This is a genomic window from Cyclobacteriaceae bacterium, assembly GCA_030584025.1.
Classification (GTDB): domain Bacteria; phylum Bacteroidota; class Bacteroidia; order Cytophagales; family Cyclobacteriaceae; genus UBA2336.
In genome coordinates this window covers 749,729-807,399 of sequence record CP129487.1, presented here as the reverse complement: position 1 = coordinate 807,399, position 57,671 = coordinate 749,729, and the positions used below count along the sequence as shown (strand labels likewise).

The 57,671-nt window shown below is 43.9% G+C and carries 58 protein-coding genes (2 of these 58 running past the window's edge); 33 read left to right on the top strand and 25 right to left on the bottom strand.

All coding sequences use genetic code 11. The features are described from left to right. The 17 genes from nosZ to QY309_03795 all read right to left on the bottom strand — a co-directional run. A protein-coding gene (gene nosZ, locus QY309_03875) for a Sec-dependent nitrous-oxide reductase (GenBank protein WKZ60617.1) crosses the window boundary here: on the bottom strand, positions 1-1,167 show its 5' portion. 810 nt of this gene lie to the left of the window's left edge; 1,167 of the gene's 1,977 nt are visible here — the first part of the coding sequence; it begins with the start codon at positions 1,165-1,167; its stop codon lies off the left edge, out of view. Positions 1,168-1,194: 27 nt separating this feature from the next. Further along, positions 1,195-1,743, bottom strand: a complete 549-nt coding sequence (locus tag QY309_03870) for a fasciclin domain-containing protein (protein WKZ60616.1) — start codon at positions 1,741-1,743, stop codon at positions 1,195-1,197. 22 nt (positions 1,744-1,765) lie between these two features. Continuing rightward, on the bottom strand, positions 1,766-2,227 hold the full coding sequence (locus QY309_03865) for a c-type cytochrome (GenBank protein ID WKZ60615.1): 462 nt from the start codon (positions 2,225-2,227) through the stop codon (positions 1,766-1,768). A gap of 232 nt (positions 2,228-2,459) precedes the next feature. Beyond that, the gene (ccoS, locus tag QY309_03860; protein WKZ60614.1) at positions 2,460-2,645 is read right to left on the bottom strand and encodes a cbb3-type cytochrome oxidase assembly protein CcoS; all 186 of its coding nucleotides are present in this window, start codon (positions 2,643-2,645) and stop codon (positions 2,460-2,462) included. A gap of 5 nt (positions 2,646-2,650) precedes the next feature. Beyond that, positions 2,651-5,083, bottom strand: a complete 2,433-nt coding sequence (locus QY309_03855; GenBank protein WKZ60613.1) for a heavy metal translocating P-type ATPase metal-binding domain-containing protein — start codon at positions 5,081-5,083, stop codon at positions 2,651-2,653. A gap of 26 nt (positions 5,084-5,109) precedes the next feature. Next, positions 5,110-5,949 (bottom strand): universal stress protein, encoded by an 840-nt coding sequence (locus QY309_03850; GenBank protein WKZ60612.1) that lies wholly within the window; start codon positions 5,947-5,949, stop codon positions 5,110-5,112. 96 nt (positions 5,950-6,045) lie between these two features. Beyond that, positions 6,046-6,945: a 1,4-dihydroxy-2-naphthoate polyprenyltransferase gene (locus QY309_03845; protein WKZ60611.1), complete on the bottom strand. Its 900-nt coding sequence runs from the start codon at positions 6,943-6,945 to the stop codon at positions 6,046-6,048. A gap of 16 nt (positions 6,946-6,961) precedes the next feature. After that, a complete protein-coding gene (locus QY309_03840) occupies positions 6,962-7,366 on the bottom strand; it encodes a DoxX family protein (protein ID WKZ60610.1) in 405 nt (134 codons plus the stop codon). Beyond that, positions 7,363-7,887: a glutathione peroxidase gene (locus QY309_03835; GenBank protein WKZ60609.1), complete on the bottom strand. Its 525-nt coding sequence runs from the start codon at positions 7,885-7,887 to the stop codon at positions 7,363-7,365. The genes QY309_03840 and QY309_03835 overlap by 4 nt, the downstream gene beginning before the upstream one ends. A gap of 25 nt (positions 7,888-7,912) precedes the next feature. After that, the gene (locus QY309_03830) at positions 7,913-8,404 is read right to left on the bottom strand and encodes a glutathione peroxidase (GenBank protein WKZ60608.1); all 492 of its coding nucleotides are present in this window, start codon (positions 8,402-8,404) and stop codon (positions 7,913-7,915) included. A 71-nt stretch (positions 8,405-8,475) separates the two neighbouring features. After that, on the bottom strand, positions 8,476-9,006 hold the full coding sequence (locus QY309_03825; GenBank protein ID WKZ60607.1) for a GNAT family N-acetyltransferase: 531 nt from the start codon (positions 9,004-9,006) through the stop codon (positions 8,476-8,478). Positions 9,007-9,081: 75 nt separating this feature from the next. Then, positions 9,082-10,869, bottom strand: a complete 1,788-nt coding sequence (gene argS / locus QY309_03820; protein WKZ60606.1) for an arginine--tRNA ligase — start codon at positions 10,867-10,869, stop codon at positions 9,082-9,084. A gap of 22 nt (positions 10,870-10,891) precedes the next feature. Continuing rightward, complete coding sequence (locus QY309_03815; protein ID WKZ60605.1) at positions 10,892-12,436, bottom strand: bifunctional GNAT family N-acetyltransferase/carbon-nitrogen hydrolase family protein; 1,545 nt, start codon at positions 12,434-12,436, stop codon at positions 10,892-10,894. Between the two features lie 12 nt (positions 12,437-12,448). Further along, complete coding sequence (locus QY309_03810) at positions 12,449-13,426, bottom strand: deoxyhypusine synthase family protein (GenBank protein WKZ60604.1); 978 nt, start codon at positions 13,424-13,426, stop codon at positions 12,449-12,451. 80 nt (positions 13,427-13,506) lie between these two features. Further along, positions 13,507-14,265: a hypothetical protein gene (locus tag QY309_03805; GenBank protein WKZ60603.1), complete on the bottom strand. Its 759-nt coding sequence runs from the start codon at positions 14,263-14,265 to the stop codon at positions 13,507-13,509. A gap of 94 nt (positions 14,266-14,359) precedes the next feature. Further along, positions 14,360-15,070 carry a hypothetical protein gene (locus QY309_03800; GenBank protein ID WKZ60602.1) on the bottom strand — a complete coding sequence of 237 codons (711 nt, stop codon included), beginning with the start codon at positions 15,068-15,070 and terminating at the stop codon, positions 14,360-14,362. Between the two features lie 33 nt (positions 15,071-15,103). Further along, the gene (locus tag QY309_03795; GenBank protein WKZ60601.1) at positions 15,104-16,066 is read right to left on the bottom strand and encodes an arginase; all 963 of its coding nucleotides are present in this window, start codon (positions 16,064-16,066) and stop codon (positions 15,104-15,106) included. Between the two features lie 281 nt (positions 16,067-16,347). On the opposite strand from QY309_03795, the gene QY309_03790 reads away from it, so the two are divergent. After that, positions 16,348-16,734, top strand: coding sequence for a four helix bundle protein (locus QY309_03790; protein ID WKZ60600.1), 387 nt, complete (start codon positions 16,348-16,350; stop codon positions 16,732-16,734). A gap of 50 nt (positions 16,735-16,784) precedes the next feature. Next, positions 16,785-18,182 (top strand): arginine decarboxylase, encoded by a 1,398-nt coding sequence (locus QY309_03785; GenBank protein ID WKZ60599.1) that lies wholly within the window; start codon positions 16,785-16,787, stop codon positions 18,180-18,182. 72 nt (positions 18,183-18,254) lie between these two features. Here the strand turns inward: QY309_03785 and QY309_03780 are convergent, their stop codons facing one another. Beyond that, positions 18,255-19,613 carry a hypothetical protein gene (locus QY309_03780; protein WKZ60598.1) on the bottom strand — a complete coding sequence of 453 codons (1,359 nt, stop codon included), beginning with the start codon at positions 19,611-19,613 and terminating at the stop codon, positions 18,255-18,257. A 48-nt stretch (positions 19,614-19,661) separates the two neighbouring features. Next, the gene (locus QY309_03775) at positions 19,662-20,258 is read right to left on the bottom strand and encodes a YceI family protein (protein ID WKZ60597.1); all 597 of its coding nucleotides are present in this window, start codon (positions 20,256-20,258) and stop codon (positions 19,662-19,664) included. 325 nt (positions 20,259-20,583) lie between these two features. Between QY309_03775 and QY309_03770 the strand changes: the two genes are divergently transcribed. From QY309_03770 to QY309_03755, 4 genes are all read left to right on the top strand, one after another. After that, entirely contained in the window at positions 20,584-22,710 is a 2,127-nt protein-coding gene (locus QY309_03770; GenBank protein ID WKZ60596.1) for an elongation factor G, read from the top strand. Between the two features lie 155 nt (positions 22,711-22,865). Beyond that, positions 22,866-23,615: a polyprenol monophosphomannose synthase gene (locus QY309_03765; GenBank protein WKZ60595.1), complete on the top strand. Its 750-nt coding sequence runs from the start codon at positions 22,866-22,868 to the stop codon at positions 23,613-23,615. Next, positions 23,615-25,078: a YiiX/YebB-like N1pC/P60 family cysteine hydrolase gene (locus tag QY309_03760; GenBank protein ID WKZ60594.1), complete on the top strand. Its 1,464-nt coding sequence runs from the start codon at positions 23,615-23,617 to the stop codon at positions 25,076-25,078. The genes QY309_03765 and QY309_03760 overlap by 1 nt, the downstream gene beginning before the upstream one ends. A 25-nt stretch (positions 25,079-25,103) precedes the next feature. Then, positions 25,104-27,083, top strand: coding sequence for a DUF3857 domain-containing protein (locus tag QY309_03755; GenBank protein ID WKZ60593.1), 1,980 nt, complete (start codon positions 25,104-25,106; stop codon positions 27,081-27,083). A 3-nt stretch (positions 27,084-27,086) separates the two neighbouring features. Here QY309_03755 and QY309_03750 read toward each other — a convergent pair whose 3' ends face one another. Continuing rightward, complete coding sequence (locus tag QY309_03750; GenBank protein WKZ60592.1) at positions 27,087-28,307, bottom strand: ABC transporter permease; 1,221 nt, start codon at positions 28,305-28,307, stop codon at positions 27,087-27,089. A 143-nt stretch (positions 28,308-28,450) separates the two neighbouring features. Here QY309_03750 and QY309_03745 point away from each other — a divergent pair, with 143 nt between their 5' ends. Both QY309_03745 and nth read left to right on the top strand, forming a co-directional pair. Then, positions 28,451-29,518: a DUF1343 domain-containing protein gene (locus QY309_03745; protein WKZ61679.1), complete on the top strand. Its 1,068-nt coding sequence runs from the start codon at positions 28,451-28,453 to the stop codon at positions 29,516-29,518. Positions 29,519-29,557: 39 nt separating this feature from the next. Beyond that, a complete protein-coding gene (gene nth / locus QY309_03740; GenBank protein ID WKZ60591.1) occupies positions 29,558-30,193 on the top strand; it encodes an endonuclease III in 636 nt (211 codons plus the stop codon). On the opposite strand, the gene QY309_03735 is transcribed toward nth, so the two are convergent. Both QY309_03735 and QY309_03730 read right to left on the bottom strand, forming a co-directional pair. Then, positions 30,190-30,402 (bottom strand): type II toxin-antitoxin system HicA family toxin, encoded by a 213-nt coding sequence (locus QY309_03735; GenBank protein ID WKZ60590.1) that lies wholly within the window; start codon positions 30,400-30,402, stop codon positions 30,190-30,192. The two genes, nth and QY309_03735, sit on opposite strands and share 4 nt — an antisense overlap. Next, positions 30,399-30,626 carry a type II toxin-antitoxin system HicB family antitoxin gene (locus QY309_03730; GenBank protein ID WKZ60589.1) on the bottom strand — a complete coding sequence of 76 codons (228 nt, stop codon included), beginning with the start codon at positions 30,624-30,626 and terminating at the stop codon, positions 30,399-30,401. Before QY309_03730 ends, QY309_03735 begins: the two co-directional genes overlap by 4 nt. Before the next feature lie 86 nt (positions 30,627-30,712). Between QY309_03730 and fmt the strand changes: the two genes are divergently transcribed. The 4 genes from fmt (at position 30,713) to QY309_03710 (ending at position 33,617) form a co-directional block, all read left to right on the top strand. Next, on the top strand, positions 30,713-31,630 hold the full coding sequence (gene fmt, locus QY309_03725; protein WKZ60588.1) for a methionyl-tRNA formyltransferase: 918 nt from the start codon (positions 30,713-30,715) through the stop codon (positions 31,628-31,630). A gap of 24 nt (positions 31,631-31,654) precedes the next feature. Next, positions 31,655-32,161 (top strand): dihydrofolate reductase, encoded by a 507-nt coding sequence (locus QY309_03720; GenBank protein WKZ60587.1) that lies wholly within the window; start codon positions 31,655-31,657, stop codon positions 32,159-32,161. A gap of 3 nt (positions 32,162-32,164) precedes the next feature. Continuing rightward, positions 32,165-32,527, top strand: coding sequence for a hypothetical protein (locus QY309_03715; GenBank protein WKZ60586.1), 363 nt, complete (start codon positions 32,165-32,167; stop codon positions 32,525-32,527). 280 nt (positions 32,528-32,807) lie between these two features. Beyond that, the gene (locus QY309_03710; protein WKZ60585.1) at positions 32,808-33,617 is read left to right on the top strand and encodes an SDR family oxidoreductase; all 810 of its coding nucleotides are present in this window, start codon (positions 32,808-32,810) and stop codon (positions 33,615-33,617) included. A gap of 1 nt (position 33,618) precedes the next feature. Here the strand turns inward: QY309_03710 and QY309_03705 are convergent, their stop codons facing one another. After that, entirely contained in the window at positions 33,619-34,971 is a 1,353-nt protein-coding gene (locus QY309_03705; protein ID WKZ60584.1) for a hypothetical protein, read from the bottom strand. A 91-nt stretch (positions 34,972-35,062) separates the two neighbouring features. On the opposite strand from QY309_03705, the gene QY309_03700 reads away from it, so the two are divergent. From QY309_03700 to QY309_03675, 6 genes are all read left to right on the top strand, one after another. Beyond that, positions 35,063-35,815, top strand: a complete 753-nt coding sequence (locus QY309_03700; GenBank protein ID WKZ60583.1) for a sulfite exporter TauE/SafE family protein — start codon at positions 35,063-35,065, stop codon at positions 35,813-35,815. Then, positions 35,803-36,705, top strand: coding sequence for a hypothetical protein (locus tag QY309_03695; protein WKZ60582.1), 903 nt, complete (start codon positions 35,803-35,805; stop codon positions 36,703-36,705). Before QY309_03700 ends, QY309_03695 begins: the two co-directional genes overlap by 13 nt. Before the next feature lie 61 nt (positions 36,706-36,766). After that, positions 36,767-37,774, top strand: coding sequence for a glycosyltransferase (locus tag QY309_03690; GenBank protein WKZ60581.1), 1,008 nt, complete (start codon positions 36,767-36,769; stop codon positions 37,772-37,774). A gap of 20 nt (positions 37,775-37,794) precedes the next feature. Then, a complete protein-coding gene (locus tag QY309_03685; GenBank protein WKZ60580.1) occupies positions 37,795-38,451 on the top strand; it encodes a hypothetical protein in 657 nt (218 codons plus the stop codon). A gap of 107 nt (positions 38,452-38,558) precedes the next feature. Next, positions 38,559-39,191 carry a hypothetical protein gene (locus QY309_03680; GenBank protein WKZ60579.1) on the top strand — a complete coding sequence of 211 codons (633 nt, stop codon included), beginning with the start codon at positions 38,559-38,561 and terminating at the stop codon, positions 39,189-39,191. Positions 39,192-39,471: 280 nt separating this feature from the next. Beyond that, complete coding sequence (locus tag QY309_03675; protein WKZ60578.1) at positions 39,472-39,867, top strand: hypothetical protein; 396 nt, start codon at positions 39,472-39,474, stop codon at positions 39,865-39,867. A 50-nt stretch (positions 39,868-39,917) separates the two neighbouring features. Here the strand turns inward: QY309_03675 and QY309_03670 are convergent, their stop codons facing one another. Continuing rightward, complete coding sequence (locus QY309_03670) at positions 39,918-44,846, bottom strand: C25 family cysteine peptidase (protein WKZ60577.1); 4,929 nt, start codon at positions 44,844-44,846, stop codon at positions 39,918-39,920. A gap of 198 nt (positions 44,847-45,044) precedes the next feature. Between QY309_03670 and QY309_03665 the strand changes: the two genes are divergently transcribed. The 8 genes from QY309_03665 to QY309_03630 all read left to right on the top strand — a co-directional run bounded on the left by QY309_03665 (position 45,045) and on the right by QY309_03630 (position 52,142). Beyond that, a complete protein-coding gene (locus QY309_03665) occupies positions 45,045-45,248 on the top strand; it encodes a DUF433 domain-containing protein (protein WKZ60576.1) in 204 nt (67 codons plus the stop codon). Between the two features lie 155 nt (positions 45,249-45,403). Further along, positions 45,404-46,255, top strand: a complete 852-nt coding sequence (locus QY309_03660) for a sulfotransferase family 2 domain-containing protein (protein ID WKZ60575.1) — start codon at positions 45,404-45,406, stop codon at positions 46,253-46,255. 137 nt (positions 46,256-46,392) lie between these two features. Then, complete coding sequence (locus tag QY309_03655; protein ID WKZ61678.1) at positions 46,393-46,734, top strand: PadR family transcriptional regulator; 342 nt, start codon at positions 46,393-46,395, stop codon at positions 46,732-46,734. A 31-nt stretch (positions 46,735-46,765) separates the two neighbouring features. Further along, positions 46,766-49,144 carry a PspC domain-containing protein gene (locus QY309_03650; protein ID WKZ60574.1) on the top strand — a complete coding sequence of 793 codons (2,379 nt, stop codon included), beginning with the start codon at positions 46,766-46,768 and terminating at the stop codon, positions 49,142-49,144. 160 nt (positions 49,145-49,304) lie between these two features. Next, positions 49,305-49,736, top strand: coding sequence for a carboxypeptidase regulatory-like domain-containing protein (locus QY309_03645; GenBank protein WKZ60573.1), 432 nt, complete (start codon positions 49,305-49,307; stop codon positions 49,734-49,736). Positions 49,737-49,836: 100 nt separating this feature from the next. Continuing rightward, positions 49,837-50,418 (top strand): sigma-70 family RNA polymerase sigma factor, encoded by a 582-nt coding sequence (locus QY309_03640; GenBank protein WKZ60572.1) that lies wholly within the window; start codon positions 49,837-49,839, stop codon positions 50,416-50,418. Further along, positions 50,402-51,145, top strand: coding sequence for a hypothetical protein (locus QY309_03635; GenBank protein WKZ60571.1), 744 nt, complete (start codon positions 50,402-50,404; stop codon positions 51,143-51,145). Before QY309_03640 ends, QY309_03635 begins: the two co-directional genes overlap by 17 nt. 1 nt (position 51,146) lies before the next feature. Beyond that, the gene (locus QY309_03630; protein WKZ60570.1) at positions 51,147-52,142 is read left to right on the top strand and encodes a hypothetical protein; all 996 of its coding nucleotides are present in this window, start codon (positions 51,147-51,149) and stop codon (positions 52,140-52,142) included. A 66-nt stretch (positions 52,143-52,208) separates the two neighbouring features. Here QY309_03630 and QY309_03625 read toward each other — a convergent pair whose 3' ends face one another. Then, a complete protein-coding gene (locus QY309_03625; GenBank protein WKZ60569.1) occupies positions 52,209-52,700 on the bottom strand; it encodes a hypothetical protein in 492 nt (163 codons plus the stop codon). A 95-nt stretch (positions 52,701-52,795) separates the two neighbouring features. Here QY309_03625 and QY309_03620 point away from each other — a divergent pair, with 95 nt between their 5' ends. From QY309_03620 to QY309_03590, 7 genes are all read left to right on the top strand, one after another. Beyond that, a complete protein-coding gene (locus QY309_03620) occupies positions 52,796-53,389 on the top strand; it encodes a TetR/AcrR family transcriptional regulator (GenBank protein WKZ60568.1) in 594 nt (197 codons plus the stop codon). A gap of 57 nt (positions 53,390-53,446) precedes the next feature. Next, entirely contained in the window at positions 53,447-54,433 is a 987-nt protein-coding gene (paaA, locus tag QY309_03615) for a 1,2-phenylacetyl-CoA epoxidase subunit A (protein ID WKZ60567.1), read from the top strand. Between the two features lie 50 nt (positions 54,434-54,483). Continuing rightward, positions 54,484-55,092, top strand: coding sequence for a phenylacetic acid degradation b (locus QY309_03610; GenBank protein ID WKZ60566.1), 609 nt, complete (start codon positions 54,484-54,486; stop codon positions 55,090-55,092). Between the two features lie 334 nt (positions 55,093-55,426). Then, a complete protein-coding gene (gene paaC, locus QY309_03605; GenBank protein WKZ60565.1) occupies positions 55,427-56,182 on the top strand; it encodes a 1,2-phenylacetyl-CoA epoxidase subunit PaaC in 756 nt (251 codons plus the stop codon). Positions 56,183-56,218: 36 nt separating this feature from the next. Continuing rightward, positions 56,219-56,704 carry a 1,2-phenylacetyl-CoA epoxidase subunit PaaD gene (gene paaD / locus QY309_03600; GenBank protein ID WKZ60564.1) on the top strand — a complete coding sequence of 162 codons (486 nt, stop codon included), beginning with the start codon at positions 56,219-56,221 and terminating at the stop codon, positions 56,702-56,704. Positions 56,705-56,900: 196 nt separating this feature from the next. Beyond that, a complete protein-coding gene (locus QY309_03595) occupies positions 56,901-57,422 on the top strand; it encodes a LemA family protein (protein WKZ60563.1) in 522 nt (173 codons plus the stop codon). A 42-nt stretch (positions 57,423-57,464) separates the two neighbouring features. Further along, a protein-coding gene (locus QY309_03590; protein ID WKZ60562.1) for an alkane 1-monooxygenase crosses the window boundary here: on the top strand, positions 57,465-57,671 show its 5' portion. It continues 891 nt past the right edge of the window; 207 of the gene's 1,098 nt are visible here — the first part of the coding sequence; its start codon is at positions 57,465-57,467; its stop codon lies beyond the right edge, outside the window.

The window sequence follows — 57,671 nt, the reverse complement described above, 5'->3', positions numbered from 1 at the left end:
CTCACCATGTAACGCAGCCTCATAACGGATAACCGGAATACCACTGAAGTCACCTTCATAATCCTTTTGCTCAATGGCTGTCTGGAATTTACTGAAAGAGAATACCGGCATTAAAGCAGCAAGCTTACCACTACCTACAATGTACTCACCTGTAGGATCCACATCACAACCGTGCGGAGACTTAGGACAAGGAATGAAATAAACGAGGTCGGGAAATTCCATCACATCCAACACAGTCACTTCATCTAACATGGTACTGGTTGCCATGTGTGTTTTTTCATCATACGTATTGTGTGCATATTTCGCTTTCTCTTTCTTTCCTTTGCCTTGAGCAATGTATTCTTCGGCTTTCTTCCAGTTTACGGCCATGATAAAATCCTTATCGTTGCGTGAAGCATTCACTTCCAATAAGGTGTAGGCCTGTTCGGTGTTGTAGCAGGAGAAGAAGAACCAGCCATGTGACGGGCCTTTACCGGCTCGGCTCAAGTCGTAGTTGAAACCCGGTGTGCGCAATTGAAACTCAATGTTCATGCGGCCGGTTTCCTGATTTACTTTGATAAAGCTGATCGATCCTTTAAAATTTTCTTTGTAGGAACTGATCGGCACGTCCTTGTTATCGCCTAACGGAATACTGAAGCGTGTTCCAGCCACCACATACTCGGTATTTTCAGTAATGAAAGGTGACGAGTGATTACCCCCACTGTTCGGTATCTCCAGAATTTCAACAGTTCTGAATGAGGCCAGATCAACACGGGCTACACGAGGGGTATTGTTACCATTACCAAATGCCCAGCGGCCATCGTGTTCACCTTTTGTTGTTGACAGCGCAATGTGGTGCAAATCATCCCACGGCACAAAACCATGTGATGTGTTCAGCATCGGTTTTGTTTCTTCACTGTATCCGTAACCATTCTCAGGAAATACAGAGAATACTGGAAGGATTTTAAATAACCTTCCCGAAGGAATGCCATAAATGGCCATTTGCCCGTTAAAACCACCCGATACGATGTTATAAAACTCATCATACTGGCCGGGCGCTACATACACTTTTGAAGCTGCATCACCAGTGGTTACATCAGCCGGCCCCTTTGGCTTACAGCCATAGCCGATCAGGAGCACCACCAGTACACCTACTGTTAATACTATGCGATTGATTTTTGTGTTCATGAATTTAGTTGTTAAAATTTAGTTTGGTTATTTTTTATCAGGTGGTAACAATACGGTATCAATAACATACACCACCCCGTTGGAGGCTTTTACTTTGCCCAACACATTGGCTCCGTTCACCGTAATTTTTCCGTCTGCTGATTTGTTCAAGGTTACATTATCCAGGTTAACCTGGTTGAGCGTCATGCCATCACTTATATACTCTTCATTGATCACGCCCACATACACATGGTATTCCAGAATGTTTTGCAGCGCTTCCTTGCTTTCAGGCTTCAGCAAACCTTCAACGGTACCAGCCGGAAGTTTTTCAAAAGCTGCGTTGGTCGGTGCGAATACAGTAAAGGGACCAGCATTGGAAAGTGCATCAACATAATTGGCCGTTTTTAAAGCGGTAACCAGTGTTGTGTGATCGGCAGAGCCGACAGCCACCCGCACAACATCCGGTTCAGATGTTTCGTCTTTCACATTCGATTGTCCGCCACCAAGCGGAGCACCGGTTGCTTCAGCCGTGCTGTCTGTTTGTTGCTGACCGCAAGCCAACAGCAGCATGAGTGGGATGATCAGAAGATATTTCATATAATTTAGGGTTTAATGGTTTCTATTCTTCACCATCGTTTTTGCGCATGAACTCCAGAATGTCGCGTGCATCACCAATGGAAACATTTTGGTTAGGCATGCGCATTAAACATAGCTCCAGAAGCTCTTGTGCTACGGGATCTTCATCCAGCATGACATCCACGTTGGTGATCATGTTCATGATCCACTCCGGCTTTCTGCGTTTGGTTACATCTTTAAAGCCAGGGCCAACTACGCGTTGATCCGTAAGCTGGTGACACGCAGAACACTTCATGTCATAGATATCCTTGCCGCGCTGAACGCGTTCAGCATCCAGCGGATTATGAAGGGTCACATTTTTTACTTGCCCTATTCCTTTAGTAGGATCAATCACTTCTTCAACAGCACTTTTTTTGGATTCATCTGCTTCTGCTACTTGAGGTTTGTCAGGAGCACAAGCGGCCAGCATAGCAGCGGCAACGAGAACAGTCATCAGGTTTTTCATAAATATATGGGTTTAGTTTGCGGTTTTCAATTTGTTTTTAATTTGTGCACAAGGTATGCCTGAGGCTACCTATGCCCTTATGACTCGAATCATATAAGGCATTTGATTTATATCACTTGTTATGCTGTGAGAATCCGTAGAAATAGTGGATTCTCCCCCTCACATCCGTCTGGATTAAAGATTAGGGAAATTAGTAAAATTTTTGCTGACAAAAGTCAGAAATACAGATATTTCAAGACGAATGCTTGTTTTTATCTATGGAGGACTTTTTCTCCTTTTTTTTATCCTCAAACAGCATTCTGACGGAGGGCGTGTAGGTATCATCATATTGGCCGCTCTTCATACTCCAATAGAAAACGAGCAGAAAGATGACTGCTATAGAGAGACTGATCAATATGAGCAAAATAATAATAGACATAAAGCTTACGCTAACCGTTTACTCAGATGTTTCCTGGCTGCGGTATTTACTGCTACGGTAGTAAATACCACCACACAAATACTGCTTAATGGCATAAGAATGGCCGCCACTAAGGGGGTTAAATGCCCCGTAACCGCAAAACTCAGAGCAATGGCGTTGTAGGTAAACGACAATACAAAACCCGCTTTAACAATTCGGGTTGCTGAACGTGCCAATTTCAGAAAGGTATCCAACTTGGGGAGTTGTTCGCCATGCAAAATACCATCACAGGCAGGTGAAAAAACACCTGTATCATCGGTAACGGCAATACCAACATCGGCTTGTTTTAATGCACCTGAATCATTCAGGCCATCGCCTAACATCATGACACGCTTGCCCCCATGTTGCAAGTTGCTGATATAGTGTAATTTATCGTGAGGGCTTTGGTTAAAAAGAAGTTGAGTCGCTGGTTGGAACAATGTTCGAATCAGCCCATAGTCCGCTTTACTGTCCCCCGAAAGCATCGCCACACACTGATCACCCAGACGACCCAACATTTCTTGTATATGGTTTCGCACGGCTGTGCGAATCGCAAAATATCCTTTTATTTCACCCGCGATGGACACAAAAACCGTAGACGCAATATCCTCTAATCGCTCGTGGAATCCTACAAAGATAGCAGAACCAATCTTAACCTCAATACCGGATATAACTCCTTCTAACCCTTTACCCGTAATTTCTTTAAAATTTTTTACCTCATACGTGTGCCGGTAACCTAAATGTTTGTGTATGAGCTTGCTTAAGGGATGGGTAGAATATCCTGTTAAGGTGTAAATCCAACTCTTTTCTTCCTCCGAAAGTTCTCCCGTAAACACAATTTCCGGTTCCTGACCGTGTGTTACCGTGCCGGTTTTGTCGAAAACAACCGCATTGATACCGGCCATACGCTCAATTACGTCAGCATTTTTTAAATAAAGCTTATTTCTGCCAAATACCCGCAACATGTTACCATAGGTAAATGGAGCGGTTAATGCCAATGCGCATGGGCAAGCCACTATTAAAATAGAGGTTATAATCAACCAAACCTGCGAAGGATCAACCACATACCAATACACACCAGCCACAAGGGTCAAACCAAGAATTACCCAGGTAAAGCGCTTGGCTGCTTTGTCAATAAGCCGCTTGTACCGGCTTTCTTCAGGTTTTTGAAATACCTGGTTATTCCACAAGCTGGTCAGGTGGCTTTGTGATGTGCGATTTTCAACCACCAGGGTAATGGGTTGCCCGATCAGTTTACCCCCGGCATAAACCAAATCACCCTTTTTAACGAGCACCGGCTTTGCTTCACCAGTCACAAAACTGTAGTCGATAAAGGCTTTGTCATCCAGCAAGAGGCTATCCGCTGGTACGATTTCCATATTGCGTACCTTAATCTGATCTCCCTTTTCGAGGTTGTACACCACAACCGGTTCCCAGTCATTTTTTACTTTTCGCAATACAGCTAATGGAAAATACGATTTAAAATCCCGATCGAACGCCAGGCTTTCATACGTTTTGTTTTGGAACCACCGCCCGATCAACAAGAAAAACACCAGACCCGTAAATGAATCGAGGTAACCCGGACCGTAACCGGTAACAATATCCCAAACGCTTCTGGCAAACAAGGCAATCAGCCCTACCGCAATGGGCACATCAATGTTGATCTGCCGTTGCTTGTAACTTTTCCAGGCCGAAACCATGTAATAGGAATCGCTGTACAGCAATACCGGTATCGAGAGTAAAATATTCAACCATGAAAAAATTTGTGCCAGTTGCCCTTCGGAAGGATCGAGGCCCAGATACTCGGGAAAGCTGAACAACATCACGTTGCCGAAGCAGAAGCCGGCAATGGAAAGTTTTAACACCAATGATTTATCGTAGACCGCACCTGATTTTTCTGCTTTTTGTTCGGCATCCAGGTTTATTTTGGGCGCATACCCAACCGAGGTAATCAGTCGCGCTACCGCGCTTAATGGTATAAGCTTCGGATTAAAATCAATCGTGGCAGTCTTTCGAACAAAATTTACTTCTGATCGCAGAATACCGGTATTCAACTTTTGCAGATTCTCCAACAACCAGATACACGAAACGCAGTGAATGGCCGGAATATAAAACTGAACACGGGCAAATGTATCAGAATCAAAGCTTACCAGTTTTCTTTTAATCTGCGGATCGTCCAGATACACATACGCTTCATCGCTTACGTGGCGCAACGTGGTACCCGGATTTTTTTCCAGGTCGTAATACGCACACAGATCATTGGCATTGAGAATTTCGTAAACCGTTTTACAGCCGTAGCAGCAAAACGGTTTATCGTCTTGCCACAACAAGTCATCACACACTTCACCGCAGTGATAACAGGTAACTTCCTGATCGGTTACGGGTTGTACTTCCGTGCTAGCGTGTTGTGTAGTGGCCACAAAAATAAATTACAAAATACTGCTGATTACTTCTTTATCGCGTACGTCCAAATAGGGCAATCCACGTGGTTGACTACATCTTCGGCAACGCTTCCGCTGAAGAAGTGCGCAATCCCTTTTCTTCCGTGCGTGCCCATAGCAATCATGTCGGCACCAATTTCATGTGCGAAATTTATCGTTCCCGCTTCTTCGTACGGATCGTTGAATACATTAATGGTGTAATCCTTCAACATAAACCGCTTCGCAAACGCCTGTAGCCGTTTATGGGTTACTGAATCGCGGGTGAAGTTGGTGGGGGTATTTATCCACACAATATGCAAGGTCGCTTTGAAGAAATTCTGTAACGCCTTTACCTTCATCACTAGGTCTTCCTGATGTTCAGTATTTAAGGTGTTCGGGAATACAATATTTTTAATGGATGCCGCCTTTACATATTTCTTTACAGCAATTACCGGAACAGCCGAGTTGCGCACCATTTTCTCAGCTTTGGAACCGATCAACACTTCGCGCACACCGCTGGCTCCTTTCGTGCCCATCACTACCAAATCAATTCCCTTTTCTTCAATATAGTCGGCCAACATATGGCTAACCGGTCCAAAAATTACCTGACTGGTAACTTTCATCTTTTCAGGTGCATACTTCTCGCGTAACTTTTTGAATTGCTTCTCAGCCTTTTCCCGGAGTTCTTTAAACAGCGCTTCTTCAAACGCCATTACCGGCATCAATACTGAATCGTGCAACACCGGAATTTCTACTACATTAATCAGGTGTATCTCCCCTTTCGCTTGGGTGGCTACATCAATCGCGAACCGAAAAGCACTAACAGCTTGTTCGGAAAAATCGCACGGAACAAGAATCTTCTTCATGTCTTGGGGGATTAATTGTCAAAACAAAGGTATTCCCTAAAATACCAACTTTCGGCTGATACCGATCAAGACTACACCTGATTTATGTCAGATTATTTAGACGGACAACACGAGTCCGGTGCCAAACAAGAGCACGAAAAGCAAGGTTGACAAGGCTAGCTGTTTCAGGTAAGGATCAAGCTCAGCAGCAGATTTTTGCTGAACCGAAAAACCATTTTTAAGAAAAAGGGGCACTGTTAACAGGAAAAGCAGTTGCCACGGAGATTGATACGTAATAACGGTATACACAACGGCCGAAACGATGCCACCTAGCAACAAAAACCAATGGTACCGGATGGCATTTAGCCGACCGATACGAACCGGTATGGAAAATTTACCAGCCTCCTGATCGGATTCGATGTCACGGATGTTGTTCACATTCAACACGCCCATGGAAAAAAAGCCACAACTCAGGGCAGGTAAAAACTGAATCGGGATAATCTCCTGTGTGAATAAATAAGCCGAACCCATCACGCCCACCACGCCAAAAAAAATCAATACCGAAACATCGCCCAACCCGGCATAGCCATATGGCTTTTTCCCAACCGTGTAGGCAATGGCTGCCAGAATGCTGAGCAGGCCCAATCCAAAAAAGAATAAAAAGGCATTCCAGTTAAACCCGAAGGCAATCCACAACAACCACAGTCCGCTTACCAGGCAAAGCGCCACAAAAAGAAAAAGTGCTGACCGCATTTTTTGCGGTGAGATGGCACCGGATTGCACCGCACGGCTTGGCCCTTTACGACCGGCATGATCGGCACCATTTATAGAGTCGCCATAATCATTAGCCAGGTTGGATAAAATTTGCAGGAAGATGGTGGTGAACACACACAACAGAAAGATATCTAATCGGAAAGCCTGCTGCGATGCTGCCAGAAAGCCACCCATGCCGATACACGAGAGCGCCAAGGGCAATGTTCGTAACCGGAAAGCAGCTAACCAGACTTTAACATTCATACGTGCATCAAAAGTATTATTTCCGAATGAGCCCGTCAACTGAATATTTTCCAGGCCCTATGAAAAACAAAGCCAGGTATGGAATCAGAAAAGAGAATGCATGCTCCCGCTGAATAATGGGGTCACCTGCATGTGCATAAAAAATGGCAACGAGCATGGTGATGATGGAAGGAATGAGCGCTATACGTGTAAACAAACCCAGCACAATAAATGCCGGACATACCAACTCACCGAAAATGGTTAACCCAAGTGATGCCGGACTTCCAATGTGAAAAGGATCAGGAAAGGATTCAGCACGTTCTTCAAATCCGGTGAATTTTTTCCAGCCGTAATACATCATGAATAAGCCGGAGAACAGCCGCAACAGCAAAGCAGCCAAATCGATCGAAAATGGCTTAATACCTAAAACTCTTTTTATCACGACCCCGGAAGAATTTTTTCCATGATCGGCTTTTCGAATGCCTTAACACTGGAATTGAAAAACGTAACGGTTTCACCATCTTCGCCAACTAAATATTTGGCAAAATTCCAATCGGGTGATTTGCCGGTTTTACCAGCCAGCCATTGATAGAGCGGGTGTTTATCTTTTCCCTTTACTGAAATTTTTTCGAACATCTGGAAGGTAACGCCATAGTTGCGCTCACAGAACTCGGCTATATCCTGATTGGATCCCGGCTCCTGCCAAAGAAAATTGTTAGCTGGAAAACCCAACACCACAACTTTGTCGCCATGCTGTTCGTGCAATTTCTGCAGATCGGCATACTGTGGTGTTTTACCGCATTTTGAAGCTGTGTTTACCAGCAGCAATTTCTTTCCTTTGAACTGTGCGAAGTCGATGGTTTGACTTTCCAGACTTTTCACTTTGAAATCGTAAATAGAACCTGTTGTCTGAACCGGTTCAGAACCGGAAAGCTTATCTGCCAAAAAAGATGCTAATCCCATAACTGCTAGTACTCCTAGTATAATCTTAACCCAATTCATCGACTAACTCCAACGGTTTTACTTTGGACGGATAGAACTTAACCGTACCATCCGGCTTCACTAAATACTTGCAGAAATTCCAGGAAGGTTCGCTGCCGGTTTTCTCTTTCAAAAATTGATACAAGGGATGTTGATCATCGCCTTTCACTGAAATTTTTTCGAACATCTGAAACTTCACGCCATAATTTTTCTGGCAGAACTCGGCAATCTCCAGGTTGGAGCCCGGCTCCTGTCCACCGAAGTTATTGGCCGGAAAGCCCAACACCACCACCTTGTCACCATATTGCTCATGCAGCTTTTCTAAATCAGCATACTGCGGAGTATAGCCACATTTTGATGCCACATTAACAATCAACAAAGCCTTGCCTTTGTATTTGGCAAAATCGATCAACTCACCATCAATGGAGTTCATTTTAAAATCGTACACAGAAGATGCGCTCATAGCAAATGCAAATAATACAGCGAATAAGGTTTTCATAGTTTGCAGGTTTAACAGTGATGAAACAAGATTGAGATCGAAATTGTTTCGGACGTGAAAGTTCGCGCTTTTTAGCCGATAATGGGATTAAAAATCCGAAAAATATAAACCGCGTTTCCCTTGTAAACCGTCTGCTTTTCAATTTTCATTCCGTTTTTGACGGCTACTCTCTGCGATGGCAGGTTCGACAGACTAATAATGGAGATAAGCGAAGGCGAAAACGTATTGGCGAAGGCATACTTTTTAATGGCTTGAGCAGCCTCCGTAGCAAAACCCTTACCCCGAAAATGAGGTTGAAGGGAATATGCAATTTCCAGTTCTTCTGTGCCATCCACCACCTGAACCAATAAACCGGCATGACCCACCAAAGCACCGGTTGATTTTTCGATCAGTGCATTCATGCCACCCAGGTTCTTTTCGTAGCGATTGAATTGATTCGCATACCACTTTTTGCATTCCGCTTCGGGTGTGTCTTTTTCAGCCACCCAATACTGGTAATACTCGGGGTCGATAAAAAACTGAAGCCACTCATCAAAATCAGAAGACTGAATGGGGCGAAAAAGAAGTCGCTCGGATTGCTGATCGTGAAGGAGGTACTTCATGGTATTCGCTCAAAGATACATTTTAACCGCAGAGGGTCACAGAGAAAATTACGCAGAGAGCCGCGGAGAAAATAATCACATCCGTTCCGGAACACGAATGCCCAGTAAACTCATAGCATGTTTTATCACATGCGCCACCACTTCACTCATCGCAATCCTGAATTTCAATTTCGACTGATCCGCTTCATTGAAAATAGGAATGGCCTGGTAAAACTGGTTATAGGTTTTGGCCAGTTCATACGCATAGTTGGCAATAACTGCCGGTGAGTACAGGTTAGCCGCTTCCTGCACTTTTTGTTCGTAGTTGGTCAGCAAGAATAATATCTCGCGCTCGGTTGGTTCCAGCGAAGTTACCAGCTGTAAATCTCCTGACTGCGCTGAGATATTCATGGAAGCCGCTTTGCGCAAAATGGCTTTGATGCGTGCATGCGTATATTGAATGAACGGACCGGTAAATCCTTGCAATTGAATCGATTCATTCGGATCGAACAGCATGCGCTTTTTCGGATCAACTTTCAACAAAAAGAATTTAAGCGCACCCAGGCCAATCATTTCAAATAATTCCTTCGCTTCCGTATCGCTTAAGCCTTCAATTTTTCCGAGTTCACGGGTTTGCTTTTCGGCTTCTTCTATCATCTCATTCATCAGATCATCGGCATCTACCACCGTACCCTCACGACTTTTCATTTTGCCGGTTGGTAAATCAACCATTCCATACGACAGGTGATAACATTGCTTTGCCCATTCGTACCCCAGCTTGCCCAGAATCAGAAACAAAACTTTAAAGTGATACTCCTGTTCATTGCCTACCGTATACACCTGCCCTTCTATTTTCGGAAAATCGCGGAAACGTAAAATAGCAGTACCAATATCCTGTGTCATGTATACTGATGTTCCATCTGAACGTAGCAACACTTTTTGATCTAATCCATCGGAGGTGAGATCAACCCAAACGGAACCATCCTCCTTTTTAAAGAAAACACCAGCATCAAGTCCTTTCAACACTTCTTCTTTTCCCAACAGGTAGGTGTCCGATTCGTAGTATAGTTTTTCAAAATCAACACCCATCTTTATATAGGTTGCATCGAAACCGGAATACACCCATTCGTTCATCATCTTCCACAAGGCAACGGTTTCTGCATCCTTTGCTTCCCACTTGCGCAGCATGTCAACGGCAAGCTGCATAATGGGTACCTGCTTCTCGGCCTCTTCCTGACTAACTCCTTTATCGGTTAACTCCTTTACCTGCGCTTTGAAATTTTTATCAAACTCCACATAATATTTTCCAACCAGGTGATCGCCTTTGATGCCACTGCTTTCTGGCGTTTCTCCGTTCCCAAATAGTTTCCACGCAGCCATCGATTTACAAATGTGTATGCCGCGATCATTAATGATCTGAACCTTATGCACCGTGTATCCAACAGCCTTATAAAGTTCTGCTACGCTATAACCCAAAAAATTATTCCGTAAGTGACCAAGGTGCAACGGCTTGTTGGTATTTGGTGAAGAATACTCCACCATAATTTCCTTGCCGTTGGCAGCCAGCTGTCCGTAATGTTGATTGGCATAAACAGAAGCAAATACAGTCGCCCATACGCTATCCGCTACCACCAGATTCAAAAAACCTTTTACCACATTAAAACGCGCAACTATACCGGAGTGCTCCACCAAATAGTTTCCAATGGCGTTTGCTGTTTCTTCCGGCTTCAGTTTGGAAATCCGCGTAAGCGGAAAACAAACTAATGTATGCGAGCCTTCAAACTCCTGGTTGGTGGGTTGAAGCTGAAGTTGGTCAACCGGTTGTCCGAATAAAGTAATAATCGCTTGTTGTATGGCAGAACGAAGTTCCTGATCAAGATTCATATGAAAAAACGCAGTAAACTGTTTACGATTTTGAATTGAATGAAGGCGTGTTGAATTTTATCTCGTATAAATCCTTACGCCTGTCGAGCAGGTTGCGCACGCTTCCATATTGATGAAGTTCCCGGAGGTCATCTAGGTCAACGTCAGCAATGATTACCATCTCGGTATTGGGTACACCTTCTTTCACAATACCCTTTGATGGAAACGCATGATCGCATGGAGAAAACACTGCCGATTGCGCATAGTGGATGTCCATATTTTTTACGCGCGGCAAGTTGCCCACGCTTCCGGCAATGGCCACATAACATTCATTTTCGATGGCTCTCGCCTGTGAACAAATGCGCACACGATTATAACCCGATTCCATATCGGTTGAAAACGGTACGAACAAAATCTGCATGCCTTGCTCTGCCAACTTACGACCGAGTTCCGGAAACTCACTGTCGTAACAAATGAGAATGCCGATTTTAGCTACATCGGTATCAAACACTTTCACTTCCGACCCTCCGGAAATGCCCCACTCCTGTTTTTCACTTGGCGTGATGTGTATTTTCAGTTGCTGATCCCAGGTGCCGTCTCTTCGACAGAGGTAAGAAACATTATATAACTTCTCCTCTTGCAGCAACGGCAAACTCCCCGCCACAATGTTGATGTTGTAGGCAACAGCAAACTCAACAAACTTGTTGCGAATTTCAACCGTATGTTCAGAAAGTTTTCGAACTGAACGAGCTGAATCCATTTCTTTGTAATGCCCGATCAACGGCATGTTGATGAATTCGGGCAGCAACACGTAATCCGCTCCGTAATCGCTTACGGCATCCACAAAGAATTCAACGTAATCGAAAAAAGAAGTAAGATCACTTACATTACGCATTTGCCATTGCACCACACCAATGCGGGCATGTGTTTTTTTACTTCCGATGATTTTCGGGCGCGCAACATAATAGATGTTGTTCCACTCAATCAATGTGGCAAATGCTTTCGATTCTTTATCCTGAGGGAGGTAGTCGGTTAAGATTTTTCGAACGTGAAAATCATTGCTCAATTGAAATGTAAGCACCGGATCGTAAATGCTTTTATCGCGAACCTTTCGGATGTACTCGCGTGGTTTAAGTTTACCGCTGTACTTATGGTAATTGGGCATGCGTCCTCCCGCCACAATCGATCGCAGGTTTAATTTCTCGCACACTTCTTTGCGCGCATCGTACAACCTTCTGCCGAGCCGCATGGAACGGTATTCAGGATGAACCGCTATTTCAATTCCGTATAATACATCTCCTTTACGATCGTGGGTGGAGAAAGAATAGTTACCGGTTATGGTGAGATAATCGTGATCATCACCATACTTGGAGTAATCAACAATAATGGTGAGTGCAAAGGCAATAATCTTTCCCTTGTCCTCAATACCCAACTGGCCTTCCGGAAAAATTTCAATCAGCCGTTGAATCTGTTCCGGTTTCCAGGTGCCTCCCATTGTGATGTACGCATTTCGCATGATGTCGATAATTGCATCATAATCACTAATGTGAAGATTTCTTAATTTAAGTACCGGACGTTTCTTGGCCATAAAGCAGGTTGATTACCAATCCATGATGTAAGCAAAAATCAGTGGCGCCACAATGGTGGCATCTGATTCAATAATGTATTTGGGCGTTTCAATACTGAGTTTTCCCCAAGTAATCTTTTCATTGGGTACGGCACCTGAGTAGGAACCATACGAAGTCGTGCTATCGCTGATCTGGCAGAAGTAGCTCCAGAACGGCACGCCATCACGCTCCAGATCCTGATGCAACATGGGCACCACGCAAATCGGGAAATCTCCCGCAATACCTCCACCAATCTGGAAGAAGCCAATACCATCTTTGCCGGCATTTTGCGTATACCAATCGGCCAGCCACACCATGTATTCAATACCGCTCTTCATGGTAGAGGCTTTCAACTCACCGGTTACACAGTATGACGCGAAGATGTTACCCATGGTTGAATCTTCCCAGCCCGGAACCACCATCGGCAAATTCTTTTCGGCAGCGGCAATCATCCACGAATTTTTCGGATCGATTTCATAATACTGCTTCAGGTCACCGCTATTGAGCAAACGAAACATGAACTCATGCGGGAACAACCGCTCGCCTTTATCTTCTGCATCTTTCCACACTTTAAATAAGTGTGCTTGTAATCTACGGAAAGCCTCCTCTTCGGGAATACAGGTATCCGTTACACGGTTTAAATGATTTTGCAACAAATCCCATTCCTGCTCCGGTGTCAGGTCGCGGTAGTTGGGTATGCGCCTGTAATGCGAATGCGCCACCAGGTTCATAATGTCTTCTTCGAGGTTGGCACCGGTACAGGAAATGATGTGCACGTTATTCTGGCGAATCATTTCGGCAAAGCTGATGCCCAGCTCACCGGTACTCATGGCACCGGCCAGTGTTACCATCATTTTCTTGCCTTCGGCCAGGTGTTTCTTATAGCCTTTGGCGGCATCCACCAACGCGGCTGCGTTAAAGTGGAGGTAATGCTTTTCAATAAAAGACGAAATTGGTCTTTGCTGACTCATGGTTGTTGGTTTTCAAAGTTACTAAGGGGCAAAATTAAGGAATATGGCCTTCAGAACAAGGACAAAAAGTGGGTTTACTCTCAGCCCACTTGTCTTTCAATAAACTCCTCTTTCGCAAAAAGTAATTCGTGATGCAACACCTTGTTGCCCCATGTGGGGAGCACATGGAATTCCACTCCATCACCAACGTTATAGTGCATGAAAACCGGTGCTGAAACCTTCACTTGTAAATCATCAATGACGATGAAGTAACGTTTCAATTCCCAATCTCTATTACCTCGAATAGTAGGAATACGTTCCGTAAACTTTTTAGTAACCACTCCCTGAACAATCATTTTTTCTGAACCATCTTTCAGCGGGCGCTTAAGCACGTTATTATAAAGCGGAAGAATAATCGAGAAAATTAATACAATTCCTATTGCTACATAAAGCGCAGTTTGGTCACTATCGCGCCAATAAAAGTAAAAGCAGAGTAGCGCTAGCAATAATCCAAAAAGACCACTGGCCGCTATGGCAATAACTCTAAACCTGGTTAACCTTCCTAAATCTACTTCACTAAGTGGAACCATTCGTTTTGTTGACTTAAAATGATTGCCTGTTTCTAAGGTTCGAATGGCTTTGCGTACTTTCGAACTGGGTGATTTACTTAGCTTCCGAAAGAGATAGATTCCCCCAAATACAACAAATGGTATGGCGAATAACCACCAATCGCGATACTCTCCGTAATAGATCTCCGGCCATTCCTTTTGCAGGTAAATGAAAATGAGAAATACCACAACAAATGCAGCACCATAAGTCAACACTGCACCAATACGATTGAGGATATAATTCCAGATCATATTTAAAGCTAGGGTAATGCAATATAACTACGAATCTTGATTCTCCCCAGGGGACTGTTTTGGAGATCAAAGCTAGTCTAGGTCAGAAAAAGTATTACTTCAACCCCGCCCCCTCCAATTTTTCATCCCTCAGCACAAACACGGATCCCTTCGGGTAATCCACCGTATGAAACTCGGCTGCTTCGCCTACCTGATAGGCCGTGTATTTTGCTCGCGCTACTTTCAATTTCACATCACCAATTGTCAACCAATAATCTGTAGATTTTGATTTACCTGAACCTGAAGTAGTGGTGAACCTGTCGGTGATAATTCCTCGCGTAACCCTTTTCTTTCTTCCAGTGATTACCCGCTCCATATCCTTGCTGAAATATTTTCTTATCGGATAAATGCCAATCAATGATGCGAGTCCAACCAACTTTACCATATCCTCGCCCAGTATACCAAACAACAAAGCCAGTATACCCAACACAATAGTCACAATCAATAAGGTACTTTTCAAATATTTATTCAGGATGGCAATGTCTTCGCCCGTTAAAACATCTTCGCGGTTCATATGCAACTCCTGACCTGATGCGCGCAACGATGCTATCTTTTGGCGAATGGGATCGTTCTTCTGCGCGACTTTGAATTGCGACCAAAACGAAAACATTAAAACAAAACTGAATACCAAACTGGCAATTGCAATACCTGCAAAAATTTTCCAGTCACCATCCGGGTAATTGGTGAAGGCCAGGTACCCCATACCTGCCGGAATGAGAAAATCAAAAAGTAAGAATAAAAATATCTGACCCGGTTTCAAACGCATAGCCGCGCGCATTTTTGAACCAGTAATATACAATTACTCAGCAATAACCGGCCTCCCAACAATTGATTTTGCTGTTGCCTCCATAATTTCAAAAGCACTTTCGGCCATTTGATTCTGGCTGTCGAGTGTGGGGTTTACTTCCACAATTTCCCAGGCTACCAACTTCGGACTTTTCGCCAACTCCACATTGAGGGTTTTCGCTTCATCCACAGTTAATCCATTGGGTACAGGTGTTCCTGTTCCGCTTGAAATGCGGCTATCTAAACTGTCAACATCAAAGGAAACATAAATGTGATCGCAATGATCCAACATCTGCAATGCTTTAGTGGCAATTACCGATGCACCAAATTTCTTCACCTCTTCCGTTTCAATAAAATTGATGTTGTATTTATTGATTAAATAATTCTCCGGCTTTTCAAGGTCGCGCACCGCGATGTACACAATGTCTTCCGGATAAATTTTAGCACCAGGCATGCCCACATTTTTGATCTGCTCCCAGTACTCTAAGGTCTCACCACGTGGATCGTTCACTTTACACTCCAGGTTATCAATGCCACACGCCATCGCTAACGGCATACCGTGCATGTTACCAGAAGGTGTGGTGTATGGCGTATGTATGTCGGCATGCGCATCAATCCAAATGACACCGAGTCGTGCACCCGGGTTTGATTTTTTAATTCCGGCAATGGTGCCATATGCGGTGCTGTGATCACCGGCTATAATCAATGGGAAAAAATCATCCCAAATGGTTTCGTACACTTCCAGGCACACACGCTCCTCCATAATCATTACGCCATCAATAAACTTGGCGTACGCATGCTTGGCACCATCAAACAACAATTCGTTTACGTGTTCAACTTCAACAGATTCATGCTGTTTGAAGAAGTCGGATTTTAAATCAAGGCTAGCAATTTTTAATGCCTCTACCCCCAGACTTGCACCACGGGTTCCCGCACCGATTTCGGATTTTACTTCTATGATTTTTAACGCTTTCACGGTAATGGAAAATTAACAGATTTTTTAAAAAGACAATTCAATGCAAAAAAGGGACAATACCCGGCCAAACTTAATAGTCGGGCAAGGCATAGGTGCCGCTGTAGACTACGGCATAAAAGGCATTGAAATTCAGACTTTTCATGGCGGTTAACGCGTTGCAAAGATGGCAAATTTATGCCAATATTGCACTCCTTTTTTGAGGTGCTCTGTGTTTTTATAGATACTGGAAATTCTTACTTAAGATTGAAGATTAACGATTTTTGAATCAAGAAGTTGAATCCATGAACAAGCAGGATCTTGAAGAACGTCTGATAAGTTTTGCTGTTTTAATAATTGAGATTATTGAAACCATGCCAAATACAAGAGCCTCAAATCACATGGGTGGGCAATTGTTAAGGTCCGGAACATCGCCAGCGCTTAACTACGGTGAGGCACAAAGTGGCGAATCCAGAAACGACTTTATTCATAAGATTAAGGTTGTTTTAAAGGAATTACGGGAGTCACATGTTGCGTTGAGAATTATCCATCGAAGCAAATTATTCTCTTCGGAGGAGAAAATTCTTCACGCATTAAAGGAAGCAAACGAATTAATCGCAATTTTTGTATCCAGTGCCAAAACAGCACAGAAAAACAATCAGACAATCACTTCAAAAATCAAAATTCGTTAATCATCATTCGTTAATCCAAAAATTCAGACCTTTAAACCATTCCCTTATACATGAAGAGTTACCGCGAATTGATTGAACAAACCTTTGAATTTCCGCAAAAGGAATTTAAGGTACGCGACCATGAATTACTCTTTAATGATGTTCCGCTTATGGACATCATCAAACAATATGGCACCCCGCTGAAGTTGACTTACCTGCCACGCATCAGCGAAAACATTCGCTTTGCGCAAGCTACGTTCAATGCGGCCATGGAACGTTTCAAGTACAATGGCAAATACACGTATTGTTATTGTACCAAATCTTCGCACTTCTCATTCATCCTCGAGGAGGCGCTGAAAAACGATGTGCACATTGAAACGTCTTCTTCGTTTGATATTCCGATTGTACGTAGCTTGTACGATCGCGGAAAAATTTCAAAAGACACTTACATCATCTGCAACGGTTTTAAAATGCCGCTTTACCGGCAATACATTACTGAATTGTTAAATGATGGTTTTACAAACTGTATTCCTATTCTGGATAACCTGAGCGAGATCGATCATTATGAAGCCAACGTGAACCAACCTTACCAGGTGGGCATTCGTGTGGCGGCTGACGAAGAACCCAAGTTTGAATTTTATACCTCCCGACTGGGCATACGGTACAGTGACATCAATTCGCTCTACCGCGATAAAATTGAAAAGAGTGAAAAGGCATCACTCAAAATGCTTCATTTCTTTATTAATACCGGTATAAAAGATACCGCTTACTACTGGAGTGAACTCAGCCGGTTTATTTTCAAATATTGCGAACTTAAAAAAATCTGCCCAACCCTCGATTCCATCGATATCGGTGGTGGCTTCCCTATCAAACAATCGTTGTGGTTTAACTACGACTACAAATACATGATTGAGCAGATTGTAGAAAACATTAAATGGATTTGCGAAAAGAACAATGTAGCCGTACCTCATATTTTTACTGAATTTGGAAGCTTCACCGTTGGCGAAAGCGGAGCCGTATTGTACAAAGTAGTGGATCAGAAACTTCAAAACGATAAGGAGCTTTGGTACATGATTGACGGCTCGTTCATTACCCATCTGCCTGATGCCTGGGGCCTGAACCAGAAATACATTTTAATGGCCGTAAATAAATGGGATGATCCTTATCACAAAGTAAATATGGGTGGCCTTACCTGCGACAGCCATGATTATTATAATTCCGAAGCGCACACAGGCGAAGTTTTCTTGCCGATGATCAACGATGAAGAGCCGCTCTACATTGGTTTCTTTCATACGGGTGCCTACCAGGAATCGCTTGGAGGTTACGGGGGTATTCAGCATTGTTTGATCCCCGCTCCCAAGCATGTGTTGATTGACCGGAACGAAGACGGAGAGATTTCAACACAATTGTTTGCACCTGAGCAAACACAAGAAAGCATGTTGAAGGTGCTGGGGTATCCTTCGAAATAAATTTCAGAAATCTTCTTAAAAGCAAAGAGGCTGTCGTGTGACAGCCTCTTTTTTATTTACCCTGAGCTTGTATTAGAAAGAGATTGCTCCCTGAATTACGAAACCTTTAAAGTTACCTTCGAAGAACCTGTTGTTTGCACCTGTATCAGGGAAACCGTCATAGTTCTGATTTACATATTCACCTTTCAACAAGATGTTTTTGGTAATGAACCAGCCACCACCTACAGAGAAGCGATCAATGGTAACATCATACTGAATACCTGCACTGGCAGCAGTTACACCTTCAGCAACTGTTGCATCAACTTTAATGAACCGGCCTCCAAAGTAGAACTGCTCATCTTTACCAAAACGATAGAGTGCTTCGGCTGCAATCTGGCTAGCTTCGCGGTTATCAATCGCAGCACGTGCGGGCGTGGTACCTTCACCATTCTCAAATTGATTCCTTCCTTTGGCAAATTCAAGTGTACCGAATACTTCAAGGCCACTGAACTTCACAAAGGGGTTGATCACAAAGGTTGTAACGTTATCGCGGAAACCAGGGTTAAATCTGCCGGAAGTATAGTTACCGGTTACAGTTACAGGGGCATTATCCATTACATATTGGTAATTGGAGCCTGTACGGTCGCCACCAAAAATGGTGTTGCTTGCAGAAGATTTCGTTGTGTAGAAGGAACCAGTTAAGCGAAAACGCAGGTTGTCTTGCAGTTGCTTATCGAATCCAACTTTACCATAGATAGAAGGCTTACGTTTGGCACCATCAGGAGTTGAAGGGTCGGCCACGTTACCTTGAATTTCGCCATCGGTCATAGCAATCATAGCGATGATGCCATTTTTCTGCCAGTACAATTCAGCACCAATTTCGGTAGTGAACGCATCCATAATGTTGTTCTCAATCCATGGGTTCCACAAGGTGTGTCCACCATCGCTTCTGCGGAAGTGTGCATCACCATAGTTAATTTCCATATGACCAACTTTTAGAGTCAGGTTTTTCCAAAGGTTGTCAAAGAATTCACTTTTCAAGAAACCAACCTTATCAATTTGCAGATATCCACCTTTCACCCAAAACTCGTTGTGGTGGTGAGATGACATGTAAGAAACCAGGTTCAGGCTAACACCATCGTACAGTTGAACGTCAATGTTGAAGTTTGCCTGTGCCAGTGGAAATCCACCACCCATTTCATACAAACCAGTTGGATCAATGCCATTGCTGTGCTTCAGTTTTTGAAAGCCCTGAGTAAAGCCTGCGCCAATACGCAATTTCAACCCATCATACCCTACGGTGTCTTCTTTAGATGTTTCGAATACGTTGATACCACGCTTGTCATACGGACGGAAGTATTGGAGGGCTGGCTGTTGAGCCACAACTTCGAGTGCAAAGACTGTAAGCAGTACCATGCCCAAGAGTCTTATTGTGTTAGATATTGTTTTCATAAAATTTTGATTTGAGTTTTTTTGGTTTCGATTAATTAACTGGTTTTGTTACAAATTGTTTGATGAATTGGTTAAGGTTAAATTAAAGTTCACGGTTACTTCTTCACCCACTTTTACGGTTCCCATCATGGCGGTAGGTGGCACCATGTTGAAATCTTTCATATTGAGTTTTCTTGATCCGATGATCTGAACATCGCCATTGGCCAATACTTTTCCTTTAGCCGTAAGTTCAACCGGCTTGGAGGTGCCAGCCATGGTTAGGGTACCACTAGCTATAATGGTGTACTCGGCACCACTGGCAGTGATTTTAGCGCTGGTTAGTTTATACTGAATGTTCGGATTCTTATCGGAGTTGAAGGCTTCCCATGTTTTGTTGTCCATGATTTTGCCTTTGGTACTCTTGATACTGGTTACCGGAATTTTTACGGTTACATCTTTAATCTCGGTAAGTTTCTTATCCTGAAGGGTGATGGTGGCTTTGGCTTCGGTTTGGGTGACATCCGATTCCCAATCGTGAAGGGTTGAACTTCCTTGTACGGTGAGTTTATATTCCTTTATAGAATAAGTAGTCTGCGCAAATGCTGCCAACGGCAGTAAAAACACAATCACCAGGATCATTAAGGGGTTTTTTCGGTTCGTGTTCATAACAGTTTGTGTTTTGTTTGATGCCCTAAAAGTATAGACGTAAAATAGTGATTATGCTGATTGCAGTCAGCGAAAGAGTTGATTTATATCAGTAAAAAAGCGGGTTTTTATCAGCCTTAAACGATTTGAAGTTTGGGTTCCCTTTTTGAATATTTCTTCATAATTTCAATTCCCTTTCTCAAAAAAACGTCTCACGTAAACATCCGACCCATGGAAAAACAGTGTGAGCGCCTTTTCCTATCAAATTCAAGGTTGACACAGCAAACGTGTGCGCCAGCCAGGGGCCGGATCACGCATTTCCATTCGCCATTAAAATCCTACGCATATGAAAGTCTATGATGAAAAACACCTGAAAAACATTGTATTGTTGGGAGCCCCGAAAAGCGGCAAGACGCTTCTTGCCGAAGACATGATTTTTGAAGCCGGTATCACCCACCGCAGAGGAACCATTGAGGGAAAAAACACCGTATCCGATTTCCATGAAATAGAACAAGAGCGCGGCAACTCCATTTTCGCCACTGTGCTGCACACCGAATGGCGCGATTATAAAATCAACATCATAGACACACCGGGGTTTGACGACTTTGCCGGAGAAATGATTTCATCCATACGCGTGGCAGATACCTGCGTGGTGGTGATTAACGCACAACACGGTGTTGAAGTCAGTACTGAGCTGATCTGGAATTATGTAGATAAGTTTAATCAGCCCGTCATTTTTGCCATCAACCAGGTAGATCATCCGAAATCCAATTTTGATGATGCACTGGAGTCATTAAAACAAACCTTTGGCAGCGCGGTAACACAAATGCAATACCCCGTAAATCAAGGAGAAGGGTTTAATGCCATTATCGATCTCTTGAAAATGGTAATGTATAAGTTTCCTGAAGAAGGTGGCAAACCTGAAAAACTTCCGATACCGGCATCCGAAAAAGAAAAAGCCGATCGCCTGCACAACGAGTTGGTCGAGAAAGCTGCCGAGAACGATGAGAAGTTGATGGAAAAATATTTTGAAAAAGGTACCCTGGATGAAGATGAAATGCGCGAAGGACTCAAACTGGGCATGATCCACCACGATGTATTCCCCGTGTTTGTGATGTCGGCCAAGAAGAACATGGGCAGCGGCCGCATGATGGGCTTCATCGATAACGTAGCGCCCTCACCGCTTGAAGCCAAACCCGAAATCACCACGGATGGGCAAGAACTTGCCTACGACCGCACCAAACCCACCGCATTATTTGTTTTCAAAACCCATATCGAACCAAACCTGGGCAAGCTCTCGTTCTTTAAAGTTATATCGGGTGAAGTGAATTCTTCATCAGAACTAATCAACAGCCAAACCGGTGCTACCGAAAAATTTCACCAACTCTTTATCATGGATGGTAAAACCCGAAACCCGGTTGATAAACTGGTTGCTGGTGATATCGGTGCTACTTTAAAACTAAAAGACACCTACACTAACCAAACCCTACACGCTAAAGGATTTGATGTTACCATCGAACCCATTGAATATCCTGCTCCACGTATTCGTACGGCTGTGGTGGCCCAAAGCAAAGGCGATGATGAAAAAATTGGCGAAGTGCTGGCCAAAATTCACCAGGAAGATCCCACTATCGAAGTTGGTTATTCACGTGAGTTAAAACAATTGATTATTGCGGCCCAGGGCGAAATGCACCTTGCGGTGTGCAAGTGGTATCTTGAAAATGTATATAAACTTCATGTCGATTTTGTTTCACCGCGCATCTCCTATCGCGAAACTATTCGCAAACCGGCACAAGCCATGTACCGGCATAAAAAACAATCGGGTGGTGCCGGACAGTTTGGTGAAGTGCATTTAAAAATCGAACCATACTATGAAGGTATGGCTGAGCCGACTGAATTTTCGGTTCGCGGTAAAGAAGTGATCGACCTGGAGTGGGGAGGCAAACTCGTTTTCTATAATTGTATTGTCGGAGGTGTGATTGATGCCCGCTTTATTCCTTCCATACTAAAAGGTGTGATGGAAAAAATGGAAGAAGGTCCGATTACCGGCTCATACGTGCGTGATGTTCGGGTAATGGTATTCGATGGTAAAATGCACCCGGTAGATTCAAACGACATCTCCTTTAAAATTGCCGGCATGATGGCTTTCAGGGAAGCGTTTATGAATGCCGAGCCCGCCTTAATGGAACCGATATACGACCTGGAAATTTTAGTACCCGAAGAAATTATGGGTGAAGTGATGGGCGATTTACAAACCCGCAGGTCGTTGATCATGGGCATTGATTCAAAAGGCAACTACCAGATTATAAAAGCCCGCACACCACTGGCCGAACTGGATCGCTACTCTACTACCCTGCGATCGTTGTCGCAAGGCCGGGCAAGCTTCTCACAAAAGTTTGCCGAGTTTGCCCAGGTGCCATTTGAAATTCAGCAAAAGCTGGCCAAAGAACTACACGAAGTAGAGATGGCTTAATCAAACCATAGTTTAATGAATAGTCGCCCCACACCGGGGCGATTATTTTTTCTTGCCTAAAATCTTACATCATCCCTCAATTCCTGCACCGTTCAACAAGGTTGCACTGGCAGAGGTATCGTTTTTTCTTAGTTTTACGCCAAACCAATACCCCGTTGAGTAACGCCATTGTTATCATACCCACGTATAACGAACGCGAGAACGTTCGGCTCATTATTGAGGCTGTGCTGGCTTTACCCCGTGAGGTAGACATCCTGATTGTAGATGACAATTCACCGGACGGAACTGCTTCTATTGTTGAGGAACTGCAAACCAAAATCAACGTAAGCGAAACGCGATTACACTTACTTAAGCGCGCGGGCAAACAGGGGCTGGGCACCGCTTACATTGCCGGGTTTAAATATGCATTGGAAAAAGGGTACGCTTTTATTCTGGAAATGGATGCCGACTTTTCGCACGACCCGAAAGATTTAGTTCGATTGGTTGAAGCATGCGAAACCGAATCAACTGATATGGCCATTGGCAGTCGGTATGTAACGGGTGTAAACGTGGTAAACTGGCCGATGGGGCGTGTGCTGCTTTCTTGGTTTGCCAGTTGGTATGTACGGTTAATCACCTCCATGCCGGTTTTCGATACCACAGCCGGTTTTATTTGCTACCGCAGAAAGGTTTTGGAAACCATTCCGTTGGATAAAATCAAATTCGTAGGCTATGCTTTCCAAATTGAGTTGAAGTTTAAAACCTGGAAATACGGTTTCAGGCTAAAGGAAATACCCATTATCTTTACTGAACGCACACGCGGCCAATCTAAAATGTCGGCTGGAATTTTTAAAGAAGCATTTTTTGGTGTGCTGCAACTGGAGATTGGAAGTTGGTTCCGCAAATACAAAGTCAATCATACGTGATGTTTAAAAAACTGGGTAAATACGTATTGCTTCCATTGGCTCTACTTTACCTGTTGCTGCTCATTCCAGACACCGATCCATCACAACCTCAAGTAGCGGAAGCAAAACCCTTTATCTGGAACATGGACGAGCGGTGGAAATCCCTCGAAACTTCTTTTGCCGCACTAAAAAACTTGCCACAGTATGAAAAAGATTCCCTGTACAAAGTTCAGATGCTCATCCTTGAGGAACAGGTAAGTCAATTGATGCACGACAGTTTAGTCAAACTCAATGATCCACGGTTAAACCAAATCCTCGATGCCTTTTTTGAAACGGCACCTGTTGTTGCGGCCACCCGACAAACCGACAAGTATGTAGCTATTTATAACCAGTTTCGGAAATTCATTAAAGAACAATCCCGGAACTGGAATCCAAATGAACCATCTTATCGGAACAGCCTTTATACATTAATGTACGGCATGCGTGCTGCCGTTGAGGAAGTGCTGCTTCAGACGGACACACTGAACTTCAATCCCGTTCAAGCGGTGAAAGATGAACCCTCGGCTACGCCCTCCACCCTGCTTCAAGGCATTCGTGTGCACAGTGGCGACTTGTTGGTATCGCGGGGCGGTGCGGAGGTTTCGGCTTTCATTTCACGTGGTAATGATTATCCGGGAAATTTTTCACATGTGGCATTGCTGCATGTAAGTGAAGATGGTAAAGCCAGTTTCATAGAAGCACATATCGAAAAAGGTGTGGCCATCGCTACCGCAGAAGAATATTTGAAAGATAAAAAACTGCGCTTCATGGTATTACGGCCACGTGCCGATTTACCTCAGGTAAAAGAAAATCCGTTGCTTCCCCATCAGGCCGCACAGTTTGCCATGCAGGAATCAGAAAACCGGCATATCCCCTACGATTTTAAAATGAATTTCTATGATTCAACGGCCATGTTCTGTTCGGAGGTTGGATCGTTTGCTTACAAGAATCACGGTATACAACTGTGGCAAGCGGAGTCAACCATTTCATCAGTTGGTACGGCAAGTTGGTTGAACACCTTTGGCGTTGAAAATTTTGTAACCCAAATGCCCTCCGACCTGGAGTATGATCCACAACTTGCTATTGTTGCTGAATGGTGCGATCCGGAAACATTGTTCAAGGACCATTTGGACAATGCAGTAATGGATGCCCTGTTGGAACGCGCCAACAACGGAGAAGAGATTACGTATTCAGCCTGGCTTTTGCCCGTGGCACGCATGGTGAAAGGATACTCCATGCTTCAAAATGCATTCGGCAAACCCGGAATCATTCCGGAAGGCATGAGTGCGACACGGGCGTTAAAGAATAATTCATTTGTAGAAATGTATCAGCAGGTGCGATCAGGTACCGAAGAAAAAGTAAATACTTTTATTCAAATGAACGGCTACCGGCCACCATATTGGCAGTTGGTAGCATTCGCTATGGAATTTGACATAAAATACTAATCTTTAACCCTAAACTCTGTCCCCCATGAGAGTAGTACTAATCGCCTTGCTATTAACATCTCTTTCAATTGCTGCAGTTGCTCAGCAATATGGTTTTCCATTTGGAAAAACCTTATTTGACGAACTTACAATGACTACCTATGAAAGAGACACCTCTGCCTCAGCCGTAGTTTTGAATGAGTTTGGCAATGCCTACATCGAGTCCGAAAACTATAATCTCATTTTCAATTACCATGTTAAGATTAAAATTCTAAAGAAAGATGGGCTTTCTCAGGCTGATATTGCTATTCCGCTGTACAAAAGTGCTTCAGGAAAAAAGGAGGAAATAAAAGATATTAAAGCATCAACCTTTAACCTTGTAAACAACCGAATTGAAGAAAGCTCACTGGACGTAAGAAATGTTTTTACAGAAGATTTAAACAAGTACTGGGATCAGAAAAAATTTGCACTTCCAAATGTACGGGTGGGCAGTGTTATAGAAATAGTGTACACAATTGAATCGCCTTTCATTTTTAATTTCAGAAAATGGGAATTCCAGGCTGATATCCCAAAAATACAAAGTGAATATTGGGCCCGTATACCTGGGAATTATGTCTACAACATAACCCTCAAAGGATTTTTAAAGCTTACAAAAAATGAAAACTCGTTAATTTCCAAATGCATCACAATTGGTTCAGGATATAATGCTGGCTCAGCCGATTGTGCACAGTATAAGTTTGCCATTAAAAATGTACCTGCATTTATTGAAGAAGATTACCTGACGGCCAAATCAAACTATCTATCTGCGATAAACTTTGAACTTTCGGAAATCCGTCATTTTGATGGACGAGTGGACAAAATCACCAAGGAATGGAAAGATGCTGAGCTGGAACTAAAAAAGGAACAACGATTTGGAGGGCAGTTAAGACGCGGAAAGGATATTAGTCAAAAAATCAATGAAATTGTTGCAGGCATATCAGATCCAGCTGAGAAAGCACGAAGAATTTACAATTTTATCAAAACCTGGTATCGATGGAATGAAACGTATGGATACTTCAGTGAATTTGGTATCAAAAAAGCCTTTGACACCAAAACAGGAAATATCGGTGATATTAATTTATCCCTGATTGCAGCATTAAACTTCGGAGGGCTGTCGGCAGATCCAATGTTACTTTCAACACGCAAGAATGGTTTACCTATTGAGCTTCATCCGGTTCTCAGTGATTTTAATTATGTGGTTGCCCGTGTTGTTATAGGCGATCAAATTATTTTCCTGGATGCTTCAGACCCATTTCTCATGTTTGGCATGCTGCCTGAGAGATGCATCAATGGAAAAGGTAGAGTATTTACGGATAAAGGATCTTTCTGGGAAGAATTAAAGCCGAAGGAAAAGTCAAAGAAAATCACCATGCTTAACCTCTCACTAGAGCAAGACGGTTCATTCATAGGAACAATTGAACATACCTATTATGGATATCGGTCTGTCGATCAACGAAAATATATCGCATCATTCAATTCGGTTGACGAATATTTAAGTTCAATAAAAAAGAAATTACCCTCAACTGAAATTATAAGTCATGAAATTGAAGGTTTTGATGACTTTGAAAGCATCATAAAAGAAAAATTTGAAGTTGTCATTGAAGGTTTTGATGATTTGAATAAAAATAACCTGTTACTTAATCCATTTTTTACCGACAAAATTGAAAGTAATCCATTCAAATCGAATGAAAGGCTTTACCCAGTCGATTTTGGTGTACCCTTGGAAAGGACCATGATACTAACACTAAATGTTCCAACTGAATTTGAGCTTATTGGCAAGCCCGAATCAAATGCGCTAGTGCTGCCTAATTCAGGTGGAAAATTTCTATTTGATATTACATCACGTGAAAATCAGCTCCAGATTAACTATTCACTTGCTATTAACAAAACTGTATTTCATTCACAGGAATATCAGTACCTGAAAGAACTGTTTAGCCGGATTATACAAACACAGCAATCTGATCTTGTTTTTAGTCGAAAAGAGTAGGTGCTAATCAAACCGTATCGCCTTTATCGGATTAATACTCGCGATGATGGCCGTAGGCAACAGTAATACAACGGTTACAATCATAAAGGTAAGCAGGTTCAAAACCAGTACCATTTCCCAATGCCAGCTGATGGGCACAAAGCTCATGTAATAGTCTTGCGGATTGAGCTTGATCCACTTAAACCGGTCTTGTAAAAAACAAAAGCCTAACCCGATCAGGTTACCCAACAATAATCCTTTCACAACGAGGTTAACTCCGTTATATACAAACACATTTCGGATAACGCGGTTGGTTGCACCCAACGCTTTGAGCATACCGATCATTTGGGTGCGTTCCATGACCAGAATGAGAATAACTGAGATCATATTCACGCACACAACTGTAAGTATAACGCCCAACAAAATATTCACTTGCCGGCTTAACAAGTGCAGCCATTCAAAAACCTGGATATACTTATCACTAACTGGCTGCACGTTTTGATCAAAGTCGATGGTTTCACCAATGGTTAATGCAATATCTTCAATACGATTGACGTCACTTACAAACAATTCAATTCCACCGGCCACGCTGTCGGCCCATTCGTTTAAGCGGGCAATCAACCGGATATCTCCGATGATGATCTTTCCATCAAAATATTCCGACAGATTGGTTTCATAAATGCCCACCACATTCAATCGCCTGAAGCGAGGGGGATTCTGAAAAAAATGAACGATCACCTGATCACCCACTTCGGCTCTTATCTTTCGGGCGATAACCGAGCTAAGCATCACTTCGTTGGCGTACCCACTGTCGGGTAAATGAAGAAACCGCCCCGCCACCATATTATCTTGAAACACGGTTGAGTCGAACGATTTACCAACGCCTTTCAACACCACCCCCAATACCTCATCATCCGTTTTAATCAGGCCCGCCTTATGTGCAAACTCTTGTGCATGCCTTACGCCCGGATACACGGAATAATTTTTAAACAAATCGATATTGATGTCCATGGGCGTTTCTTCCATAGAATTGTTCATGGTGAACTTGGTGACCAACATGTGCCCGCTGAAGCTGTAGATTTTGTTTTTCACCGTATCCTGAAAACCCCGCATAATCAGGAAGGAAATGATAGCCGCCCCCAGGCCAATACCAATACTGGCCACCGCAATTTTGTGGATGGTTGATGAAAACCCCTCACCGGTTTGTTTGCTGATGCGCTTGGATATGAAGAAAGAGAGGTTCAACTTTGGGATAAACGATTAAACTCGTGGGCAAGATAAAATTTTTAATTCTTCTTTTATGGTGTTCAGCCTGTAAAGGCCAGCCATCAACTCCACCTAATCCAGATGTGAACCCTGCAACTAAGCCTGCTGTAATTACCGGGGCCATGCAGCTGGATGTGTTGCTGCCTATGCTGACTTCAAAAAAAGTGGGTATTGTGGTAAACCACACCTCGTTGGTGGGCAAAACACACCTGGCCGACACCTTGCTGAAGCGAAACGTTAACCTGATAAAAATTTATGCTCCAGAACATGGCTTTCGGGGAACGGCTGATGCAGGGGAAGAAATAAAGGATGGGGTTGATTCCAAAACAAATCTGCCGGTGGTTTCACTTTACGGAAGCAACAAGAAACCCACTGCTGAACAGTTGGCGGATATTGATGTAGTGATCTTTGATATTCAGGATGTTGGCGTACGGTTTTATACGTACATCAGCACGTTGCATTATGTAATGGAAGCGTGCGCAGAAAATAATAAGAAGCTGATCGTGCTCGACCGGCCAAATCCGAATGGGCATTATGTAGATGGTCCCATTCTGGAAAAAGAATTCAAATCGTTTGTGGGCATGCACCCGATACCCATCGTGCACGGCATGACCATCGGAGAGCTTGCCCGCATGATTAACGGTGAAGACTGGCTTGAGGGAAACAAAACGTGCGACCTGGAAGTTATCCCGGTGAAAAACTGGAAACACGCTGATCCGTTTTCGTTACCCGTAAAACCTTCGCCCAACTTACCAAACGACCAGGCCATCGCGCTTTATCCTTCAACTTGTTTGTTTGAAGGTACAGTAATCAGTCTGGGGCGTGGCACGCAAATGCCGTTTCAGATTATCGGTCACCCGGATTTGAAAAACATGCCTTTTCAATTTACACCGGTTAGTATTGATGGCATGTCGAAAAATCCGCCATTGGAAAATAAAGTGTGTCATGGACTAGACCTTCGTGAAGTAAAAGTGAAGCCTCAGCTTGATCTGAGTTACCTGATCAGTTTTTACCGGGCATTTCCCGACAAGGATAAATTTTTCAACAACTATTTTGAAAAGCTTGCCGGTACAGAAAAACTTCGTGAGCAGATACGGCAGGGATTGGATGAAGCGCAGATACGTGAGAGTTGGCGTATAGATTTGGAAAAATTTAAAGAACTAAGAAAGAAATATCTTTTGTATCCATAAATAAATCTTCAAGTTGCCAGCTTTGAGCTTTTAAAGTCCATGACAAAATCCGAAAAGGTAAAAGACATCCTGAAGCTGTTGGATAAATACATACCGGAAGCACCTGTACCGTTGCACCATAAAGATGCCTATACCTTGCTTATCTCTGTTTTGCTATCGGCACAGTGCACAGATGAACGGGTAAATAAAACCACACCCCATCTCTTCAAACTTGCCGACAATCCATACGACATGATTAAACTCTCGGTTGAAGAGATACGCGAAATCATCAAGCCTTGTGGCTTGTCACCCATGAAGTCGAAAGGGATTTACGGGTTGTCGAAAATTTTAGTAGAAAAGTATAATGGAGAAGTTCCGCCTTCTATGGAAGCCCTGGAAGAACTACCGGCTGTCGGGCACAAGACTGCTTCGGTAGTGATGACCCAATGGTTCGGTCAACCCGCGTTTCCGGTAGACACACACATTCACCGCCTGGCTTATCGCTGGGGGTTATCGAATGGAAAAAGTGTAGAACAAACTGAACGCGACCTAAAGCGACTTATTCCCCAGGAAAAATGGAACAAGGCTCATCTTCAAATTATATACTATGGCCGAAAGTATTGCCCGGCTCGGGGGCATAACTGGAACGAATGTCCGATTTGCAAAAAATATTTACGCAAGGCGTTGCTGGACTAAATGCTCTTTTTGTCTATACCAGCCTGTTTAAGAATAGCGTAGAAGGTGCCTTTTGGCAAATCCCTATTATGCATTGGCACAATAACTCGTTTCGAACCGTCATGCGATTTAAAAATGTGATGACTCCCTTTCACACGATGCAGTACAAAGCCCCTTTCTTCAAGAAGTTTAATAACCGCCTTTGACGTATACGAAGAAGTGGTGCTCACGCAGGAATTGAAAGCGAGTACTCGAATGTATTTTCTTCCGTAGGAATCGGTTCACCATCCTCAACAAGGCTCTCGATGTATAACGTGGTAGCTTCTCGGGCGTTTTCGATTGCCTCTTCAATCGTAGCGCCATAGGTAATGCATCCCGGAAGTCTCGGAACTGTTACTGTATAGCCTCCCTCTGGCTCCTTATTCAGTAATATCCTGAATGTATAGTTCTTCATACAATCAAATTTATCATTTAATACGGTTTTCATCAATGATTCGTTCAATCAAGCCAATTTTTTGACATTTTGCAGTCCTTTTAAGCATGAACGATTTAAGAATCATATTCATGGGCACCCCCGAATTTGCCGTGCCCAGTCTGGAAATACTGGTTGAACACAAGTTCAATGTGGTGGCGGTAATTACTGCGCCTGATAAGCCCCAGGGCCGGGGACAAAAAATTACCTTTTCACCTGTAAAAGAATGCGCGTTAAAACATAACATTCCCGTACTGCAACCCACCAACCTGAAATCGCCACAGTTTTTGGAGGAGTTGAAAAATTATAATGCCAACCTGCAAGTGGTTGTTGCGTTTCGGATGTTACCTGAAGTGGTTTGGTCGATGCCTGAATTCGGGACTTTTAATTTACATGCCTCTCTCCTACCGCAATACCGTGGAGCTGCACCCATCAACTGGGCGATTATCAATGGTGAGAAAGAGACAGGTGTAACTACCTTCTTTCTAAAACACGAAATCGACACCGGCAGCATCATCTTTCAGGAAAAAGAACCGATTTATGATACCGATGATGTGGGATCCTTGTATGAAAGGCTAATGAAAAAAGGCGCAGGACTTGTTTTAAAAACAGCTGAAGCTATTGCCTCCGGAAATCACCCTGCACAACCACAATCTGAAACAGCAGATATTAAGCACGCTCCAAAAATTTTTAAGGAAACGTGTCAGATCAACTGGAGCCAGCCTGCTGAACACATTCATAATTTTGTTCGTGGGTTAAGCCCCTACCCCACTGCCTGGACAACCTTAAACGGAAAAACATTCAAAATCTTTAAAACGAAGGTATTGCCCAATCAATTAAATAGTGACAACGGTCCGATTCAAACAGACAATAAAACTTATCTTTACCACCAGACTTCCAACGGAAGCATTTCTATTTTAGAGCTTCAGCCGGAAGGAAAAAAGCGAATGAGCATTGCAGAATTTTTTCGGGGCAATAAAATCTGAAATCTAAAATCCAGCACTCACCGAATGACCATTTCACTCATAGCCGCCTTAACCGAAAACCGCGTCATCGGAAAAAACAATGACCTGCCTTGGCACCTGCCCGATGACATGAAGTACTTCATGCAAACCACCAAAGGGCATCCGGTTATTATGGGTAGAAAAAATTACGATTCCATTCCTGAAAAATTCAGGCCCTTGCCCAACCGTACCAACATTGTTGTAACCCGTCAACGTGATTTCGTTGCAGAAGGCTGCGTGGTTGTTCACTCATTGGAAGAAGCGCTTGACGAAGCCACCAATATTGTTACCGATGAAATCTTCATTATTGGTGGCGCTGAGATTTACCGGCAAGGCATGCCAAAAGCCAATAAACTTTACCTGACTGAAATTCTGACAACGCTGGATGGCGATACGTACTTCCCAGAATTTGATACACGTTCATGGAAAGAAGTTTCGCGACTTCATCACCCAAAAGATGATCGCCACCGCTATGCATTCGATTTTGTTGTTTATCAAAAAATAAATTCCTGACATATGGATTCACATAAACGCATTCTGGCCATCCTGTATATTGTATCGGGGTGCTTCCAGGTTTTAATTCTTGGTGGGCTTGCCCTTTTTCTTTCCACCTTGTTTCCATTAATAGCCGATGAAGCCGGCCCTGATGGCACCTGGATTTTGGAATTATTAGGCTGGGCTATTCCGGGTTTATTCTGGATACTCATCATTTTGTTTGCAGTTCCCTCCATCATTGGTGGAATAGCATTACTCCAACATCGGTCGTGGGCATTAACCCTGTTGCTCATTATGGGCTGCTTCAAACTTTTCTCATTCCCGATTGGTACCGCGTTAGGCGTTTACACGATTTGGGTATACGCTGAAGTGAATAAAAAATAGTTAGATATCCTTGTAATTCGTAAACTACATAGAAACATAGATAACATAGTAATTATAGTCTACCTCAAAATAAGTTTAACCACAAAGCACACAAAGAATGCTCAAAGTTCACAATGAAAAGCCCCTGAATTGGACCCCTTTGAGACCTTTGTGAAAACCTTTGTACTCTTCGCGGTTTCAGTCTTTCTATTGTTGAGATGAATCCAAAAAAACTATGTGCTCTATGTGCCTATGTGGTTAAAAAAATACGCTCACAAAGAATTTGATTTTATAGACCACTATGACAAAACTGAAAGGCAAAGTAATCTGGATCACCGGGGCATCATCCGGCATTGGCGAGGCACTCACCTATGAATTGGCCAAACGCGGAAACAAACTCATCCTCTCCTCGCGAAGAAAAGAAGAACTGGAACGCGTGAAGGGAAATTGTCCGGCAGATGCACAAGCCAACATCCGTATTCTTCCCCTCGACTTGAGTCAATCCGATACGCTTAAGCTATCCGCGGAAGCAGCCATTCAATTATTTGGTCATGTGGATGTACTCGTTAACAATGGCGGTATCAGTCAGCGGAGCTTGGCAAAAGACACCATTCTTGATGTTGACCGCAAAGTGATGGAAGTGGATTATTTTGGTCAGATCGCGTTGACGAAAAGTCTGATCCCGCACTTTATTGAACGCAAGCAAGGGCATTATGTAACCATTACCAGCATTACCGGCAAAGTGGGCACACCGTATCGCACGGGCTACTCGGCAGCCAAGCATGCCTTGCACGGATTTTTTGACGCGCTCCGTGCAGAACTCTGGAATGAAAGTCCGGCCATTTATGTAACCCTGGTTTGTCCAGGTTGGATACGCACGAACGTTTCCATCAATGCCCTGGTAGGCGATGGCAGCAAAAATGAAAAGATGGATCCGACCACAGCTGCCGGCTTGCCTCCTGAAGTACTCGCCAAAAAAATGGTACGTGCCATTGAAGCCAAAAAGAACGAGGTGTATATCGCGGGCATGAAAGAAACGACTGCCGTTTACCTGAAACGACTCTTCCCAAATTTATTGGCGCGCATTATCCGAAGCGCGCAGGTGCGTTAACTCAACGAAGCATAACACCCAGCGAGTAACCTGGCCATAGCTTTTGCACCACACTGGTTGGTGCCTGCTCCTCTTGTTGCGTAAGCGTGTTAATATCCATGCCGGAATGATTTCGGTAATAATTCAAGTCGATTGATGCAATTACATAAATGCTATGAAGTTTAGGCGACAACCGCGTACCAGCCAAAATTTTCGGCCGCACCAACAAACTCAACTCACGCGAAAAAGATTTACCGTGATTGATGTGTTGCACATCCAATCCATAACTGAAAAACCGGAATGAACCCATGCCGGGCATACTCGATTTAATGAAATACATTTTCCTTAACCCATACCCCATCGCCCACATATTGCCTTGCCAGCTTGTTCTCGAATAGATTAAACTATTCTGAACACTTTTATTGAAACGATCCTCCAACACCCGGCTGTTCTTGAAATAATTTCCGGTGGAGAGTTCATAGTTCTGAAGAAAGATATCGTTGGCATACATAGCGGCATAACCCACATCGCCAATGTTAATCAACCCGATGGATGTACCATCGCGCGTGCCTACATCTTTCCCCTTTCGGTAAATATTAATCAAGCCAATTTGTGTTCCTTGACTGCGCCTGGCGATATTGATTATTCCAATCTGAAAACCATTCATCTTGAAAGCACGATTCACAAGTCCGATCTGTACACCGGTAGGATCGTTGTTGTCGTACGAGTTTACGCCTTCCATATTTCGTGCTCGGTTGTACGTTCCGATCTGTACTCCAAACAATTCACCATCGGTGTAGTTGGAAAGTCCGGCAAGCTGAACACCATCAACCGACTGCATCGCCACATTGGATAAACCCGCAACCTGCACACCAAAAATGTATTTGTTCACTTGATTGATCAAGCCAGCCACCTGCACACCCAACATGGCGCCTTTGCTGATGTTCACTCCACCTGTAAGCTGGCCACCAAACGTATTGTTGATGACCACATTGGTAAGTCCGGAAAGTTGCAATCCCGTAAGGTTTGCTTCAAAACCTGAAATGATTTTTTCTCTGATTTCCTTCTCTGTCAAACCGGCAAAAGCGTTGGCGCCTGTCAGGTTGGCCAATCCAGCAAGTTGCAGTCCGCGGGTTTTTTCTTCATTCAGGTTTGAGATCACACCAACCTCAAGAAATAAAGTAGCCTTTGAATACCCGGACGTCAGGTTAACCGAAAACACATTGGTAAACCCACCCGGATGAAGGCCATTTGTTCCCAAGCCGGGCAGCAGTGAAAGCTGAAAGATTTTTTCATCTGGCTTCTTTGGTTGGGCTATTCCTGTTAGCGATAGTAACAATAAGCCAACGAAGACAATTCGGTTTGGGGGACACACGATTGAGCAGAGGGTTTAGTTTCAACTTTATTGACAACGATACTTTAACGCACCACTTCTTTACTTATTTTTAGGCCTCGCAATTTTGTGCATGGAAATCCTCAACATTGTCTTCATCATCTTCATCGGGTTCATTTCGGGTTTCCTGAATACGGTAGCGGGTGGCGGTTCACTCATCAGTTTGCCGGTATTGATTTTTATGGGCCTGCCCGGCTCTGTAGCCAATGCCACCAACCGTGTGGCCATACTCTCACAAAACATTTTTGCCGTTACGGGTTTCAACAGCAAGGGCATTAAACTTCCGTTTCCGTATAGTCTGTATCTGGGCTTAGCCTCATTGGGCGGAGGATTTTTGGGCGCCACGTTAGCCGTTGACATTGACGATACATTATTCAACCGCATACTCGCCATCATTATGGTGCTGGTGGTGATCAGCATTGTGGTGGAGCCGCGCACGAAAAAACTTAACCGACCGGAACGTCTCGGTGTCAAACATCAGGCGTTAGGTATACTGGCATTTTTCTTTTTGGGTGTCTATGGCGGATTCATTCAGGCAGGTATCGGGTTTCTGGTAATTGCCGTACTTACCAACATCAACCACTTCGGATTGGTAAAAACAAACTATGTAAAAGTATTTGCTGCCATTGTGTACACCAGTGTGGCGATTATCGTGTTTGCGATTGAAGGAAAAATTGAATGGATGATGGGCCTTACCCTTGCCGTTGGCCAGGGCTTTGGTGGCTGGTATGCCAGCCGGTGGAGTGTAGATAAAGGCGAGGTGTGGATCAAGCGTGTGCTGGTAATTACCGTTATTGGTTTGGCTGTTAAACTTTGGTTCTTCTGATGGTTGATGTTACGCTTCTTACCGATGCTCGCTATGTGAACCCGGTAAATCCCGATTGGTATAAACAAAACATCCTGGAGGATGACAGGCTGGTACGCGAAGCACTGGAACGAAAAGGCCTGACCGTTGCCCGAACCCATTGGGATAACCCGGATTATGATTGGACAAAAACAAAGCTGGCGGTATTTCGCACAACGTGGGATTACTTTGATCGCTACGCTGAATTTTCAAAATGGCTTGATCAAGTAAACACGCAAACCAAGTTGGTTAATCCGCTTTCGCTGATACGCTGGAACATTGACAAACATTACCTGCATGACCTGGAACAACAAGGCATTCGCATTCCACCCACGGTTTTTATTGAGCCGGGTGATCAGCGCACACTAGCTGAAATTATCGCGCCAACAGGCTGGACAGACTGCATTCTCAAACCGGCAATATCCGGTGCAGCGAGACATACGTACCGATTAAATCAGAAAAATATTTCAGAACACGAAGAAATATTTAGGCAACTGATTGCCCATGAATCCATGTTGCTGCAAGAATTTCAAAAGCCGGTGTTGGAAAAAGGCGAAGTGGCTTATATGTTGTTTGGAGGAAAATTCAGCCATGCAGTGTTGAAAAAAGCTAAGCCAGGCGACTTCCGGGTGCAAGATGATTTTGGTGGCACTGTGCACGACTACAAACCTACCAATCAGGAAATTGAATTTGCTGAACGTGTGGTTGCGCATTGCAAACCCTTACCTGTTTATGCCCGTGTGGATGTAATCTGGAATAACCAGCACCAACTTTGTGTTTCTGAGCTGGAGTTGATTGAACCCGAACTGTGGTTCAGAAAGCATCATGCTGCTGCGGAATTGTTTGCGGAGGCGTTGTGCAAAATAGTTTAAAGGCCATTTCGATTTAACTTAGGCTCGGGTATATTCGTACTTATTCCATTGAATTAGCAGGATGAAAGAAAATACCGCTCGAAACATTAGTTTTTCATTCATCATTCCAGTCTATAACAGGCCAACGGAAGTAAGGGAACTATTGGAAAGCATGGCCAACCAAACGGTTAAGGATTTTGAGGTGCTTATTATTGAGGATGGTTCCGAAATAAAATCGGATAAAGTATACGAGGAATTTGAAAGCAAACTTGACCTGAAATATTTCTTCAAACAAAATACCGGTCCGGGTGACAGCAGGAATTATGGATTTAAAAAAGCGAGCGGTAACTACTGTATTTTTGTTGATTCGGATTGCATTCTGCCCAGGCAATACTTTGAGATTATTCAAGGCACCTTGGAAAAAGATTATGCCGATGCCTTTGGTGGCCCCGACAAGGCACATGCTGATTTCACTATACTTCAAAAAGCAATAAACTATTCCATGACCTCCTTCTTTACCACGGGTGGAATACGGGGTGGCGGTGAAAAGCTTGCCAGGTTTCAACCCAGGAGTTTTAACATGGGCTTTTCCAGAGACGTATTTGACAAAACGGGAGGATTTCCCAATATCCGATTTGCCAAAAGCAAGGCAGCTGGCGAGGATTTGGACCTCAGCATACAAATACAAAAACTTGGGTTTAAAACCGTACTGATACACGATGCCTACGTGTATCACAAAAGAAGAACGAGTCTAAAACAATTTTTCAATCAGGTTTTTAGTTTTGGCTATGCCCGAATAACCATTTACAAACGACATCCGGAATCACTCAAGCTTTTACACCTGGCCCCAGCTCTGTTTACGATTGGCATATTGGCCTTATTGATATTATCAATCATTCATTCACCTCTCTTGATTCTTCCTGTACCCATTCATATGGCACTCATATTAACTGACTCAAGTGTAAAAAATAAAAACATTCTCATTGGCGTGGTGTCGGTTGTAACAAGTTATACACAGTTATTTGGTTATGGACTTGGCTTCCTTAATGCGGCTTGGAAACATCTTGTGCTCAAGAAAGAGAAAGTATAATGCATCAAATCCGACTGAGTATGACACTAACTTTAAAAGTAACAGAAAAAGAAAACTCCGTCATTGATCTGGATCGAATTGCGCATGTCAAAGTGAGGAAATTCTTACACGACTATAACATTACCCACGCACAAGATTTCTCCCGGATAAAATCTATTTGTTACGATCCCCAAGACACAAGCTACTACACACATCAGGAAGTATTTGACTTCAATCATCCCATCGATCAGGTATGGCGTGCGTATAAAACCATAGATCCGGCACGGGCATGGAATGGAGACATGATTCATTTTGGCTTGCAATATTCCCGGATTGATCACTCTATTATTTACGCAGGCGACAACACTACCAGCGGCTTGCAAGCCGGGCAAGTACTTATTCTTAACCTGAAATTGGCTGGAGGAGCCATTCACCTCTGCGTAGGGCATGAAATAAAAGAAGTGAATGAGGCTGAAAAAAATATCAAAATCTGTTACCTGGAAAATTCAGCCTCACAAGGTTCACAGTTTATTCGCCTCACCTCAACGCCACAAGGAACCCGCGTTACACACGACACCTTCTACAAAAGCAACTCCTGGTTTCGCGACCGAATACTCTACCCTGGGTTGCATACCAAAGCATTGAAGGAGTTTCATGGGAATGTAAAGAAGTATTTGGAGAGCAGGAAAGCGTACTAAAAGCGTTGGAATTTTAGTATTTTTATAAGCGAAATATATGCAATTGCATGTATTGGAGAGTTAGCGGCAAGCTTTTTTGGACAGAGGACGTTCTAAAAATATAAAAAATGGGACTGGACTTATATCACGCAATTCCTTCTATGAAAACGAGTGACACTCTGGAGTATCTGACCATGGACGAGTTTGAGGACGAACCAACTTTTCTTCAGAAGAATTTCCATTTGATTGCAGAAATAGAGGAGAGTGAATTTGACTTTGAGATTTTAGTATTTCCTGACCAATTCACCAAAGACTTGGTAGTTAAGCGGACTCCAAGCCATATTGACAAGCCAACTTTAGTCGGTGACATTGATGACCTAAACTTAGAACTGAAAAAATTAGCAACTGAAAATTCAGTTAAGGAAACGGACCCTATAGTTCTAAAATCCATTGACAATCTATTGACTAAAGAGACAGCGAAAGAGGTCTACTACCATACAGTTTCATATGAGACAGGTTCAAAAAAAATAAAAGGACTATACTGGACTGCTAAAGGTTATCAGCGAAAGGGAATGAATAAGGATTTTTATAAGGACTTTGAAAACTGTAAGTTGTATTTTGACAAAGCTTCAGTTCTTAAAGCTAGTTTGTATCTCAAGCCAACTTGGGACAATGATGACCTTGAACTTAAAAAGGAATTCAAAAAGAATTTCATTGACAATTTTGTCGAAGGAGAGAGTATCTTTTTCGGCAGCTGGTAGAAAAAGCCAGCCGCTAACAAAAGCTATAAGTCATGGCGGCACGGTTGATGATTAATTTTTATATTTCGGAGTGCCGCCACGCCTTATAGCTAGACGTTGTTTCTTCGCAGCGTGTCCTGCAAAGCACTCTGCGTTAAACATTGTAAGGTTGTTTAAAGTCTGAGTATCGCAGTGTCCTCTTCGAGAGACACTGCGAGGAAGGAAAACACGACTAATCTACGAATTTAACTAGATGCGGTTTGTCGCGACAATTACAACGACCGCCTAATTTTTATAGTTTATGGCCGACAAGCTTGAGAATTTTAAAAAGGTAGCCCCTATTATATTCAAAGACTTGGTAGACAAGTATGGATACACACTTGACGAGGTGAAGACGAATCAGATTAATAACCAAGATTGGTCAGTTCACCTTATTTATACAAATAAAGACAAGGGCTTGAAAATCATAATAAAACAAGAGCCATTTTACACCGACTATGGCTTTTCATTCTTTATCTATAAACTAGGAACAGAAGAGTATAACATATTATGCAATGTTGAACATCATCGGCAAGACACGGAGGACAAGTTTCTAGCAAAGGCTTACATTGACCTATTTACTACCAAGGAAACATTAGATATAATAACTGGTAACGAATGGCAAGAATTAAAGAGAATTCCATTTTTAACAGCATAAAATGTAGCAGTCAGGTTCTCCACCAACAACAAACCCAATATGCTGATACCTCACCTTCTCAACAACACCTTCCCAAAACCATTTTTTAAAAATGTTTGTCCGGCCGGAATGGTGATGGGTACGCGCTGGTTGTTTCTGTATAGCTCAAGTTGGTAGATGTACAGCCCGCCCGGCAAATCGTTGCCGATAACGTCTTTTCCTTCCCATATTATTCGGTTGGTGCCTACATGAAAGGAAGATAACTCAAATGAACCTACAGCATTTCCGGTTGGTGTTATGATGCTCAGGCGCAGGTTATCGGGCAGTTCACCGGTTAGGACCAGATCAAACCGTACCACTCCGCTGGACGGATTGGGGTAAGGCGCCTGCAACACCACGCTGTTTTCAGTTGCCACTGTAAATGCAATGCGGTAAGGTGTTGCTCCGCTGCTGTTGTTACGTACATCGCGGGCTTCTACCTCCAGCACATAATCACCCACAGGTAAATTTTCGGGCGTGAACCGTACACGGAAATATTCGGTTTCAGTTTGCGGAAACCAGGCTACATCTTCCCGATCAAACGTAATGTCGGTGGCAGTTGCAGCGCCCGGGTAAGTAAGCCGGATGCGCACGCCTTCTGTATCTGTCTTTTTGATAAACGAATTATCGTCCCAGAGCTTTATCAGAATTTCCGGATTGGCGGAAACAAAATCACCATTTATTAAATACCGTCCATCAACCGTAACATCGAGCACGGGCTCAAACTCATCGGCTTCTATGTTGAGGTAACGGCTCAGTTTGAGCACGTTGTTCTCGTAATACTGCTCCGGTAACACACGCGGATTTACAAACACATTCACATCGTTAAGGCCGGCTTTGTTCAGGGTTTCGGTGGCTACCAGAAAATCGGTAGTTTGTGAAGGTGCAGGTGCTTTTATTTTAAAATGCGTCCGCTCCATGCTTCGGGTGGTTTGGCTGAATACTTCCAGTTGCACGGTTAGGGAATCGGTAAATGTTTGCTGCGAAATATTGCGGAAGCTATACGGTGCACTCCACACCTCCCCTTCCGACAGCGTTTGTTGTGCCGTAGAACCATTGAAGATCAACACACCTTCGGCCACAGGTGTGTAAAACACCAGCCACTGGTTGAGTTGTGGCGGGGTAAGGTTTATAGCATCCTGAGTGTTGTAGCGCAACCGCAAATAGGGATAACTAACCGCATCAACTACGGATAAATCAAGCGCTCCATTTACATCACTGAACAATTCAGTTTCCTCACCTTCCAGGTTTACACCGATCACATCAAAACCATACACATCGGTTTGCGGCAATTCTGAAATCTCCGCATGCGTAACCAGTTGCTGCCACTGTTGTGCCGGACCGATCAGCGTAGAAGTCATCGTTCCGGAATCAAACCTTCCGGTAATTGTTCCACTTACAGTCAACTCTTGCACATCCGGTGGTGCCGCTACGGGCCTGAAAAATTTGGCGGTACCAATCGCTGCACCTTTGCGTGCATAAATCACGATGGGCTCACCCGGTTGCACCGCGTTGAGTTGCGCCTGCGAAATACCCAAAGCCTCAAATTGTTCTTTCACGGCAACCGGCCACAACGCCACACCAGGGTCGCCAATGGTAAACAACACCACCGAATCGCCTTCGGGTACGTTAAGCATGTATTGAAAGATATCGTTACCCAAACCGGTTTGCAGTTGCGCGGCTGTAAAACTGTTGATCACCTGCGGTCGTCTGCCACACGCACGGCCATCAAACGGATTAAACAAAACAGCGGTGTAGGGAATAATCGATTGCTTATCAAAGGCAATCAGGTTGATGGTGTTGTCGCGGCATTTGATGCCCACATCTGCCGGATTGTATTCTGCATTGTTAATCTTCACGGACACATCGGTGTGCGGAGCGGGGTGGTTGCTGCCGAAGGTGAGGATGTCCAGCGTTAAGGATGACTCCACATAATTCAGCAAGCGTATCGATTCATCTCTTACCAGTCCAACACTTTCATTTTTCAAGTATTGCGGAAAATGGAGTTGTGCCCAACCTACCGGTGAATTTTCAATGTAACTAAACGATGATGTTACCCATTCCGCCACCTCTCCTTCCTGCGGATCGGTAAAGCGGGTGCGCCAGTAATACGCGAGTGAATCCTGCGTAAGCAGTTCAAGCGGCTGTTCAGCAATAACCCCGTTAACGGTAAAACTTTTCAAATAGGGACTGTCGAACGTATGCACGGTGTCAACCTGCACATCAAAATTTCGGGCAGCGCCCAATACATCCGTACTGGAAAAGGTTAGGGTTACATTCGGCTGGTTTACGATGGCATAATCGTATGGAAAAAGATTTTTGGTTACGTTAAGCGGAATAAACAGGTTATACGATGCCGCATTATTATCTTCATTCAATTCACCAATCAATGCGAATGGATCCACTTCAATCTGAAAAATATTGTTACCGAATCCTTTGTTTCGTTCCTGCCGGATAGTGAATGCAAGTGTATCCCGATATAACACAGGGGCATACAAGGTATCATATACTTCGGTGGAGTTATCGTTATAGATTCGCGTTATGCGTACGTGTATGGAATCCTCTTTTGCGCGACCAAAATTTTGTGCAATAATATTTAACGTGAAGGATTCACTGAGTGCGGTAATCGGTTCGCCATCAGTTGAGGTGGCAAATATATTTTCATTGTTCACTTCATAATCGGGTTTACCGGCACCAAATACATTTACAGCCGGGTCGCCCAACAACAACATCTGGCTTACCTGTGTGAGGTTGCCCACCGTAGCCGGTTGTATTTGCATATAACGCCTGGCTACTTCCTGTTGAATATCTCCCACCCCTCTTCGTATGAACACAGAATCACCAAACGCAACGTTGTAAAAAAAATCAGAATACAACCGCAACGTGTTGGAGTATCCAAACGAAGTATGCGCCATAAATCCGGTAGCACCTTTGTTGGATGCCAACACCCAGTCTTCACCAAAGCGTGTGGCCGTGGTGAAAAAATCCGCTGCGTTGCAACCATTAATAAGAAACATCGGGTACTTACCTGCGTTGTTGTATCCCAATGCAGGGTTGGTTACAAAGCCCACTTCAAAATCATTGGTCTCGGGTGATGAGTGACCGAAAAACGTAATCAGGTTAAGTCCATTGTTTACTTCATCCGAAATATTGATCAGCTCGCCTACATCGGTGGTGTTCTTGGCTTGCGCACGAACATTACCACCGAGGTATAAATCCTCGGCAACTTCTTTGAAATCCTCCAGGTATAACCGGAACAACTGCGTTTCCACAGGTGTAAGTCCGCCACTTAAGTGAATGATGCGTTTACGCCACAGGTCGTTAAACGGAAGCGCCTCCATTTCCTTAACCTTATTCAGGTATGCAGCCACTTGCGTGGGATTGGTTGCTGAGATCCTTCCGGTAGGTACGGCAGGTTCGTGCAATGAACTGCCTAACCCGATCGTGTAATACATATCAGAAGCAGGCTTACCTGCAGAAGGGACAAGGTCTTTGTAAACATTAAATGCGGGTGCTGTTGGGTTACGGTGGTAGTTAAGTGACCAATCCAACCCTTTGCCGATGATGAACAAATATTTTGGTGCACCATTATCCACCATATACTTCATAAACCGATGAATGGCCAATGGAGAAATTTCTCCGTAGTTGAACTGATTGTAGAGCTGATCAATATCAACAACCAGCGTATCGTACGATCCACCTGCTTCAGATGAACGATAACCGGCAAAGGCTCTGACCGCATCGCTGTATTCTCCGGCTGGTTTCATCAATGAAGAGTGACTGATCACAATGTAATTATGTTGTGCCGCATTGATGTTGCGAAAGTTTACACGCTTGATGCCGGTAACAGTTCGTGTAATGTTGGTGAGAAAAAGCTTGCGCGAACTTTCCGTATTGGAAATAACCGGATTAAATGTTGATGCCGGAGGTTGATACCAGATTACGTTTGCAGGGTCGGTAACATCAAATAACCGGCTGTTGGCCGGCACGTTGGTCATGTTGACGAACGATTTACCCGAACCATTTTCTGCCAGCTGAAAATATTTTTCGGTGGCGCCTGTGGCATTAAAGTTTTGCGGATAGTTAAGTTTGATATACGATACACTGGCACGGGCTGCCGTACCGGTAGCGAGTAAACGCATGCGCACCGTCATGCGACCGTCCGCACCAATATCCGTCCATGCTAATGGAAGATTAAAGGTGTGCACGTTGAAATTGAAAACGTCTTGTGTTCCCAATAGTCGAAGTCCGGAAGCATTCGGGCCGGCATAAATTTCAATCCGGTGCGGAGTAGAGATTTCCGCACGACCGGCCACCATCACTTCCAGTTGTGGTAGCCCGGCTGCCGTAACGCCATTGGTAATTCCGTCCAGCACATAATCAATGTTCTGGTTTTGGGAGATCATTACGCCCGTCCACGCTTCGCCAATATCAAAGTATGTATTGCGAATATACTGCTGATAGGCAATGCCATCGGAATGTTGTTGGGTGTTGACTAATAATTTCTCATCGGTGTGGGCCGTTTCCTGCGGAATGCTGGTCACGTTCACCTCCCACATTTTGGGTATACGTTTACCCAGAACAGCCAGGTTATTGTAGGTAAGAAAATACCAGGTGGTGTCACTGAACAGGTTGTGGTACGTATGCGGTTGGGCCGTTGTGGGTTTATACAATTCGGTATCGGAAGTGCCGTCATTTTTTCGTCCGTAGAATTCGATGTAGTCGGCAGCGTTAAAAACCGCATCGCCCTCTCCTTCTATATAAATGGCTTGTTCCACACCCCGGTGAAAAAGTTGAAGCCTGCGCGGATCAACCGATCCAACGGGAAAACCAATTGCCTGTAGATCATTATAGGTAACCCGATACAGGCCCGTTTGCGCTACCGGAATCTTATAATAAAACTGGCTGAACTGAATCCATTCATTACCTGTTTGGGCGGAAGCCGTTGTAAAAAAGGCCATACCAGCTAAAAAAAGCCCCAGTGAATATATATAGCGCTGTAAACTCCTGATAACCAACTTCATCACGTTGCAATATACGGCAGGTTTGGGTTAAATACGATGTACAGTCAAGAGGTAAATTATTCAGGAAGTTAATGCCGCAAGATTGTTGAATGTGACTGGCTGGATAGTTAATCTCGGAACGACTATATTTGATATATGAATTGGCGTGATCATATCATATCTGATAAAGATGTTTTGTTAGGTAAGCCTACCATCAAGGGGACACGCATTTCTGTCGAACTAATTCTTGACTTGCTTGCCAATAGCTGGTCGGAAAAAATGCTTTTTGAAAGCTACCCTTCATTATCAGAAGAGGATTTGAAAGCGGTATTTGCTTATCTCCATAATTCCAATAACTAAGCTAACCACCAAGTTGCACAAAGAAAGCACAACGTTCACAAAGGAAGGTTATCAATTTTCAGTCCTTAGTGTCCTTCGTGCAAACTTTGTGATCTTTGTGGTTTTGCATTTTTGTTCTCAAATGATTTACAATCTAATCATGTAGAATCTTTACTGTGTACGACTTACTAACACTTTGTTCCATCATACTTCAAAAAGGAAAGCTTACAGCCGACATCCTCGATTTCAATCACCTCCGCGCACAAAGTTTGTTAAACCTGAAAGATTATTTACCTGAAAACTATACACCCTCCTCCTTCATAGAAAAGAAACGCAATCCATTTTTATTTAACTTTCTTGCAACAGTAACACAAATCAAAACCGGGTACCAAACAAAAGGCGGACATCTGATCGTACCAAAACAAAAATTATTTTACGTGCGCATACCCAAAGCGGCCAGCACTTCGCTTTCACACGTCATGCTTGGGTTGATCAAACCTGATTTAAAAAATAAATCCCTCAACTCCACACAGCTTAATTTTTTAACAGATGCCTGGTTGCAAACCCAATGCACTGCTGATTTGAAATCTTTCGCAGGATTTACGGTCGTGCGTCACCCGGTAAGCCGCTTGCTTTCCGTGTACCGCGATTTTTTTTTGTCGGATAAAACCAAACCTTTTATCTACCAGAATTATCTCGGAGGCATCCTTCCGCAAAACCTGTCGTTTGATGAATTCGTGGAGCGAATCCATGACATTCCCGATCGGTTTAAGGATCAGCATTTCAAGCCGCAGCACGCATTTGTAAAACCTTACCAGCAAAAAGGAATAAACGTTCGGGCTTTTAAGCTGGAAGAGCCTGAACAATTACAGGAATTTTTACACCGCTATGACATTACCCTTCCTCACCTGAACAAAACTCCGGAATCTACACCCATTTCCTATCGCGAAAGCACGCTTAACACCATCAAAAAAGTGTACACTTTTGATTTTGAGGTGTACGGATATGACCAGAATTCTGGATTTTGATTTCAACCCACTTACGAAAAAACATCGATTCAAGCTCAAAAAAGGCCTTTTCAGACAGCAATAATATTTTGGCTTAGTACTTGGTCATGCCAAGTACTTCTGCGTTAGAAGGGCTAACGGGAACAAAAATGAAAGTAATGGATCTGGAAAACACACAAGTGCAGATGAGGAAGGGCATTTTGGAATACTGTGTCCTTCACATAATATCGCGGGGCGAAATTTACGCCTCCGACATGCTGGATGAATTGACTGCCGCAAAGATGATTGTGGTGGAAGGTACCCTCTACCCCCTGCTTACCCGCCTGAAGAACGCGGGCTTGCTGGAATACAAATGGGTAGAGTCGAAATCGGGACCGCCACGCAAATACTATAAGCTTACGCTGGAAGGAAGAAATTTTTTGGAGAAATTGACCGAAACCTGGGAAGGACTCATTCACTCCACCGAAATGATTACGTCAAAATCAAAAGCAGCATCTTAAATAAGACTCAACCTACAGACTCTTAACGGACATGAAAAAGAATATAAGCATAAACATAAGCGGCATCATCTTCCACATTGAAGAAGACGGTTACGAAGTGTTGAAAAAGTACCTGGATTCGATCAATAAGTATTTCTCATCCTATGAGGACAGCAGTGAAATTCTGGCCGACATCGAAAGCCGCATTGCTGAAATCTTCCTGAGCAAATTATACGAAGGCAAACAGGTAATTACCAGCGATGATGTAAACGCGCTGAAAACCACGATGGGTAGTGTGAGCGATTTTAAAGCTGCCGAGGAAGAAGAAGTGCATGCCGAAGCACCAAAAGAAGAAAAGCAAACGGAAAATAAAACGTATACGCCACGCGCATCCAAACAATTTATGCGCGACCAGAAACGCAAAATTCTGGGAGGCGTTTGCGCAGGGTTGGGTAACTACTTCAATGTTGATCCGGTTTGGATACGCCTGCTTTTTGTGTTGCTGACGTTTGGTTACGGATTGATACTGATCGCGTACATCATCCTTTGGATTGCCGTTCCGGGTTCTTATGATCTGGACGAACCTCAAATCACCAAAAAACTTTTCCGCGACCCGGATAAAAAAGTATTGGGAGGTGTAGCCAGTGGATTGGCTGCCTACATGAAGATGGACTTGTTTGTCGTCCGGCTGATTTTTGTAATCACAGCCGTCTTTGGCGGGGTCGGGTTTATCGCCTACATCGTATTCTGGATCGTAGCCCCCGAGGCACGATCCATTACTGATAAAATGCAAATGCAAGGCGAACCGGTAACGCTTTCAAATATTGAATCAAACATCAAAAAGGAACAAACGGAAAAACCAGCCGAAGAAGAAAGTGCATTAGTTAAAATACTCCTGTTCCCTTTCCGCGCTATCGGTTGGATACTCACAGGTCTTGGTAAAATTTTAAGTCCGCTGGCAGATGTACTCCGCGTAGGCATTGGTATTTTCATTATGCTGATGGGCCTGAGCCTGGTGGTGGCCGTATTGATCACCGGTGGCGTACTGTTTGGACTGTTATCATCCGGATGGATTGTTGGCTGGCACGATGTGAGCCTGCCGATGGAAGCATTCAGCCGAGCCATTCCTTCCTTCACCGCGATCATGGCATTTATCGGGGCGTTGATACCGGGCATCATCATCATGCTGTTGGGTATATCAGCCATCGCTAACCGGATTGTGTTTGGCGCAACTGCAGGCTGGACGTTGTTTATCTTATTCTTCCTGTCTATTGCAGTGTTGAGTGTTTCGATTCCTAAAATCGTAATCAACTTCAAAGAAGATGGCGAATACAAAGTTGAACAGGTCTATAATCTGGAAGGCAAAACTGCTGTGTTGAAAATTCGCGAAACCGGTTTGGATGATTACGATGTAACCACGCTGGCGCTGAAGGGATATGAAGGCACCGAACTGAAACTGGTTCAGGTATTTGAATCGCAAGGCGTAACCCGCATGCAGGCTGCTGAAAATGCACAGATGGTGGAGTACACGGTGGCACAGGAAGACTCCGTGCTCACATTCGACTCCAACATCCGCTTTAAATCCGATGCGGTTTTCCGCGGACAACGATTGCGCATGACCCTGTATGTTCCGTACGATTACAAATTTGTACTGGATGACAATACCTGGAGGTTGATCAACCAGTATATCGACTACGAAAAACGCGATGGCAATACCTGGATCATAGAGAAAGGTGGCCAGTTGAAATGCGTGAGCTGTCCGGAAGAAGTGACGGTAGAAGAAGAAAGTGAAGAAGGCTGGGATAGCGATCTGTATGGCGAAGATGTCTCTACCAGCAGCCTCACCGATTTCGATGAACTGGAAATCAGTGGCTTGTTTGATATCCGCGTTAAGCAAGGAAATAATTACTCGGTTGAGCTCACCGGCCCTGATAAAGAAAAAGCGAAATATCGCATTGTGCGTTTAGGCAGTACATTGGTAATTGAATACGATGATGAAAAGCGTTTTAACTGGCGCAGCAATCCGTTGAAAGTTGAACAGGTACGCATCAACATCACCATGCCCGAAGTTGAAAAGATTGATTTGAAAGGTGCCGGCAAGGCATCTTTCACCGGTTTCACCCAAGACGATATACGCCTCAAGGTTCTGGGAGCCATAAAAGTTAACGCAAACATGAATGCACGCGATCTGGCTGTTTACCTAAGCGGTGCATCGGAATTAACGCTGACTGGTGAGGGCGACAAAATGGATGTGAATATTTTGGGCGCCTCGAAAATGGATGGATATGAATACCGGGTGAAAGACGCAATCGTTGAAGCCAATGGCGCATCAAAAGCGTACGTTTTTGTAACCGGACGCCTTGAGGTGGAAGAAGGGCTGGCCAGCAAAGTGAGTTATAAAGGCAACCCTACCGAAGTGATTAAAGACTAAACCAAAGTTTAACCGGTTTGTTGTAACCTTATCAGCATATTTTCGTCAAAACCCATAAAACCAACCCAACCTATGTTTTTTATCCTCGTATTCATTTTCCTGATCTTTTTCATAGGCATGATCATTGGCTCCCTGTTCAGGTGAGCGTTATCTTTGATTCATGAAATATCTGCTATGTCTTGGCCTTTTGTTGGCCATAATTCCTGCTTTTGCTCAAAATCAGGGAATTGCCGGTCGTGTGGAGTGGATTAGCGGCAACCAAATGCCCGGCCCCGACAGGCCAGCCACCAAAGCCAAAGGCATCAAGCGCGAAATCTGGATTTACCAGCCTACCACCATGGCGGATGCCAACGCCCCGGATGGCGTTTTTTTCTCCGATATAAAGACCACATTAATAAAGAAGATAAAAAGCAACTGCAAAGGGCGTTTTCGGGTAAAATTGGCACCAGGGGAATACTCCATCTTTATTAAGGAAAAGAAAGGCCTGTTTGCTAATCAGTTCGATGGGCAGAACCGTATACACTGCGTGGCCGTAAAACCGGGCGAATTCACTGAAATTACCATACAGGTGAATTACGAAGCTGCCTATTGATCAAAGGATTTGCGCTTTTTTCGGGCAATTCTTTAAGAAAAAAGTTTTGGGCCACGCAACCCCAAAAAGCAATTGGGCATCTTATTGCTGAAACGTTTAAATGGATCTGAAAATTTACCGGGCTAAAGAAGATGAGCTGATCAACGGGTGCAAGGCACGCAATCGCGATGCCCAACGCAGCCTGTATGACCAATATTCATCCAAAATGTATGCGTTATGCTACCGGTATGTGAAAGATTCCATGGAGGCAGAGGATGTATTGGTTACCGCCTTCACCAAGATTTTTGAACGTATCGATCAGTTTAAGGGCGAAGGAAGTTTTGAGGGGTGGATCAGACGCGTGATTGTAAATGAAGCCCTCACCTACCTCAGACGAAACCGTTCGATGTACCTCGAGACTGATCTGGAGGCAGCCGATCGGGAACCCGATTATCAAAACATCAGCGATCACCTGGAAGCAGAAGAACTGATGCAGATGATTCAGGAACTTCCCAGCGGATATAGAATTGTCTTCAACATGTACGCCATCGATGGCTACTCGCATAAAGAAATAGCCGACCAACTCGGCATCAGTGAAAATACTTCTAAGTCGCAGTTGAGTCGCGCACGTACCTACTTGCAAAAAATGCTTATCGACCGCGACTGGATTTCTAAAAAACAAAGCAATGAAACAACAACCTGATCACCTGTTCCACAACAAGCTGGAAAACTTTCAGCTTAAGCCTTCGGCTGATGCGTGGAATCGCATTGAAGCCGGCCTGGACAAAAAATCCAACAAAGCCCTGTGGTTGAAAATTGCTGCCGGATTGCTGCTGTTGTCCATTGCTTCTGTATTGATCTGGAAAATACAACCTGCTGAAACAGACGTATTGGTAAACACAAAGCCTCAAACAACTAAACCTGCTCCTGAAAAGATACAGCCCACACAACCGGAAGAAACGCCTGTAGCTGCAATTGATCAGAATAAAAAAGTTGAACAGGAAAAGACTGAAAAGAAAACTAATCGCAACATTCCGGTTTATAAAAAACAGTCCACTTCTTCCGATCAGCAGCTGGCTGTAGTTGAACCCACACCGGAAGAAATTCCAGTTGATGTCGTTCAACCTGAAACAGAAACGCTTATTGCAGAAGCTGAAACCAACACAGTCGAAGCAACAGAAACACAAAATAGCACAGCAGTCTATATTGTAATGACTGCTAATGAAGTGAACCAAAAATATTTATTACCACAACCAGAAGATGAAGCAACCTCAGAAGGAAAAAAATCATCTCGTATGCAAAAGCTGATGGGAGTAGCCATGAACATCGCTGATGGCGATGGTCCAATGGGCGACCTGAGGCAAAAGAAAGATGAGTTGTTCGCCTTGAATTTCCTGGAGGACAAAAAACAAACAAAAAAATTAAACTGAGATGAAAAAGATTCTTGTAGTACTGATGTTGATCACGGCAGGTTATGCTTCACCTGCCCAACAAAAACCCGACACCGTAGTAGTGGAGCTTGCCAACACAAGCCGGGTAGTGTTTACCATTAAAGATCGCAAAGACTTAGTTGTGTTGCGCCAATATAATTTTCAGGCGTTGTTCACCGATATCCTCAATCGCATTGAAGGAACACCGGTAACCTCAATACCTGCGAATGATTCTGTTCCGGCTCAACCAAGCGAGCCACGTGAAATAGAAACCACCAATGAGCCCGTTACCTGGGATGAAGACGATGAAGAAGACAAAGAATGGGAACGTAGCCGTACCATTCGTACCATGCGCAGAACCCGTCATTCCATCAACTTCGATTTAGGTGTAAACAACTACCTGGAAGATGGAAAGTTTCCTGATGAAAACAACGAACTCTATTCGGTTCGTCCGTGGGGCTCGTGGTATGTGGGCATCAACTCGGTACAGCATACGCATGTGGGTGGTAAATTCTTTATTGAGTGGGGACTTGGCTTAAGCTGGTACAACTTCAAATTTCAACAAGACAATATTCTGATCGGTAAAGATGAAAATGGAGTTTTCTTTGAGGAAGATTTGCGCGATGTAAACTTCATCAAAAGCAAACTCGGTGTTACTTACGCGAACGTGTCGTTCATTCCCATGCTCGACTTTGGCGGACGAGGTAAGAAAGCCCGGTTCTGGAGTTCATACGGAAGCAATTTCCGGATTGGTGCCGGACCTTATGCAGGCTATCGCCTGAGCAGTCGATCCAAGTTGGTATACAATGATGGCGGTCGTGAAAAAGATAAAAACCGTGACAACTTTTACCTGAACAACTTCCGTTACGGTGTGCGCGTGCAACTGGGTATTCGTTCAACCGACATCTTCTTTAACTACGATTTGAACGAGTTGTTCAGCACCGAAAAAGAAAACAACCCGAAATTGAATGCGTTTAGTTTTGGAATTATCTTCTAAGAAAAAAATAGAATCCAAAGTAAAGTCAATCGCCCCGATACCCGGGGCGATTTTTTTTACTCGGAACTATAACTTATCCATCTTATACAAGATCATCATGCGCTCATCCCCCTTCAGGCGCAAGTCGTAACACACCCGACCTGGCACCGGCCAAAAAATAGCCGGCAAAATCAAACTAACCATAAACCCGATGGTAAGCCATTGATGTTGCGAGAGGTGATACCCGATGGCCAGAATCAACATGCCCGAAGAAAAAAGTGCAGAACGTACGGTTGTTAGGTTGGCATACCGGCTCAGGCGTTCACCCAGGCTAACCTCTTTACGAACTCGCTTTAATCCTACATACATAATAAGCAGGGCCATCAACCAATCCATAAAAGCAATGGCTGCGGCTGCGTAAACAATCATTTCAGGCTCAATATCCAACTTTGTATTGGGTAACCAATTCGTTTCGCTTGCCTGGTATAAAAATATGAACACACCAATCGGCACCAACGCCAGCATAAACAACCGGGCATATAGTTTATAAAAGTATTGGTTAAGCGAATGGTAGTTCATGAATATAAAATTCAGTTTAGCAAATTATCGATTTGAAGTTTCAACGGGTAACTATTTTCTCATATTTTTGATAAGCTAAGATAAGCGAAAAGGATATGGCAGATGTAGTAACAAACTTATCAAGAAAGGAACAGGTCATTCGCATGGCGGCTGAGTTGTTTAAGGAGAAGGGTTACTCGGCTTCTTCCATGCGCGACCTGGCGCAGAAACTGGGCATCGAAGCAGCCAGTCTGTATTCACATATAAAATCCAAAGAAGAAATTCTGCGAACCTTGTGTTTCGACATGGCTGCGGAATTCCGATCATCGCTTTCAGAAGTTGAAAAGCAAAACGTTTCTGCCAGCGAAAAGCTTCGGTTGGGTATTATCGGACACGTAAAGGTTATGGCCAAAGATCTTACTGCCTCTGCGGTTTTCATGAATGAGCACCGCCACCTGAGTCAGCCTTACCTGCGCGATTTTCTCTTACTTCGGATCAATTACATCAACCGTTTTAAAACCTTCATTGAACAAGGGGTTGCCACAGGCGATTTCAAAAAAGACATTGATACCAAGCTGGCTGTGATGACGCTGTTCTCTTCCCTCAACTGGATGCCTGCGTGGTTCAGCCCGGACAGCACCATCGAACCTGAAAAACTGGGCCAGCAACTGTCCGACATGCTGATAGATGGCCTGAAACAAAAGGCTTAGCCCTGTTGTTCTTCCACTAACAGTTGTTAGTTTTGTCATTACCAAAAAACATTAGCCATGTACGGAGGAGGAAACACGTTTGAAGGCATTAAGACCGATAGCCTGGTACAGGAAGATCCCGAAAAATTAGCCGAATTCGAGGCCCGCATTGAGCGGGGCGAAAAAATTGAACCTACAGATTGGATGCCCCAGTTGTACCGCAAGCAGCTCATCCGCATGATTGAACAACATGCGCACAGCGAAATTATTGGAGCGCTGCCGGAAGGAACCTGGATTACCCGTGCACCCGGTTTTAAGCGCAAGCTTGCCTTGATGGCCAAAGTGCAGGACGAAGTCGGGCATGCCCAGCTTTTGTACAGTGCTGCCGAAACATTGGGTAAGTCGCGTGAGCAGATGATCACCGACCTGATTACCGGTAAATCCAAATACTCAAACATTTTCAACTACCCGGCATTCACCTGGGCCGACTCGTGTTTTATTTCTTGGTTGGTTGATGCGGGTGCCATCGTAAACCAGTTGGCCAACGCCAAAGGAAGTTACGGGCCTTACTGTCGTGCACTTGATCGCATTTGTGCAGAAGAGTCGTTCCATTTGAAGTACGGTCACCATTGTGTGATTTACCTGGCAACCGGCACACAGAAACAGCGCGACATGTTTCAGGAAGCTCTGAATCGCTGGTGGGCCCCGATGATGCATTTCTTCGGCCCTTCCGATAAAATTTCTGCACACACCGAAGTGTTGATGAAGTGGAAAGTGAAAATGGCTTCCAATGATGACATGCGTAATCAGTTTCTGGATATGTACGTTCCTAAAATCTGGGAACTCGGGTTTACCATACCCGATCCGAAGCTGAAGAAAAATACAGAAACCGGTCGCTGGGAATACACCGAACCCGATTGGGAAGAATTCAAGCGTGTGATCAATGGCGATGGCCCTTGCAACAGGGAGCGCCTGGAAGTAAGACGTATTGCAGAAGAGCGCGGCCGTTGGGTACGCGAAGCGTTAAAAACACCGCGCACGGCATACGTTACACCGTTGGCCTGATTTGTTATTGTGTAGCCGGTTCACTGCCGGCTTTTCATTTTCTTATAAACATGAATTCACTCGACCCAAGAGTAAACCGATTACCCGCTGTTGGCCAACCCGGACAAGCCGAGCCGAAAGCTCCGCTTGATCAGTTTGGCACGTTTGAAGTGTTTGTACAACCGAAAGAAGGCAAACCCTTTCAACATGAAGGCGCTGTGCATGCACCCAACCTGGAGATGGCTTTTGTATTGGCAAAAGAAACCTTCACCCGCAGGTTTCTATGTGTATCACTTTTCGTTGCCGATACCCGCCACGTTTTTGTTTCACCCATGACGGAAGGAAACATAACTGTATTTGATTTCATACACAATACACCCGAACAGCCTGGGGCAAAATTAAGCTATGAGATTTTTTTATTAGCGAAGCGGGGTAAACAGCATGTGCACGTTGGTTCTGTACTGGCACGCACACCCAACGAAGCCATGAGTGAAGCCAAGCGGGAATTTCAAACCGACAAGGTAGTGTATAACATTTGGGCAATTCGTACAGACGATATCCGGTTTACCAAACCAGAAGAACAGGAATTGTGGATGACGCTGCCTGAAAAAAAATTCAGGGATGCATCGAACTATAAAGGTGGAGATAAGTTGAAAGAATTTTTGGAACGTATAAAGTGAAACAAAAGAAAATCATAGACTTCCCACCATTTTTCATCCTTCTCAGTGGGATAATCTTATATTCGGCCGGAGTGAGTTTAGGCTTTCAATTGATTTACATTGGTGCAATTGCTCAAGGCATTCTTTACATATACGACCAAAAGAACTATCGGGTAAAAAATATCATTATAAAAGTTACTCTATTGGCACTGCCACTATTAACAATAGTACTCAGCATCTTATCTCTAACAACATCACAATCTTACTTTTTATTCATACTGCTTTCAATTCTATTAAATAATCTAATCATCAATAGCTCATTAATAGAACAAGTATCAAATCAGGATTCATCATCATGAACGAACTCGCCATAAAAGAACTATTGTACAAAATGGCTGATGACCAGCTTATCCTGGGGCATCGCAATTCAGAGTGGACCGGCTTTGGGCCGCTACTGGAAGAGGATATTGCCTTCTCATCCATGGCGCAAGACAAAGTGGGGCAGAGTTATGCACTCTATACCATTCTTCATTCATTAGGGGAACAAGAACCCGATACGGTTGCCTTCACACGCAATGCCGAACAATTTCATAACTCCATTTTTACCGAATTGCCCAATGGTGAGTACGACTTTAGTCTGATTCGTCACTTTTTATACGACACAGCCGAGATCATGCGCTTCGATATGCTCACGGAATCATCCTTTCAACCCTTGGCCGAACTGGCCGTGAAGGTGCGTGCAGAACTCCGTTACCATACGCTTCACGCCAACACGTGGGTAAAACAATTGGGCAGCGCTACTGAAGAAAGTGTAGTACGCCTGCAGAAATCGCTTGAGCATGCGCTTCCCTACGCATTGGGGATGTTTGAAGAATCGCCATACGAACAGGAATTAATAGATAGTGGCGTTTTTGCCGGAGAGAAGCAACTACAGGAAAAATGGTTGGAGAAAATCAGCGCCATCATTAATGAAACACGACTTCAGTTACCCGACTTGAACACGGTTCAACCTGTATTGGGTGGAAGAATAGGAAAGCATAGTGAACACCTGCAACCACTACTAAATGAAATGAGTGAGGTATTTCGTATTGACCCCACTGCCGAGTGGTAATGGAACCCTTCAAGCATTGATTCAGTTGTTTTAGATATGATGCGATCATCCGAAGATATTTATACGTTGCTGGAAGAGGTGAAGGACCCGGAAATACCGGTTTTGTCGTTGGTGGATCTTGGGGTTATCACCCATGTTTCCGTTGAAAACGATCAGGTCGATATAGAAATGACACCAACTTTTGTAGGATGCCCGGCTTTAGACATGATGAAGCAAGATGTGAAAGATGTGCTGGCAAAAAATGGCATGAACAACGTATCCATTACTGTATCTTTTAAAGAGCCCTGGACATCCGATAAGATTTCTGAAAAGGGCCGAAAAGCCCTTAAACAATTCGGTTTGGCTCCGCCACCTGTGGGTAAAAATCTTTTTTCCGATATTGACGTACTCGAACATGCCGCCTGCCCCCGATGCGGAGGTTCAAATACAACCCTTAAAAATCCGTTTGGCCCCACCTTGTGCCGGTCGATACACTATTGTGAGGATTGCCGGGAAGCATTTGAACAGTTTAAACCCTTATAAGTAAGCGATTTAGTTGAAAATTGACCATTTTAGCACGTTGCTGATAAATGTCACTCGGATAGCATAAACCTTTACTTCGATAAGCCGTATTCGTACTTCAGGAGCATTTAACATGAACAAACATCATCACATCACCTGGGTTTTCTTTAGCGGAGCGCTGATTTTAGCAAGTTGCGACAATCCTAAAACCAGGGATATGGCAACCCATTTTACACACGTTGACTCGCTAACGGAAGTCTACCTGGATTTACAAGACAGCCTGCACACCGCCTGGAACCTGATGATTAATGATGACAACCAGAAAATAAAGGCCATGCACAACCTACTGCATGAACTGAAGATATCAGCTCAATTGGATCCTGAAAAGGTTAAATCACTGGAACATCGGATTGAACAGTTAAAGCGAATCCGGTACACCCCCAAAAGCATGTCGAACCCCGACCTTGTTGCCGAATACGATTTTGCTTCAAACTCATTGGTCAACGAATTGATTTCACTATCGGAAGGACACACCGCCTATGCCTATAACACCACCATGCAGAATTTGGTAAATCAAATCCGCAAAGCAGAAGAAAGTATTGAACACTACCGCTCGGATTATGATGCCATTGTAGTCACTTACAATAAATTCATCCAGGAGAACAAAGATCACATGCGCGAGATCGATCACACCAGTAAGGTAGAGCAGAAGCCTCTTTTCCAGATGGTTTCTGAATAACTCCCCCTATTTCAAAATTTTAAAATTGTGTATTTTAGAGGTGTGAGACACCTCAAGAAAATCGGCTTTTTTACAGCCTTCATTTTACCCGCACTTGTAGTCGTAGGATTTTATGCCGGTGGATGGTGGAATTACCTGGCCATTGCTTTTGCTTTTATCATCATACCCATCATTGATCAGCTTACCGGACTTGACACAACCAATGTACCCGATGATCAGGTAAAGGAGGTAAGTGAGGAGTATTACTAT

Bases quoted from the DNA above. Each gene is read 5' to 3' on its own strand.
- QY309_03870 (WKZ60616.1), bottom strand. From the start codon at position 1,743: ATGAAATATCTTCTGATCATCCCACTCATGCTGCTGTTGGCTTGCGGT.
- QY309_03865 (WKZ60615.1), bottom strand. From the start codon at position 2,227: ATGAAAAACCTGATGACTGTTCTCGTTGCCGCTGCTATGCTGGCCGCT.
- ccoS (WKZ60614.1), bottom strand. From the start codon at position 2,645: ATGTCTATTATTATTTTGCTCATATTGATCAGTCTCTCTATAGCAGTC.
- QY309_03850 (WKZ60612.1), bottom strand. From the start codon at position 5,949: ATGAAGAAGATTCTTGTTCCGTGCGATTTTTCCGAACAAGCTGTTAGT.
- QY309_03845 (WKZ60611.1), bottom strand. From the start codon at position 6,945: ATGAATGTTAAAGTCTGGTTAGCTGCTTTCCGGTTACGAACATTGCCC.
- QY309_03835 (WKZ60609.1), bottom strand. From the start codon at position 7,887: ATGGGATTAGCATCTTTTTTGGCAGATAAGCTTTCCGGTTCTGAACCG.
- QY309_03830 (WKZ60608.1), bottom strand. From the start codon at position 8,404: ATGAAAACCTTATTCGCTGTATTATTTGCATTTGCTATGAGCGCATCT.
- QY309_03825 (WKZ60607.1), bottom strand. From the start codon at position 9,006: ATGAAGTACCTCCTTCACGATCAGCAATCCGAGCGACTTCTTTTTCGC.
- argS (WKZ60606.1), bottom strand. From the start codon at position 10,869: ATGAATCTTGATCAGGAACTTCGTTCTGCCATACAACAAGCGATTATT.
- QY309_03815 (WKZ60605.1), bottom strand. From the start codon at position 12,436: ATGGCCAAGAAACGTCCGGTACTTAAATTAAGAAATCTTCACATTAGT.
- QY309_03810 (WKZ60604.1), bottom strand. From the start codon at position 13,426: ATGAGTCAGCAAAGACCAATTTCGTCTTTTATTGAAAAGCATTACCTC.
- QY309_03805 (WKZ60603.1), bottom strand. From the start codon at position 14,265: ATGATCTGGAATTATATCCTCAATCGTATTGGTGCAGTGTTGACTTAT.
- QY309_03800 (WKZ60602.1), bottom strand. From the start codon at position 15,070: ATGCGTTTGAAACCGGGTCAGATATTTTTATTCTTACTTTTTGATTTT.
- QY309_03790 (WKZ60600.1), top strand. From the start codon at position 16,348: ATGAACAAGCAGGATCTTGAAGAACGTCTGATAAGTTTTGCTGTTTTA.
- QY309_03785 (WKZ60599.1), top strand. From the start codon at position 16,785: ATGAAGAGTTACCGCGAATTGATTGAACAAACCTTTGAATTTCCGCAA.
- QY309_03780 (WKZ60598.1), bottom strand. From the start codon at position 19,613: ATGAAAACAATATCTAACACAATAAGACTCTTGGGCATGGTACTGCTT.
- QY309_03775 (WKZ60597.1), bottom strand. From the start codon at position 20,258: ATGAACACGAACCGAAAAAACCCCTTAATGATCCTGGTGATTGTGTTT.
- QY309_03770 (WKZ60596.1), top strand. From the start codon at position 20,584: ATGAAAGTCTATGATGAAAAACACCTGAAAAACATTGTATTGTTGGGA.
- QY309_03760 (WKZ60594.1), top strand. From the start codon at position 23,615: ATGTTTAAAAAACTGGGTAAATACGTATTGCTTCCATTGGCTCTACTT.
- QY309_03755 (WKZ60593.1), top strand. From the start codon at position 25,104: ATGAGAGTAGTACTAATCGCCTTGCTATTAACATCTCTTTCAATTGCT.
- QY309_03745 (WKZ61679.1), top strand. From the start codon at position 28,451: ATGCAGCTGGATGTGTTGCTGCCTATGCTGACTTCAAAAAAAGTGGGT.
- nth (WKZ60591.1), top strand. From the start codon at position 29,558: ATGACAAAATCCGAAAAGGTAAAAGACATCCTGAAGCTGTTGGATAAA.
- QY309_03730 (WKZ60589.1), bottom strand. From the start codon at position 30,626: ATGAAGAACTATACATTCAGGATATTACTGAATAAGGAGCCAGAGGGA.
- fmt (WKZ60588.1), top strand. From the start codon at position 30,713: ATGAACGATTTAAGAATCATATTCATGGGCACCCCCGAATTTGCCGTG.
- QY309_03720 (WKZ60587.1), top strand. From the start codon at position 31,655: ATGACCATTTCACTCATAGCCGCCTTAACCGAAAACCGCGTCATCGGA.
- QY309_03715 (WKZ60586.1), top strand. From the start codon at position 32,165: ATGGATTCACATAAACGCATTCTGGCCATCCTGTATATTGTATCGGGG.
- QY309_03710 (WKZ60585.1), top strand. From the start codon at position 32,808: ATGACAAAACTGAAAGGCAAAGTAATCTGGATCACCGGGGCATCATCC.
- QY309_03700 (WKZ60583.1), top strand. From the start codon at position 35,063: ATGGAAATCCTCAACATTGTCTTCATCATCTTCATCGGGTTCATTTCG.
- QY309_03690 (WKZ60581.1), top strand. From the start codon at position 36,767: ATGAAAGAAAATACCGCTCGAAACATTAGTTTTTCATTCATCATTCCA.
- QY309_03685 (WKZ60580.1), top strand. From the start codon at position 37,795: ATGACACTAACTTTAAAAGTAACAGAAAAAGAAAACTCCGTCATTGAT.
- QY309_03680 (WKZ60579.1), top strand. From the start codon at position 38,559: ATGGGACTGGACTTATATCACGCAATTCCTTCTATGAAAACGAGTGAC.
- QY309_03675 (WKZ60578.1), top strand. From the start codon at position 39,472: ATGGCCGACAAGCTTGAGAATTTTAAAAAGGTAGCCCCTATTATATTC.
- QY309_03670 (WKZ60577.1), bottom strand. From the start codon at position 44,846: ATGGCCTTTTTTACAACGGCTTCCGCCCAAACAGGTAATGAATGGATT.
- QY309_03665 (WKZ60576.1), top strand. From the start codon at position 45,045: ATGAATTGGCGTGATCATATCATATCTGATAAAGATGTTTTGTTAGGT.
- QY309_03655 (WKZ61678.1), top strand. From the start codon at position 46,393: ATGGATCTGGAAAACACACAAGTGCAGATGAGGAAGGGCATTTTGGAA.
- QY309_03650 (WKZ60574.1), top strand. From the start codon at position 46,766: ATGAAAAAGAATATAAGCATAAACATAAGCGGCATCATCTTCCACATT.
- QY309_03645 (WKZ60573.1), top strand. From the start codon at position 49,305: ATGAAATATCTGCTATGTCTTGGCCTTTTGTTGGCCATAATTCCTGCT.
- QY309_03640 (WKZ60572.1), top strand. From the start codon at position 49,837: ATGGATCTGAAAATTTACCGGGCTAAAGAAGATGAGCTGATCAACGGG.
- QY309_03635 (WKZ60571.1), top strand. From the start codon at position 50,402: ATGAAACAACAACCTGATCACCTGTTCCACAACAAGCTGGAAAACTTT.
- QY309_03630 (WKZ60570.1), top strand. From the start codon at position 51,147: ATGAAAAAGATTCTTGTAGTACTGATGTTGATCACGGCAGGTTATGCT.
- QY309_03625 (WKZ60569.1), bottom strand. From the start codon at position 52,700: ATGAACTACCATTCGCTTAACCAATACTTTTATAAACTATATGCCCGG.
- QY309_03620 (WKZ60568.1), top strand. From the start codon at position 52,796: ATGGCAGATGTAGTAACAAACTTATCAAGAAAGGAACAGGTCATTCGC.
- paaA (WKZ60567.1), top strand. From the start codon at position 53,447: ATGTACGGAGGAGGAAACACGTTTGAAGGCATTAAGACCGATAGCCTG.
- QY309_03610 (WKZ60566.1), top strand. From the start codon at position 54,484: ATGAATTCACTCGACCCAAGAGTAAACCGATTACCCGCTGTTGGCCAA.
- paaC (WKZ60565.1), top strand. From the start codon at position 55,427: ATGAACGAACTCGCCATAAAAGAACTATTGTACAAAATGGCTGATGAC.
- paaD (WKZ60564.1), top strand. From the start codon at position 56,219: ATGATGCGATCATCCGAAGATATTTATACGTTGCTGGAAGAGGTGAAG.
- QY309_03595 (WKZ60563.1), top strand. From the start codon at position 56,901: ATGGCAACCCATTTTACACACGTTGACTCGCTAACGGAAGTCTACCTG.